Source organism: Streptomyces sp. MH60, assembly GCF_002939385.1.
Classification (GTDB): domain Bacteria; phylum Actinomycetota; class Actinomycetes; order Streptomycetales; family Streptomycetaceae; genus Streptomyces.
Window position 1 is genome coordinate 1 of the sequence record NZ_MULI01000015.1, and the last position, 57,671, is coordinate 57,671.

The 57,671-nt window shown below is 70.7% G+C and carries 42 protein-coding genes and 3 pseudogenes (1 of these 45 running past the window's edge); 22 read left to right on the plus strand and 23 right to left on the minus strand.

Features of this window, described 5'->3' with window-relative positions; genetic code table 11:
- The 4 genes and pseudogenes from BZZ08_RS12710 to BZZ08_RS12725 form a co-directional block, all read left to right on the plus strand.
- Window positions 1-207, plus strand: a pseudogene (locus BZZ08_RS12710) (glucose-6-phosphate isomerase); the annotation flags it as partial.
- A 1-nt stretch (window position 208) separates the two neighbouring features.
- Window positions 209-1,090, plus strand: a complete 882-nt coding sequence (gene gnd, locus BZZ08_RS12715) for a phosphogluconate dehydrogenase (NAD(+)-dependent, decarboxylating) (RefSeq protein ID WP_052843034.1) — start codon at window positions 209-211, stop codon at window positions 1,088-1,090.
- 70 nt (window positions 1,091-1,160) lie between these two features.
- Window positions 1,161-2,651 (plus strand): membrane-associated oxidoreductase, encoded by a 1,491-nt coding sequence (locus BZZ08_RS12720; RefSeq protein WP_104632302.1) that lies wholly within the window; start codon window positions 1,161-1,163, stop codon window positions 2,649-2,651.
- A gap of 91 nt (window positions 2,652-2,742) precedes the next feature.
- Window positions 2,743-3,972 carry a serine hydrolase domain-containing protein gene (locus BZZ08_RS12725; RefSeq protein ID WP_104632377.1) on the plus strand — a complete coding sequence of 410 codons (1,230 nt, stop codon included), beginning with the start codon at window positions 2,743-2,745 and terminating at the stop codon, window positions 3,970-3,972.
- Between the two features lie 30 nt (window positions 3,973-4,002).
- On the opposite strand, the gene ribA is transcribed toward BZZ08_RS12725, so the two are convergent.
- The gene (ribA, locus tag BZZ08_RS12730; protein ID WP_104632303.1) at window positions 4,003-4,665 is read right to left on the minus strand and encodes a GTP cyclohydrolase II; all 663 of its coding nucleotides are present in this window, start codon (window positions 4,663-4,665) and stop codon (window positions 4,003-4,005) included.
- A gap of 53 nt (window positions 4,666-4,718) precedes the next feature.
- Here ribA and BZZ08_RS12735 point away from each other — a divergent pair, with 53 nt between their 5' ends.
- Complete coding sequence (locus BZZ08_RS12735; RefSeq protein ID WP_342210993.1) at window positions 4,719-5,465, plus strand: creatininase family protein; 747 nt, start codon at window positions 4,719-4,721, stop codon at window positions 5,463-5,465.
- A 47-nt stretch (window positions 5,466-5,512) separates the two neighbouring features.
- Here BZZ08_RS12735 and BZZ08_RS39500 read toward each other — a convergent pair.
- From BZZ08_RS39500 to BZZ08_RS38985, 5 genes and pseudogenes are all read right to left on the minus strand, one after another.
- Window positions 5,513-6,568, minus strand: a pseudogene (locus tag BZZ08_RS39500) (lysylphosphatidylglycerol synthase transmembrane domain-containing protein); the annotation flags it as partial.
- A complete protein-coding gene (locus tag BZZ08_RS38980; RefSeq protein ID WP_198601442.1) occupies window positions 6,541-7,569 on the minus strand; it encodes a hypothetical protein in 1,029 nt (342 codons plus the stop codon). The gene BZZ08_RS38980 and the pseudogene BZZ08_RS39500, both read right to left, overlap by 28 nt.
- 536 nt (window positions 7,570-8,105) lie before the next feature.
- Window positions 8,106-9,344 (minus strand): glycosyltransferase family 4 protein, encoded by a 1,239-nt coding sequence (locus tag BZZ08_RS12745; protein WP_198601449.1) that lies wholly within the window; start codon window positions 9,342-9,344, stop codon window positions 8,106-8,108.
- Window positions 9,345-9,355: 11 nt separating this feature from the next.
- Window positions 9,356-9,754 (minus strand): 6-pyruvoyl trahydropterin synthase family protein, encoded by a 399-nt coding sequence (locus BZZ08_RS12750; RefSeq protein WP_104632305.1) that lies wholly within the window; start codon window positions 9,752-9,754, stop codon window positions 9,356-9,358.
- 115 nt (window positions 9,755-9,869) lie between these two features.
- A complete protein-coding gene (locus BZZ08_RS38985; RefSeq protein ID WP_198601443.1) occupies window positions 9,870-10,916 on the minus strand; it encodes a zinc-dependent alcohol dehydrogenase in 1,047 nt (348 codons plus the stop codon).
- 109 nt (window positions 10,917-11,025) lie between these two features.
- Here BZZ08_RS38985 and BZZ08_RS12765 point away from each other — a divergent pair, with 109 nt between their 5' ends.
- Window positions 11,026-11,811, plus strand: coding sequence for a CDP-alcohol phosphatidyltransferase family protein (locus tag BZZ08_RS12765; protein ID WP_104632307.1), 786 nt, complete (start codon window positions 11,026-11,028; stop codon window positions 11,809-11,811).
- A 44-nt stretch (window positions 11,812-11,855) separates the two neighbouring features.
- Here BZZ08_RS12765 and BZZ08_RS12770 read toward each other — a convergent pair whose 3' ends face one another.
- The 8 genes from BZZ08_RS12770 to BZZ08_RS12800 form a co-directional block, all read right to left on the minus strand.
- A complete protein-coding gene (locus BZZ08_RS12770; RefSeq protein ID WP_104632308.1) occupies window positions 11,856-13,106 on the minus strand; it encodes an MDR family MFS transporter in 1,251 nt (416 codons plus the stop codon).
- Window position 13,107: 1 nt separating this feature from the next.
- Window positions 13,108-14,925 carry an ABC transporter permease subunit gene (locus BZZ08_RS12775; RefSeq protein ID WP_104632309.1) on the minus strand — a complete coding sequence of 606 codons (1,818 nt, stop codon included), beginning with the start codon at window positions 14,923-14,925 and terminating at the stop codon, window positions 13,108-13,110.
- A 3-nt stretch (window positions 14,926-14,928) separates the two neighbouring features.
- Window positions 14,929-16,440, minus strand: coding sequence for an ABC transporter substrate-binding protein (locus BZZ08_RS12780; protein WP_104632310.1), 1,512 nt, complete (start codon window positions 16,438-16,440; stop codon window positions 14,929-14,931).
- Between the two features lie 109 nt (window positions 16,441-16,549).
- Entirely contained in the window at window positions 16,550-17,086 is a 537-nt protein-coding gene (locus BZZ08_RS12785; protein WP_104632311.1) for a GNAT family N-acetyltransferase, read from the minus strand.
- A 132-nt stretch (window positions 17,087-17,218) separates the two neighbouring features.
- A complete protein-coding gene (locus tag BZZ08_RS38810) occupies window positions 17,219-17,464 on the minus strand; it encodes a hypothetical protein (protein WP_157953336.1) in 246 nt (81 codons plus the stop codon).
- A gap of 23 nt (window positions 17,465-17,487) precedes the next feature.
- Complete coding sequence (locus BZZ08_RS38815) at window positions 17,488-19,278, minus strand: hypothetical protein (protein WP_157953337.1); 1,791 nt, start codon at window positions 19,276-19,278, stop codon at window positions 17,488-17,490.
- Between the two features lie 478 nt (window positions 19,279-19,756).
- Complete coding sequence (locus tag BZZ08_RS12795; protein WP_133169192.1) at window positions 19,757-20,383, minus strand: hypothetical protein; 627 nt, start codon at window positions 20,381-20,383, stop codon at window positions 19,757-19,759.
- A gap of 124 nt (window positions 20,384-20,507) precedes the next feature.
- Complete coding sequence (locus tag BZZ08_RS12800; RefSeq protein ID WP_104632312.1) at window positions 20,508-21,734, minus strand: DNA sulfur modification protein DndB; 1,227 nt, start codon at window positions 21,732-21,734, stop codon at window positions 20,508-20,510.
- A gap of 214 nt (window positions 21,735-21,948) precedes the next feature.
- Between BZZ08_RS12800 and BZZ08_RS12805 the strand changes: the two genes are divergently transcribed.
- The 5 genes from BZZ08_RS12805 to BZZ08_RS12825 all read left to right on the plus strand — a co-directional run bounded on the left by BZZ08_RS12805 (window position 21,949) and on the right by BZZ08_RS12825 (window position 33,136).
- Window positions 21,949-24,126: an N-6 DNA methylase gene (locus tag BZZ08_RS12805; protein ID WP_198601444.1), complete on the plus strand. Its 2,178-nt coding sequence runs from the start codon at window positions 21,949-21,951 to the stop codon at window positions 24,124-24,126.
- 164 nt (window positions 24,127-24,290) lie between these two features.
- Window positions 24,291-26,282 (plus strand): type I restriction-modification system subunit M, encoded by a 1,992-nt coding sequence (locus BZZ08_RS12810; RefSeq protein ID WP_104632313.1) that lies wholly within the window; start codon window positions 24,291-24,293, stop codon window positions 26,280-26,282.
- Complete coding sequence (locus BZZ08_RS12815) at window positions 26,279-27,517, plus strand: restriction endonuclease subunit S (protein WP_104632314.1); 1,239 nt, start codon at window positions 26,279-26,281, stop codon at window positions 27,515-27,517. Before BZZ08_RS12810 ends, BZZ08_RS12815 begins: the two co-directional genes overlap by 4 nt.
- Window positions 27,514-30,696 carry a type I restriction endonuclease subunit R gene (locus BZZ08_RS12820; RefSeq protein WP_104632315.1) on the plus strand — a complete coding sequence of 1,061 codons (3,183 nt, stop codon included), beginning with the start codon at window positions 27,514-27,516 and terminating at the stop codon, window positions 30,694-30,696. The genes BZZ08_RS12815 and BZZ08_RS12820 overlap by 4 nt, the downstream gene beginning before the upstream one ends.
- A gap of 241 nt (window positions 30,697-30,937) precedes the next feature.
- Window positions 30,938-33,136: an AIPR family protein gene (locus BZZ08_RS12825; RefSeq protein WP_241965453.1), complete on the plus strand. Its 2,199-nt coding sequence runs from the start codon at window positions 30,938-30,940 to the stop codon at window positions 33,134-33,136.
- A 179-nt stretch (window positions 33,137-33,315) separates the two neighbouring features.
- On the opposite strand, the gene BZZ08_RS12830 is transcribed toward BZZ08_RS12825, so the two are convergent.
- Both BZZ08_RS12830 and BZZ08_RS12835 read right to left on the minus strand, forming a co-directional pair.
- Complete coding sequence (locus tag BZZ08_RS12830; protein WP_104632317.1) at window positions 33,316-33,507, minus strand: DUF397 domain-containing protein; 192 nt, start codon at window positions 33,505-33,507, stop codon at window positions 33,316-33,318.
- Window positions 33,504-34,358, minus strand: a complete 855-nt coding sequence (locus tag BZZ08_RS12835) for a helix-turn-helix domain-containing protein (RefSeq protein WP_446750255.1) — start codon at window positions 34,356-34,358, stop codon at window positions 33,504-33,506. The genes BZZ08_RS12830 and BZZ08_RS12835 overlap by 4 nt, the downstream gene beginning before the upstream one ends.
- Window positions 34,359-34,485: 127 nt before the next feature.
- Here BZZ08_RS12835 and BZZ08_RS12840 point away from each other — a divergent pair, with 127 nt between their 5' ends.
- Window positions 34,486-34,929 (plus strand): ATP-binding protein, encoded by a 444-nt coding sequence (locus BZZ08_RS12840; protein ID WP_241965454.1) that lies wholly within the window; start codon window positions 34,486-34,488, stop codon window positions 34,927-34,929.
- A 26-nt stretch (window positions 34,930-34,955) separates the two neighbouring features.
- Here BZZ08_RS12840 and BZZ08_RS12845 read toward each other — a convergent pair whose 3' ends face one another.
- Window positions 34,956-36,743 (minus strand): adenylyl cyclase, encoded by a 1,788-nt coding sequence (locus BZZ08_RS12845; RefSeq protein ID WP_241965455.1) that lies wholly within the window; start codon window positions 36,741-36,743, stop codon window positions 34,956-34,958.
- A gap of 313 nt (window positions 36,744-37,056) precedes the next feature.
- Here BZZ08_RS12845 and BZZ08_RS12850 point away from each other — a divergent pair, with 313 nt between their 5' ends.
- The 5 genes from BZZ08_RS12850 to BZZ08_RS12870 all read left to right on the plus strand — a co-directional run bounded on the left by BZZ08_RS12850 (window position 37,057) and on the right by BZZ08_RS12870 (window position 43,916).
- The gene (locus BZZ08_RS12850) at window positions 37,057-38,670 is read left to right on the plus strand and encodes a serine/threonine-protein kinase (RefSeq protein ID WP_104632320.1); all 1,614 of its coding nucleotides are present in this window, start codon (window positions 37,057-37,059) and stop codon (window positions 38,668-38,670) included.
- A 48-nt stretch (window positions 38,671-38,718) separates the two neighbouring features.
- On the plus strand, window positions 38,719-40,908 hold the full coding sequence (locus BZZ08_RS12855; RefSeq protein ID WP_104632321.1) for an ATP-dependent helicase: 2,190 nt from the start codon (window positions 38,719-38,721) through the stop codon (window positions 40,906-40,908).
- 245 nt (window positions 40,909-41,153) lie between these two features.
- On the plus strand, window positions 41,154-41,885 hold the full coding sequence (locus BZZ08_RS12860; RefSeq protein WP_104632322.1) for an EcsC family protein: 732 nt from the start codon (window positions 41,154-41,156) through the stop codon (window positions 41,883-41,885).
- A gap of 114 nt (window positions 41,886-41,999) precedes the next feature.
- Window positions 42,000-43,376: an SMI1/KNR4 family protein gene (locus BZZ08_RS12865; RefSeq protein ID WP_104632323.1), complete on the plus strand. Its 1,377-nt coding sequence runs from the start codon at window positions 42,000-42,002 to the stop codon at window positions 43,374-43,376.
- Window positions 43,377-43,499: 123 nt separating this feature from the next.
- Complete coding sequence (locus tag BZZ08_RS12870) at window positions 43,500-43,916, plus strand: hypothetical protein (protein WP_104632324.1); 417 nt, start codon at window positions 43,500-43,502, stop codon at window positions 43,914-43,916.
- A 31-nt stretch (window positions 43,917-43,947) separates the two neighbouring features.
- On the opposite strand, the gene BZZ08_RS12875 is transcribed toward BZZ08_RS12870, so the two are convergent.
- Entirely contained in the window at window positions 43,948-47,253 is a 3,306-nt protein-coding gene (locus tag BZZ08_RS12875; protein WP_104632325.1) for a type ISP restriction/modification enzyme, read from the minus strand.
- 365 nt (window positions 47,254-47,618) lie between these two features.
- Window positions 47,619-48,050, minus strand: coding sequence for a MarR family winged helix-turn-helix transcriptional regulator (locus BZZ08_RS12880; RefSeq protein WP_104632326.1), 432 nt, complete (start codon window positions 48,048-48,050; stop codon window positions 47,619-47,621).
- A gap of 151 nt (window positions 48,051-48,201) precedes the next feature.
- On the opposite strand from BZZ08_RS12880, the gene BZZ08_RS12885 reads away from it, so the two are divergent.
- The 3 genes and pseudogenes from BZZ08_RS12885 to BZZ08_RS12895 form a co-directional block, all read left to right on the plus strand.
- Window positions 48,202-49,032, plus strand: a complete 831-nt coding sequence (locus BZZ08_RS12885; RefSeq protein ID WP_104632327.1) for an SDR family NAD(P)-dependent oxidoreductase — start codon at window positions 48,202-48,204, stop codon at window positions 49,030-49,032.
- A gap of 52 nt (window positions 49,033-49,084) precedes the next feature.
- Window positions 49,085-49,735 (plus strand): hypothetical protein, encoded by a 651-nt coding sequence (locus tag BZZ08_RS12890; protein ID WP_198601445.1) that lies wholly within the window; start codon window positions 49,085-49,087, stop codon window positions 49,733-49,735.
- Between the two features lie 120 nt (window positions 49,736-49,855).
- Window positions 49,856-50,743 (plus strand): annotated as a pseudogene (locus BZZ08_RS12895) (pyridine nucleotide-disulfide oxidoreductase); the annotation flags it as partial.
- Between the two features lie 21 nt (window positions 50,744-50,764).
- Here the strand turns inward: BZZ08_RS12895 and BZZ08_RS12900 are convergent.
- Window positions 50,765-50,965 (minus strand): hypothetical protein, encoded by a 201-nt coding sequence (locus tag BZZ08_RS12900; protein ID WP_241965456.1) that lies wholly within the window; start codon window positions 50,963-50,965, stop codon window positions 50,765-50,767.
- A 901-nt stretch (window positions 50,966-51,866) separates the two neighbouring features.
- Between BZZ08_RS12900 and BZZ08_RS12915 the strand changes: the two genes are divergently transcribed.
- Window positions 51,867-53,681 (plus strand): SMI1/KNR4 family protein, encoded by a 1,815-nt coding sequence (locus tag BZZ08_RS12915; RefSeq protein ID WP_104632330.1) that lies wholly within the window; start codon window positions 51,867-51,869, stop codon window positions 53,679-53,681.
- A gap of 70 nt (window positions 53,682-53,751) precedes the next feature.
- Here the strand turns inward: BZZ08_RS12915 and BZZ08_RS12920 are convergent, their stop codons facing one another.
- Window positions 53,752-54,660 (minus strand): NAD(P)-dependent oxidoreductase, encoded by a 909-nt coding sequence (locus BZZ08_RS12920; RefSeq protein WP_104632331.1) that lies wholly within the window; start codon window positions 54,658-54,660, stop codon window positions 53,752-53,754.
- Window positions 54,661-54,743: 83 nt separating this feature from the next.
- Between BZZ08_RS12920 and BZZ08_RS12925 the strand changes: the two genes are divergently transcribed.
- Window positions 54,744-55,115 carry a winged helix-turn-helix transcriptional regulator gene (locus BZZ08_RS12925; protein ID WP_104632332.1) on the plus strand — a complete coding sequence of 124 codons (372 nt, stop codon included), beginning with the start codon at window positions 54,744-54,746 and terminating at the stop codon, window positions 55,113-55,115.
- A gap of 22 nt (window positions 55,116-55,137) precedes the next feature.
- On the opposite strand, the gene BZZ08_RS12930 is transcribed toward BZZ08_RS12925, so the two are convergent.
- Together BZZ08_RS12930 and BZZ08_RS12935 are read right to left on the minus strand one after the other, a co-directional pair.
- A complete protein-coding gene (locus BZZ08_RS12930; RefSeq protein WP_104632333.1) occupies window positions 55,138-56,325 on the minus strand; it encodes a tetratricopeptide repeat protein in 1,188 nt (395 codons plus the stop codon).
- Between the two features lie 141 nt (window positions 56,326-56,466).
- Window positions 56,467-57,671, minus strand: the 3' end of a protein-coding gene (locus tag BZZ08_RS12935; RefSeq protein ID WP_104632334.1) for a CHAT domain-containing protein. It continues 2,230 nt past the right edge of the window; only the last 1,205 of its 3,435 coding nucleotides appear in the window; its start codon lies off the right edge, out of view; the stop codon is at window positions 56,467-56,469.

Genomic DNA, 57,671 nt, shown 5'->3' on the forward strand with positions numbered 1-57,671 from the left:
CAGCTCATCGCGCTGTACGAGCACAAGGTGTTCGTGCAGGGCGCGATCTGGAACATCGACTCCTTCGACCAGTGGGGCGTCGAACTCGGCAAGGTGCTCGCCAAGCGCGTCGAACCCGCCCTCACCGAGGGGGCGGACGTGCCCGGCCTCGATCCGTCCACGGCCGCGCTGGTGGCCGCCTACCGTGAACTGAAGGAAGTGCACTGACATGCAGATCGGTCTCGTTGGTCTCGGCAAGATGGGCGGCAACATGCGCGAGCGGCTGCGCAACGCCGGCCACACCGTCGTCGGATACGACACCAACCCCGAGCGGGCCGACGTCGACAGCCTGGTGGAGCTGGTCGACCAGCTGGAGCGGCCGCGCGCGGTCTGGGTGATGGTGCCGGCCGGCGGCGCCACCCAGCACGTCATCGACCAGCTGGCGACGCTGCTCAAGCCCGGCGACACCGTCATCGACGGCGGCAACTCCCGCTGGACGGACGACGAGCGGCACGCCGAGGACCTCGGCAAGCGCGGCATCAACTTCGTCGACGCCGGTGTGTCCGGCGGTGTGTGGGGCCTGAAGAACGGCTACGCCCTGATGGTCGGCGGCGACAAGGAGACCGTCGACGACCTCAAGCCGGTCTTCGACGCGCTCAAGCCGGACGGCCCCTACGGCTACGTCCACGCGGGCAGGGTCGGTGCCGGGCACTTCGCCAAGATGGTCCACAACGGCATCGAGTACGCCATGATGCAGGCCTACGCCGAGGGCTGGGAACTGCTGGAGAAGGTCGACTCCGTGGACAACGTCCGCGAGGTCTTCCGTTCCTGGCAGGAGGGCACCGTCATCCGGTCCTGGCTCCTCGACCTGGCCGTCAACGCGCTCGACGAGGACCACCACCTGGAGAAGCTGCGCGGGTACGCGGAGGACTCCGGCGAGGGCCGCTGGACCGTGGAGGCGGCCATCGACAACTCCGTGCCGCTGCCCGCGATCACGGCCTCCCTCTTCGCGCGGTTCGCGTCCCGGCAGGAGGACTCGCCGCAGATGAAGATGGTCGCCGCGCTGCGCAACCAGTTCGGCGGGCACGCCGTGGAGTCGGCCAAGAAGTAACCGCCGGGAAGCAGGCGGTCCGCAAAGCGCGTTGACGTGATCGGCCGGTTCGGGTCAGAGTCCCTCCCTGATGGAGATCAACGACCTGACACCGGCCGAGTCGCGTCTGTGGCGGGCGTTCGCCTCGGGCACCGACGTGGACTTCCGCACCCCGGACTCCGCCGCCCCGGACTCCGCCGCCGCGGACCTCGACGACCCCGCCGGGGGCGGTGCCTGGGGGCCGGAACGGACCGTGCGCGCGCACGTGCTGCGCTCCCTGCTCCTGGACGGCCCCCGGGAGGAGGGCCGGGTCGCCGCGCTCAGCCTGGCCGGCGCCCGGGTCACCGGACGGCTGGATCTGCAGTACGCGACGGTCGACCATCCCGTGCGGCTGCGGCACTGCCACTTCGACGAGGCACCGAGGTTCTACGGGGCCCGGCTGCGCGAGCTGAACCTGAGCGAGTCCGTGCTGCCCGGGCTGATCTCCCACGCCGTCCGGGTGGAGGGCGTACTGCGGCTGACCCGGGCCCGGTTCGGCGGAATGGTGCGGCTCGCGGGTGCGGAGGTCACCGGCAGCCTGTACCTGGAGAGCACCCGCATCGAGGCGCCGGACACCGAGGGGCCGGTGCTCCAGCTGAACCAGGCGGTGCTCGGCGCCGACCTGTGGGCGCCGGGGCTGCGCGCGGGCGGCGAGGTCCGGCTCACCGGCGCCCGGGTGGCCGGCACGGTCAATCTCAACGACGCGGTGCTGGACCGGCCGGGCGGCACCGCCGTCCACGCCGAGACACTCGCGGCCGAGGCCGACGTGCTGATGCGGCGCGCGGACGTCCGGGGCCGCCTGGAGCTGCGCGGCGCCCGGATACCCGGCCGGCTGGACCTGTCGCACGCCCGGCTGGACAACGCCGGGGACACCGCGCTGCGTGCCAGCAGTTGCGTGATCGGCGAACTCTGGCTGCGGGAGGGCCCGGTGGTGCGGGGTGCGCTCAATCTGCGCCGCGCCCAGGTGGACGTGCTGTTCCTGCAGCCGGAGGTGGTGCCGGCCTGGGTCCAGCTCAACGACCTCACCTACACCTCGCTCATCCCGCACGAGCCCGCCGAGCGGCGGCTGCCGATGCTGGAGAAGGGCGACAGCTACCTCCCCTTCACTTATGAGCAGTTGACCGCCGCCTACCGGCGGATCGGCGACGACGACGCGGCCCGCCTCGTCCAGCTCGCCAAGCAGCGGCGGCGCCGGCGCACCCTGCCCTGGTACGGCCGCCTGTGGGGGCATCTCCAGGACATCGCGGTCGGGTACGGCTTCCGTCCGCTGCGCGCGGGCGGCTGGCTGCTGTCGCTGCTGGCGGTCGGCTCGGTCGCGTACGGGCTGCACCATCCGCCGCCGCTCAAGCCGGAGGAGGCCCCCGGCTTCGACCCGGTCTTCTACACCCTCGACCTGCTGCTGCCGGTGATCTCCTTCGGCCAGGAGAACGCGTTCTCGCCCGAGGGCGGGTACCAGACGCTCTCCTACGTCCTGATCATCACCGGCTGGATCCTGGCCACGACGGTGATCACCGGCCTGACCCGCACGGTCAGCCGCCAGTGAGGATCTTCGGATCGGGGCCGGGCGTTCCGGGGAGGCGTGAACGGGGTATGCCGGACGCGTCCCGGACGAACGATCAAGGAGAACGATGGCGATGCCACCCCTGCGGCAGGAGGTCGACGCGGGTGCGGCCGGGCTGGACCCCGCGGCGCTGGACCGGCTCGACCTGCACTTCGCCCGGCAGGTCGACGAGGGCCGGCTGCCCGGGTTCCTGGTGGCCGTCGCGCGCGGCGGCCGCGTCGCCCATCTGACGGTGCACGGGCTGCGGGACGTCGCGGCCGGGCTTCCGGTGACGGCCGACACGCTGTGGCGGATCTACTCCATGACCAAGCCGGTCACGTCCGTGGCCGTGCTGACCCTGGTGGAGGAGGGCCGGCTGGCGCTGGAGGACCCCGTGGACCGGTACCTGCCGGCCTTCGCCGAGCCGCGGGTGTACGTCGCAGGGACCGGGGCCGACGTCGTCACCCGGCCGGCCGCCGGTCCGGTGCGCGTCCGGCACCTGATGACCCACACCGCGGGGCTGACGTTCGGCTTCTACCGCACCCACCCCGTCGACGCGCTGTACCGGGCGGCCGGTGTGGAGTCCTCGGTGCGGCCGGGCGCGGACCTGGCCGAGACGGTCGACCTGTACGCGAGCCTGCCCCTCCAGTTCGAACCGGGCACCCAGTGGAACTACTCGGTGGCCAGCAACGTACTGGGGCGGCTCGTCGAGGTGGTGTCCGGGCAGCCCCTCGACGTGTTCTGCGCCGAGCGGATCTTCGGACCGCTGGGCATGACGGACACCGGGTTCCACGTCACCGACGCACAGGCGGGCCGCCTGGCCGAGCTGTACGGCGAGACGGAGGACGGCGGCATCACACCGGTCCCCGGGCTGCCGCTGCGGGGCCGGCCGCGGTTCCTGTCGGGCAGCGGCGGCCTGGTCTCGTCCGCGTACGACGTGCACCGCTTCGCGGAGCTGCTGCGCCGCCGCGGCGAACTCGACGGGGTCCGGCTGCTCGCCCCGGCGACGGTGGACCTCATGACCCGCAACCACCTCCCGGGCGGCGCCGACCTGCGTTCCTTCGGCAGCCGCCCGGCGCACGACGAGCCCGGCAACGACGGCGTCGGCTTCGGCCTCGGCGTCTCCGTGGTGACCGACCCGAGCCGCACCCGGTCGCCCTCCGGGCTCGGCACGTACGGCTGGAGCGGAGTGGCGACGACCACCTTCTGGGTCGACCCGGGCCGTGGACTGACGGTGCAGTTCATGACCCAGGTGCGGCCGAGGTCCTCGCACACGGTCTACCCGGACCTGAAGCGGCTGGTGCACGACGCCGTCGCGGACTGATCCGGGCCGGCCGGGCCCGGCGCCGCGCGCTCAGGACGACACGTGCGCCATGGCGTCCAGGTGGGGCAGGTGGTGGTCGAGCCGTTCCCGCTTGGTGCGCAGATAGGTGATGTTCGACTCGCACGGCGGTATCAGCAGCGGCACCTGCTCGGCGACCTCGATGCCGTGCCGCACCAACGCCTCCCGCTTGCGCGGGTTGTTGGACATCAGCCGTACCGACCGCACGCCGAGGTCGTCGAGGATGCGGGCGGCGACGCCGTAGTCCCGGGCGTCCACGGGCAGGCCGAGGGCGAGGTTCGCCTCCACCGTGTCCAGGCCCTCCGCCTGCAACGCCATCGCGCGCAGCTTGGCGAGCAGACCGATGCCGCGCCCCTCGTGGCCGCGCAGGTAGACCACGACCCCGCTGCCCGCGTCGGCCACCTGCCGCAGCGCGGAGGCGAGTTGGGCGCCGCACTCGCAGTGCTGGGAGCCGAAGGCGTCGCCGGTCAGGCACTCCGAGTGGAGCCGGGTGAGGACGCCTTCGGCGCCCGGGTCGCCGTGGACGAGGGCCACTTGCTCGTCGCCGCGTTCGTGGTCGAGATAGCCGTACGCCCGGAATTTCCCGTAGACGGTCGGCAGTGGTGTCACCACGATCCGCTCCACGTCCGTGCGCTGGGATGCCTTCTTGCCGAGTACACCGACTTTTTCTGTCATGATTTTCGCGTTCCTCAACAGATTGCTCAATCGAGATGAAGGGCCGTGCGGAAATGGATGTTTCACTGGTGCCGGCGGACACGAGCGAAGACGTGCGCGCCCGCGGCGCCCAGGTCGCGGTGCTGCCGGTCGGGAGTTACGAGCAGCACGGCCCGTACCTTCCGCTGGCGACCGACACCCTCGTCGCGTGCGCCGTCGCCCGCGAGCTGGCCGGCGCGTATCCGGTGCACCTGCTGCCGCCGGTCACGATCGGCTGCTCGCACGAGCACGCCAACTGGCCCGGCACCGTCAGCGTCTCCGCCGTGACCCTGCACGCGGTGGTGCGGGACATAGCGGACTCGCTGCGCCGCTCGGGTGTCGAGGCCCTGGTCGTGGTCAACGGGCACGGCGGCAACTACGTGCTGGGCAACGTCGTCCAGGAGTCCTCCGCGCGCGGTGAGCGGATGGCGCTGTTCCCGGCCGCCGAGGACTGGGAGACGGCGCGGCAGCGGGCGGGGGTGGCCACCTCGCTGCTCACCGACATGCACGCGGGGGAAATCGAGACCTCCATTCTTCTGCACGCGCACCCCGAATTGGTACGGCCCGGTTACGAGGCCGCCGATTTCGTCGCGGACGACCGGCGTCATCTGCTCTCCCTCGGTATGTCCGCCTATACCGCTTCCGGTGTCATCGGGCGTCCTTCACTGGGATCGGCGGAAAAGGGGAAGGAACTGCTGGCGGGCCTCGCGGATTCCTTCGCGGAATGTTTCGCGCTGCTGACGGCGGTGAAGGTCACCGTGTCCGACGAGGAGCGCGGGTAACGCGCGGTGCGCCGGCGGGCGACGAGGACGACGGCACCGGGCAGGCTCGCCACGAGGCTGAGCACGCCGTACACCACCGCCGTGCCCAGCCCGGTGCCCGCGCCCAGCCCCGCCGCGCCGAACGCCCAGGCGGTGACGCCCTCCCGGGGGCCCCAGCCGCCGACGTTCAGCGGCAGTCCCATGGCGAGCAGCGCCAGAACGGCCAGCGGGGTGAGCGCGGCGAGGGAGGCCGCGCTGCCGGCGACCCGGGCGGCGAGCACGAACATGGTGAGGTGCCCGGCGAGCACGATGCCGGAGGAGAGGGCGACCCCCGGCAGGTTCCGCCGGGACAGCAGCCCGGCCCGCGCCTCACCGAGCGCCGCCCGCAGGGCCGGCGCCCGCAGGGCCGGCGCCCGGCGTGCGGGCGTTCGGCGTGCGGGCGTCCGGCGTGCGGGCGTCCGGCGTGCGGGCGTCCGGCGTGCGGGCGTCCGGTTCATGCGCAGGGCGAGGGCGACGGCGAGCACTCCGGCCAGGGCGAGGGCCGCGGGCGGTGCGACCCGCCGGGCCTCGGCGAGCACCGGGGACGGCATGGTGAGCAGTACGGCGACCGCGACCCCGATCAGCGCGAGCTGCCCCGCGACCCGTTCGAGGACGACGGCGCGCACGCCGCGCCCCAGGTCTCCGGCGCTCCGCCCGTGCCGCACCGCGCGGTGCACGTCACCGAGGACGCCGCCGGGCAGGGCCGCGTTGAGGAACAGGGCGCGGTAGTAGTCGGCGACGGCCGCCACGAACGGCAGCCGGATGCGCAGGCCCCGGGCCACCAGGGCCCAGCGCCAGGCGCTGAAGACCGTGGTGACCAGCCCGATCCCGAGGGCCGCCAGCACCGCGGCCCCGTCGATCCGGCGGAGCCCGTCCAGGAAGGCGCCGGTCCCCAGCCGCCACAGGAGCACGGCGAGGACGGCGGTGCCGGCGAGGGTGCCGAGGTGGGTGCGAAGGGCGCGGCGGCGTGGAGTCCGGGCGCCGACGGGAGTGTCCGGGCGCGGCGGCAGCAGCTCCCGCGCCGGTACGGCCGGTGCCGTCGGCGGCGTCGGTGCGCTCACGGGGCCCCGCCCGTCGGCCGGCACAGCGCCAGCAGGTCGGTGTGGTGGACGACCACGCGCAACTCCCCGGCCGCACAGGCCGCGAGGCGCTCGTCCAGGTACCGGTCGGCCCGCTCCCGCAGTTCCGGGCGCTGTTCGACGGCCGCACCGACCCAGCCCCGCAGCCACTGGGCGGTGAGCCCGGCCTCGTCGGGACCGAGCCGCCAAGGACTGGGGTGCGCCCGTACGGCGGCGCCGTGCCCGGCGAAGACCTCGGCCGCCACGTCGACCGCGTCCGGGCCGAGCATGCCGGTACGCCGCTGGTGGTCGTTGAAGGCACCGGCGATCTCGGCGTCCAGCGGGTGTGCCGGGGTGAGGTCGACGCGTCCGGCGACGGAGAGGGTCAGCAGCGCCGGGCAACCGGCGGCGGCACAGGCGGCGGCGAGGGCGCCGACCTCCTCGGCGGTGAGGACGTCGAGCAGCGCGGACGCCGTCACCAGCGCGGCGCCGGTCAGGGCGTCCGGGGTGAGGCGGGCGAGGTCCCCGCGCCGCGTCTCGACGGTGACACGGCTGCCGTCGGCGGCGGTGCGCGGGGCGGCGACGGCCGCGAAGTGCAGCAGGTAGGGGTCCCGGTCGTGCAGCACCCAGTGCTGGGCGCCGTCCAGCAGCGGGGCGAGCCAGCGCCCCATCGACCCGGTGCCGCAGCCCACGTCGTGCACCACCAGCCCGTCCGCCCGCCCCGGCAGATCGGCGAGCCTGGCCCGCAACGGGCCGAGCAGGTCGTGCGCGCGGGCGGCGGCGTCGGCGGGCTCGCGCAGGCGCAGCCACTCGGGGGCGTAGCGCGGGGGGTCGTCGGGGTGCTCGGGGGCCGGGGCTCCGCGCAGGCGGACGGTGGCCCCCTCGGTGGCGGGCCGCCCGTGACCGTCATGCCACGACGCCGTACGACCGTCCGCAAGCGGTCGGACGGCAGACCGCTCGGCCGGGGCCGCCGTCCGCAGGGCGGGATCGTCCGACCGCCGCGCGGCGCGGTGACCGGCGCCGCCCACGGGCCGTTCGGTGCGCCGAACCGCCCGATCCTCACCCGACCCATCCCCGACGTCGGGCGCGGACCGCTCGACAGGACCCACGGCCACCCGACGCGCCCGGCCCGCACCGGAGACGGCGGCGCCTGCCGAGTCGAGAGCGCCCGACCCTCGTGCGGCGCGGTGACCGGCGCCGCCCTCGGACCACTCCGCACGCCGAACCTCACCCGACCCATCCCCGACGTCGGGCGCGGACCGCTCGACAGGACCCACGGCCACCCGACGCGCCCGGCCCGCACCGGAGACGGCGGCGCCTGCCGAGTCGAGAGCGCCCGACCCTCGTGCGGCGCGGTGACCGGCGCCGCCCTCGGACCACTCCGCACGCCGAACCTCACCCGACTCGCCCCCGGCGTCGGGAGCGGGCCGCTCGACAGGGGCTGCGGCAGCCCGGTGGGCCACGCTCGCACCAGGGACGGCGGCGTCCACGGTGTCGGGCGGGTCCTCGGGGCCCGGCCGGGCCGGGAGGGCGTCCGCGGCCGGTGCGGGGGGCTTCCTCGCGTTCATGCCGCCCTCCCCGGCTCGCCCGGCAGCCGGCGCAGTACGCCGGCCAGGCTCTGGGCCGTGCTCGCCCAGCCGTTCAGGGCGGCACGGCGACCGCGGGCGGCGGCCTTCAGCCGGCGTCGCACGTCCGCCTCGCCGAACCAGCCGCGCAGCTCCGCGGCGAGCGCGACGGGATCCTCCGGCGGGACGAGGATGCCGGGCACTCCGCCGTCGGGTGCGCGTCCGACCGCCTCCGGGAGGCCGCCGACGTCCGTGGCCAGCACGGGGACGCCGCGCGCGAGGGCCTCGGTCACCGCCATGCCGTACGTCTCGGCGTAGGAGGTGAGGACCATCAGGTCGGCGGAGGCGTAGGTGGCGTCCAGGTCGGCTCCGGCCCGCGGCCCGGCGAGCACCAGCCGCTCCTCCAGGCCGTGCCCTGCGATCAGCGACCGCAGGCGGTCGACGTACGCCGGGTCCTGTCCGAGCCCGCCGACGCACACACAGCTCCACGGCAGGTCGGCCACGGCCGCCAGTGCCTCCACCAGTCGGTGCTGGCCCTTGCGGGGCGTCACCGCGGCGACGCACACCAGCCGGGAGACGCCGTCGGTGCCGGGCGCGAGGGGCGCGATGTCGGCGCCGGGGGCGGCGACGTGGACCCGGCCCGGGTCGAGGCCGTGGTGGGAGACGAGCCGGCGCACCGCCCAGTCGCTGGTGGCGACGACGGCCGGGACGGCACGCAGCACCGTGCGCTCGCGGGCGTCCAGTTCGGCGGCCACCGCGGGGTCGAGGCCGGTCTCGTCGCCGAGCGGGAGGTGGACGAGGACGGCCATGCGCAGCCGCTCGGCTTCCGGGACGACGATCTCCGGCACCCCGCAGGCGACCAGGCCGTCGAGGAGGACGACCGCGCCGTCCGGCAACCGCCGCAGGACGCGGGCGAGTTCCGCGCGGGCCGCGTCGTCCGGCCGGGGCCAGTCGCCGGGCACGGGCAGCCCTCGTACCCGCCAGCCGAAGCCGGGCAGGTCGAGCCGCACCCGCCGGTCGTAGGCGTTGCCGCCGCTCGGCGCGGCCGGGTCGTCGACCCCGCCCGGCATGACGAAGTGCACGGAGCGCAGGGACATGGGGACGATCCCCCCGTTCCTCGGAGCCGGGACCGGGACCGGAACGGCCCCGGACAGCTGGGCGGGGACGTAGGCGAGCCGGGCCCGCCCGGCGGGCACGCCGGTCGTCGCCTCCACGGACCTACCGGTCGTCGTCTCCACGGACGTGCCGGTCACAACGCACGCTCGTAACTCGCCCACGCCACGTGCGACTCGTGCAGCGTGACGGTGAGCCCGGCCAGGCCCTTGGCCCCCTCGCCGAGCGCGCCCTTGTGCACGCGCTCGGCGAGCCGGTCGGCGATGACCTTGGCGAGGAACTCGGTGGAGGTGTTGAGGCCGGCGAAGTCGGGTTCGTTGTCGAGGTTGCGGTAGTTCAGTGCGCCGACGACGGCACCCAACTCCTGGGTGGCCAGGCCGATGTCGACGACGATGTTGTCCTCGTCCAGCTGCTCGCGCCGGAAGGTGGCGTCCACCAGGAACGTCGCCCCGTGCAGGCGTTGCGCGGGCCCGAAGACGTCGCCGCGGAAGCTGTGGGCGATCATGATGTGATCGCGGACGGTGATGCTGAACAACGGACGACCCTCCAGGTGTGGCACGTCTGGTCCCCCGCCGGTCGCTGCGCGGGGTGCCGTCTATTACGGCTGGATGCCTTCCCCTGTTCAGTGGGCCGTACGTGTTTCCGCAAGGTCAGGCGCCGGTGTCGCCGCCCGGGTGTGTGCCGCTTTCGGTGCCGGCGCCGGTACCGGGACCGGTCTCCTCCCGGTCGTAACGGATCCGGTGGCACAGTGCGGGGACCTCGCCGGAGGCCAACCGCGGCATCAGGTCCGGCAGTTCGGTGAACGCGGACTCGCCGGTGACGAGCGCGTCCAGCGCCGGGTCGGCGAGCAGTTCGAGGGCGAGGGTGAGCCGGTCGGCGTAGCCGCGGGTGGCGGCGCGGGCCGGGGAGACGGTTCCGACCTGGCTGCCGCGCAGGGTCAGCCGCCGGGAGTGGAAGGCCTCGCCGAGCGGCAGGGCGACGCGCCGGTCGCCGTACCAGCTCAGTTCGACGACGGTGCCCTCGGGGCGCAGCAGCTCCAGTGACCGGGCGAGCCCGGCTTCCGTCGCACTGGCGTGCACGACGAGATCGCGGTCGCCGACGGCGTCGCCCGGGGAGGCGAAACCGACGCCGAGTGCCTCGGCGACCTTCGCCCGGGCCGGGTCGGTGTCGACCAACTCGACGCGGACGCCGGGGAAACGGGCCAGCAGGGCCGCCACCGAGCAGCCGACCATGCCACCGCCGACCACGGTGACCCGGTCGCCGATCAGCGGCGCCGCGTCCCACAGGGCGTTGACGGCGGTCTCGACGGTACCGGCGAGCACGGCCCGCCCGGCGGGGACCTCCGCGGGCACGGGGGTGACGGCGGCGGCCGGGACGACGTACCGCGTCTGGTGCGGATGGAGACAGAACACGGTGCGCCCGACGAGACGCTCGGGCCCCTCCTCCACCACGCCGACGCTGAGGTAGCCGTACTTCACCGGCCCGGGGAAGTCGCCCTCCTGGAACGGCGCGCGCATGGCGGTGTACTGGTTCCCGGGCACCCGGCCGTCGAAGACGAGGGTCTCGGTGCCGCGGCTGACCCCGCTGAAGAGCGTGCGCACCAGCACCTCCTCGGCGCCCGGTGGCGGCAGCTCCACCTCGCGGATCGCGCCCCGGCCCGGCGCTTCGAGCCAGAACGCACGTGCCCTGCGTGTCATCTCACGTCCTCCTGAACGATCGGGAAGCCACCCACGTACCGAGGGATGCACGAGCCGCGCACAAGGTAGCGGCGTTGATCGACTCTGTCACACGGCCGGAGGATGTTCGGTGGCCCTGAACAACACGTACGACGCGTGCGAGGCGTATGACGTCTGTGCCGCGAGGTCCGTACAGCAGGAGACGGCGGTGGGGGCCGGCGCGCAGGTCCTGCTGCTGGCGCTGCTCGGTACCGCGATCGGCATGGGCACGGCGGGCTGGCTGACCGGCCTGGTGTTCGCGTTCGCGAGCTGGGCGGTGCTCTCCCGGGCCCTGCACCGCTCCCGGCTGCCGGCGTTCGGCCCGGCCAACCGGGTCACCCTCGGCCGGGCCACCCTGGTCGGCGGGGTCACCGCCCTGGTCGCCGACTCCTTCCGCAGCGCGCCGCCGGTCTCGCTGCTCGTCGGTCTGACGGCCGTGGCCCTGGTCCTGGACGGCGTGGACGGCAAGGTCGCCCGCCGCACCGGCACGTCCACCGCGCTGGGCGCGCGCTTCGACATGGAGGTCGACGCGTTCCTGATCCTGGTGCTCAGCGTGTACGTCGCGATGGACCTGGGTCCGTGGGTGCTGCTGATCGGCGGCATGCGGTACGTGTTCGTGGCGGCGGCCCGGGTGTGGCCGTGGCTGACCGCCGCGCTGCCGCCGAGCACGGCCCGCAAGACGGTGGCCGCGCTGCAGGGCGTCCTGCTGCTCCTGGCGGGCGCGGACCTGCTGCCGCGCGGGGCGAAGCTGGGTGTGGTGGCGGTGGCGCTGGCCCTGCTGGCGTGGTCGTTCGGGCGGGACGTGCGGTGGCTGTGGCGCCGGTCGCGGGTTCCCGCGGTGCCTGTCACGGCGCTGCGCGAGCTCGTGGTCCAGTGAGGTCGGGCGGGGTTGGCGGTTCCCCGTGCCGCCACCCGTACGCGTCAGCCGCGACGGGGCAGCAGCCACACCGCGCCCAGGGGTACGGCGGCCAGCGCCAGCCACGGCACCGCGACCGGCAGCCCGGTGTCCAGGAGCAGGCCGGTCAACGAACTGCCGGCCAGCACGACGAGCCCGGAGACCGAGGACAACGCCCCGGTGTACAGCCCGAGCCGTCCGTCCTCGGCGAGGTCCGGCACCCAGGCGCGGGCGACGGGCGCGACGAGCATCTGCCCGAGGGTGAGCAGGACGACGAACCCGGCGGCGGGCACCAGCCCACCCGTCCCCGTCCATCCCGCGGGCCGCGCGAGGCCGACCACGGCGAACCCGACGGCGATGAGCACCAGCCCCGCCACCATCGACCGGCGCGGCGCCAGCCGCTCCCCCGCCCACCGGGTCACCGGCAACTGCGCGGTCACCACCAGCAGCGACGACAGCGCGAACAGCCAGGCCAGCGGCGCCTGCGAACCGGCGGCCCGCTCCACCTCGGCGGGCAGGGCCAGGTAGAGCTGGTTGTAGGCGAGCAGGTAGGCGCCGTAGGCGCAACACAGGGCGAGGAAACGCCGGTTGCGCAGCACGAGCCGCGCCCCGCCCTTCATCCGGACCTGGGCCCGCCCCGGTACACGCTGCGGCAGCAGCCACGCGTGCCCGGCGAGGACCAGCACGAAGACCCCGGCCCCGGCGAGGCAGGCGGTACGGAAGCCGACGGCGAGCAGCAGCGCCCCCAGCAGCGGCCCGACGAAGGCACCGGCCTGTCCGGCGACGGTGAACAGCGCGAGCACCCGTGTCCGGTCCCCGCCCCCTTCTTCCTCCCACACGACGGCCTGCCGGGCGACCTCGGACTCGACGGCCGGCGAGAAGAGCGCGGCGGCGAACCCGATCAGCAGCACGGCGCCGACGACGGCCCAGGTCCGCTCGGCGAACCCGAGCCAGACGAACCCGGCGATCCGCAGCACGCACCCGGCGAGCACGACGGGCCGGATGCCGTACCGGTCGGCGAGCGCCCCGCCGACCACGAACAGCCCCTGCTGGCTGAAGGTCCGCAGCCCGAGCACGAACCCGACCAGCCACCCCGCCATGCCGACGGACTGCCCCAGGTGCTCGGAGAGGAAGGGCAGCACGGCGAAGAAGCCGATGTTGAAGGCGAGTTGGGTGAGGATGAGCAGCCGGAGCAGTGGGGAGAGCGTGCCGAGCGGGGCGGTACGGCGGCCGGATGCCCGCCGGGATCGCCCGGTGGAGGCGGGTGCGGATGTCATGTCACCGGGCTCCGGCCGGTTCCGTCTCCGCCGCCGGGACGGGCCGCCGCTCGGCCCCGTTGCCCTCGTCGGCCCCGCCGACGGTCGGTGCGGGGCGTCGCCGGGCCGGTCGGCGTATTCCGCCCGCGGCGCTGACGGCCAGCGCGCCGAGCAGGGCGAGTATGGCGGCGGGGGCGAGGACGGCCCAGGGGGCGCGCTCGGCGTAGGGCTGGTTCTCGGCGAGGAGCAGACCCCATTCGGGGGACGGCGGCTGGGCGCCGAGGCCGAGGAAGCCGAGCGAGGCGAGCGCGAGGGCGACCCCGGGCAGCCGCAGCAGGGCGTGCCGGAGGACCGGCGGCACCACGGCGGGCAACAACTCGTGCCGCAACAGATGGAGCCGCCCCGCGCCCAGCCCCTTGGTGGCGGTGATGTGCAGGGTGGCGCGCTCCTGGCGCAGCAGGGAGGAGGTGTGCGCGGCGAGCGGCGCCCAGGCGACGGCGCCCACGGCGAGCGCGGGGGTGGCCGCTCCGCTCCCGGCGACGGCGGTGACGAGCAGCGCGACGAGCACCGGCGGCACGGCGTTGACCGTGTCGACGAGCGGCGCGGAGACCCGGGGCACGAGTCCGAGCAGTACGCCCGCGAGCAGGGCGGCGGCGCTGATGGCGGCGGCGAGGAGCAACGTGTCCAGCGCCCCGTGGCCGACGCGGGCGAGCAGGTCGCGCCCGAGGGCGTCGGTGCCGAAGGGATGGGCGAGGGAGGGTGCCCGCAGCCGCTGCCCCGTGTCGAGGGCGAGCGGATCACGGGCCAGCCCGCACCCGACGACGGCGAGCAGGAGGGCGCCGTAGAGGAGCGGCAGCAGCCCGCCGGCGGGCTGAGTGGGCCGGTGCAGCGAGGACAGGGCGCCGTCCCGCAGCGCGGGCCCGGTGAGCAGCCGGGCGGCGACGCGGGTGGCGCCGGTCGCGAGCCCGGCCAGCAGCACGAGGGCGAGGGTGCCGGCCTGGAGGACGGGAAGGTCCTGCGCGAGGGCGGCCTGAAGGGTGGTGCGCCCGAGCCCCGGGATGTCGAAGACCTGCTCGACGGCGACGGCCCCGCCCGTCAGCCCGACGACGAACAGTCCGAGGTTGGGCAGCAGCGCGGGCACGCACCGCCGTACGGCCTGGCGGGCGATGGACCGCCCCGTCAGCCCACGGGCCGCAGCGGCCAGCGCCCACGGCTCCCCGAAGGCACCGGGCAGCAGGTCGTCGAGCAGCCGCCCGAGCACGGCTCCCGCGGGCAGCCCGAGGGCGAGCGCGGGCAGCACGGTCCACTGGGGCCCGTACCACCCCAGCGCGGGCAGCCACCCCAGCTGCACCCCGACGACGGTGGCGAGCACGGAGGCGACGAGGAACTCGGGCAGCGAGGCGAGTACGGCGGACAGGCTCCCGCCCCCGCGCCGCCCACCGAGCCGTCGCCGGGCTCCGAGCCGCAGGGTGCGCGCGCAGATCACCCCGGCGGTGAGAACGGCGACGAGCAGCGCGACCCCCATGAGCAGCAGCGAGGCACCGAGCGCCCGGAGCACGTCGGGCAGTACGTCGGTCCCGGAGATCCACGACCGTCCGGCATCCCCGCGCACGAGACCGCCCAGCCAGCCGGTGAGCACGTGCACGGGCCCGCCGTCGATCCCGAGCTGCCGCCGGATGTCGGCGAGCACTTCGGGCGTGGGCTCGCGCTCGGCGGACCGTGCCTTGAGGACGGTGTACGCGGGGTCGGTGCGGGTGAGCCAGGGCAACAGCCCGACCCCGCACACGAGCCCGACCGCGAGCACGACCCGCCACGCCAGGGCGGCCACCCGCTGCAGCACGGTTCAGCGCCGGGTGCCGGTGCCGACGAGGGTGCGCTCGTACGGGTCGAGGATCACGCCCTGCACGGAGTCGGCGACGCCGGTGATGATGCGCTGGTGCACGAGCGGCACGACGGCGTCGCTGCCGAGGACGCGGGCCTCGGCGGCCATGGCGGCGTCCTGGCGCTTCGCGGTGTCGGCGATCTTCTCGGCGTCGGCGACGGCACGGTCGACGCCCTTGTCGCAGAGCTGGGCGATGTTGAAGCCACCGTCGCAGGTGTAGTCGCTGGCGAGGACGGCGACGGGGTCACCGGTGTCGAGGAGCGTGTTCCGGGCGAGCACGAAGGCGTCGAACTTCCCGTCGAGGGCGTCGCCTTCGAGCCGCGAGTACTCCCGCACGGTGAGCTTGACCGTGAACCCGGCCTTCTCCAGCTGCTGCTTGACCACCTGGGCGACCTCGGGCAGTTCGGGCCGGTTGTCGTAGGTGGCGAGGTTGATGGTGTCACCGTCCCCGGGCTTCTTGGCCGGCGCCTGCCCGACGGGCGCGGCCCGCTTCCCTTCCGCCCAGGTCACTGCGGGCCCGTAGACCCCGGCACCGGGATCGCCGTACCCCTCGTACACGTCCTTGGCGAACACGGAGGTGTCGAGGCCCTCTCGGGCGGCGGCTCGCAGCCCGGCGTCCTTGAAGGCCCCGGAGGAGGCGTTGAGGAGCAGGCTGGTGGTGCGGGTGGTGGCGGTGTCGCGTCGGGTCTCCTTGTCGAGCGACGCCGCCTGGGCGACCGGAACGGCCTCGGCGATGTCGAGTTCCCCGGTCCGCAGGGCGTTGGCACGAGCGGTGCCGTCGGCGATGAAGCGCGCGTCGACGCCGGCGGCCTGCGCGCGACCGCCCCAGTAGTCGTCGAACCGGTCGAGGGAGGCGGAGGTGGCGCCGTTGACCTTGGTCAGCTCGAAGGGCCCGGTGGCGTGGCCGACGGGGTCGACGCGGTCGCTCTTGCCGTAGGCGTCCTTGGACAGGATCGCGAGGCTGGGGCTGGAGAGCCGGAGCGGCAGAACCGGGTCGGGCACGGCGGTGGTGATCCGGACCATCCGGTCACCGCTCGCCTCGGCGCGGAGGTCGACACCGGCGAGGGCGGCTGGGGCGGGCTCGGCGTCGGTGGCGTGCGCGAGGGACTCGGCCACGGCGGCGGGGGTCACTTCGCCCCCGTCCTGGAAGGTGGCGTCGCGGAGGCTGAACTCCCAGGTCTTCTCCCCGTCCCGGCGCCAGGACTCGGCGAGCGCGGGCGCGGCGGAACCGTTGGCGTCCAGCGCGGTGAGGCCCTCGGTGACCCCGAGGCGGCTGAGCAGGGTGGCGTCGGCGCCGTACGGGGACAGGTTCTCGGCGGGCGGGAAGGCGAGGGCGACGCGGAGACGGGCACTGTCACCGTCCTTGCCGCCACCGGATCCGGAGTCGTCACCGCCTCCGGAGGCGAAGCAGCTCGATATGAGCGGGATCAGCAGGAGCGGGGCGAGCAGCCGGGGGCGGCGGTGGGAGCGCATGGTCCTCGGATCGATCAGGTTCGGGGGGAGGCAGGGGGACTACAGGGCCAGTCGGACAGGCAGGCGAGGGCGAATGGGAGACTACATGAAAACGATTTCCATGCCTACCTCACCCCAGGGGAACATCGAAGTGCACGATCCCCTGCCCACCGCCCGCGTCCTCCCGCTCGTCGTGCACGACCTTGGCCAACGACCGCCAGAAGGGTTCCGCCCCGGTGACGGCGGGGTCGGTGTGCAGGTAGACGGCCCGGTATCCCCCGTCGGCGACGGCGAACGCCAGCAGTTCGTCGACGAGCCTCCGCGCCAGCCCCCGCCTGCGGTGCTCGGGCCGTACGTACACGCGACGCAGCTGCGCGGTCACACCGGAGGGGTAACGCTCGGCGACGTGCACGGGGTTCGGCGGGTGCGCGGGACCCCGGGAGTCGAGCGCACCGGTGCCCACGACCTCACCGTCCGCGTCGACAGCGACGAGGAGGGTATGCCGGGCAGGGGTCAGATAGGCCCCGGCCAGATCGATGACATCGGCATGCCAGCGCGGGACGTACCCGGTACCGAAGTCCCGGTAGACGGTGTCGAGCATGACGGCTCGGGCGGGGGGCAGGTCGGCGGGGGTTGCCGGACGGATGGTGTAGTCAGTGGTGCGCACTTGCACATCATATGCAGTAAGGAACTGCATACAGTCCACGCCCCGACGAGAAGCGCCCTCCGCGTGTACCCGCCCGGTGACGAGTGCGCCGTTGACCCGGACGCCGGAGGGCCGGGCCGACGAGTCGGACGGTCAGCGGTGCCGCCAGAGTTGATAGAGCCGGAGAACCTCCATCCGCCACTCCGTTTCCAGGGCCTCTTCCGCTACCCGCTCCCGGCCGAGGCTGTACCGGACGTGGCGGTAGAGGGAGTGCGGCGTGAGGTCGGCGCCCGTCACCAGTGCTGCCAGCAGAGGCTCGTCCGCCGGCGTCTTCAAGTCCGCCAGGACGAGAATTTCGCCCTGATCGTTCGAGTGCAGGAAGGGCAGTTCCCCGCTCATGCGCCGACGCAGATCCCCCCAGGTCACCGTTGTTCCGGAGCGTGCGGCGTCCTGGAGGAGGGTGCGCACGCGGGCAGCGAGCGACTCCAGTTCGTCCTCGTCCGGTCGGGACGTCGTTCGTTCCCCGACAGGGCCGGTTCGGCGGCCCTGTTGCCCGGTTCGTGCGTCCTGCCGCTGGAAGGGGCGCCGCCGTTGCCGTTCTCCGCCCGCAGTCGATGACGGAGGTTCCCGCGCCAGCGGCGCAGCCCCGCGACGATCCCTTCCGGCAACGGGACATCGAGTGCGCGACGGATCCCGTCGGCCTCCTTGAGAGCGGCCGCGATCTCCGGCGTGGTGACCGTGGCCCTGCGGCTGCCGAGATCGTGCAGGATGCGCTGGAGCGCCTTGCGGGACTCGTCCGCCGGCGTCAGGGGTTTCTGGTCGCGTACCCACTGCTTGAATTCAAGGACCACACCGGTGACGGCCTCACGGTCCTCGGGTGACAGGCGCAGGGCGTAGACGCGGCCCATCGCGCCGCGGATGCCTCTGGCCAGCGCGAGGTCCCCGACATCACGGGCCGCGCGGAACTCGTCGGCCAGCCGGTCGAACACCTCACGCGGTGACGAGTCGGGCTCGCCCGTTCCCTCGAGCCGCCGGCGCAACACGGTGCGCCAGCGCCCCAGATGCTGCGACAGGTCGGCCGGAAGAAAGCGGCGGCCGATCAGCGACGCCAGGTCCTCCGCCTCCAGTACAACCCTGTGGAGCGCGCGAGTGGACAGTCTCGCGTCCCGTTCGTCGAGGTATTGAAGGACCATGTTGAGCCGGTCCAGCGGCTCCTCCCCCGGGCGCGCGGGCGGCAGTTCGCAGACACCGGACGCGTGCACCGACCGAGGGCCCTCCCTCGCCGTCGGCGCCTCCGGCGATCCCTCCGGGTCCGCCACGGCGGGAGACACGGTAACCGGTGGCGGTTGTTCAGCGAGCCGAGGACTCGGCGTCTCCGATTCCGGCGAACGCGTCTCAGACGCCGGTGCGGAAGGCGTCAGCAGCTCCCATTCCGTCGCCTTCGCGGGCGTGAGTCGGACAACGTCCTCGGCCCGGAGCATCCACCGCGAACCGGGAACGGCGGCCTGTGGTCCACTCAGCACGGCCGCCCGCCCGGTGAGGGCGTAGACAAGGTGGGACTCCGGGGCCGGGACCGAGGCAGGCAACGACAACCGGGCCGGGAACACCGCCGAGCCGATGGGCTGCGCGTCCACGTCGTAGAGCCCCCGCCCGTGTTCCTCGACCGCCAGGGTGGCTCCGGTGAAGGCGACGCTTCCCGGCATCAGCGGGAGTTCGGGACCGGCGGGCGTGTCGCGCTCGACCGCCGCCGTCCGAGCCGTTCCCGTTTCCCGTCCATCAAGGACGGGACGGTCTTCCTGCTGCGGTGGGGCTTGCTTCGGCCGTATCCCGTGCGGCGTCTCCTCCAGCCACGGGGTGAGGAGCCCGGCGGAGACGAGCCGACACTGGTCGAGCGTCGTCCACTTGACCTGATGGTCCGGCGGGTGGGTGCCGACGTGGACGACGCGTGTGCCGTCCTCGGTCAGGCACATGAATCGCAGGGCGTACCCGGCGACGTCGACCTCGAACGCGGCGAGTTGGCTTTCCGGCCCGTACATGCGGATGGTGGAAGGCTTCCCCGCTCCGGCCCGCAGCCGCTCCCCGTCGACCTGCCATTCCTTGAACGTGCGGCGCCCCATCTGTACGTGGATCAGGCGACGCTTCTTCTGCGGCCCGAAGCGGACCTCGATCGAGTCGCCCCGGGCGCCCGTCTGCCGGACGTACTGGACAGGCATTGGGCCGCCCTTGTCCGCGCAGCCACTTGGCAAGGGCCTCGCCGATGTAGAGGTGGTCGGCGCTGTCCTCACCGAGCTCGGCGCGGGAGCACCGCACGGGCGGACGGTGGGCGAAGTGCGACTTCTTGTCGTCGCAGGCGCGCAGGGTCAGGAGCTTTCCGCAGCCACCGAGGAGGGTGCCACAGGTGAAGGCGTTGGGCCCGTGTTCCTTGCGGAGCCCGTCCGCGGCGCGTCTCTCGAACGGAAGGAAGAGGGGCAGATGCCCGTCGGGGCCGCCCAGCACGGCGGTCTGAACCTTGCGGGTGTCCTCTTCACGTCCGACTGGGATCATCGGCGGCCGTCTCCTTGCTGTTCGTACAGAGCGCTCGTCCGACTCAGCGCGGACGGCACGTCGTCTTCGACTTCACTGAGCCGGTTCCGGTTGTGCACGAGTTCGTCACATCCGAGCCGGCACCCACACCCGAGGGACTGGCACCGGTCAGCCGACCCGCTTCCACTCCTGGCACCGGTTGGTCTTGAAGTACTCGCCCTTCTTGAGGGTCACCCGGCCGGCGCCCTGGAGGTTGTTGTTGGCGATGATCGAGCCGAGCTCGCCGCTGGCGTTCTTGGCGCGCTCCCAATAGCAGCCCCACTCGTCCTCGGGGCCAGCCGTCTTGTACGTGCCGGCCTTGATGTCCTCGCCGACGAGGTATTCGCCGTCGCCCGAGAAGCTGGTCGCAGGCCCCGGTTCCTCGGCCTTCTCCGGCTTGGCGGTCACCGTCTCCGTCACGGTCTCCGTCACCGTGGGCGCGGGTTCGGCCTCGGCGGCCGGTGCCGTCTCCGTGACGGTGACCGTCGGACGGGGAGCGTCCGTCGCGTCCGTGGCCGCCTCGGCCTCGTTGCCCGCGTCGCCGCTCGCGCCGATGCCGGCCCCGAGGAACAGGGACACGAGGGCGACGGCCCCGTACTTCAGCCACGCCTTGTTGCGGGACTTCGGCTGCGGGGCCGGGGTGTTCGGCGGCATCGGAGGGAAGGGCGGCCGGCCTGTGCCGTACGGTCCGGGCGTCGGCTGGGTGGTGTGGCCGATGCCGGAACCGATGCCGGGGTCGGGCTGCTGGTCGGTCATGGTCTGCTCCGTTTCGTGCGCGCGCCGGACGGGTCGATCCGCACCGGCGTACCGAGTGGGTGTGGTGTGTTGTCGTGTCGTTCCCACTCGCCGACTACGGGCGACTTGGGCGGTTCACGCGAGTTCAGAGGTCGCGGATCTGGCGCCCCGCCTCGGTGGCCGGGTAGAGGATGGCGTCGGCGACGCGTCCGCCGGAGTCCTTGACGCCGCCGCTGAAGTTGAGGCGGCCGGAGGAGCCGGTCTTGGCGGCGACGCCGTCCCAGTACTTCGCCTCGCGCTCCCAGCGGATGCCGTCGAGGAGCCGGAGCAGGTCGTCCATGCGGAACACGGCCCCCGAGTCGCTCCACGGCATGGTGGGGTGCACGGCGATACCGAGACCGGCCAGGACCGCGGGCGCGGTGATGGCGCCGCGCTCCGCGAACTCGCGGGCGTGCCGGACGATCAGGTCGCCGAGGATGGGCACGACGGCGGCCTCGACCTGCTCGGGCCGGGCCCCCGCCGGCAACTCGTCCTCGTGCACGGACTCGGCGGAACGCGCCAGCCCGCCCCGCCCGTAGAGAGTGGTGACGACGAGTGCGCGCAACGCGGAGAGGGTGACGACCTCGCGGTCACCGGCGGACAGCTGCCGCTTGCTGACGTTCACGAGCCGGGCGAACGGGACCCGCTGGCCGTCGACGTCGATGCGTACGGAGTCGGCGACCAGGTGGGCGAGACGGGTGCCGAAGTCCCGCTGGTCCATGGACATGGCGAGGTTCTTCGCCACGGCCACGCCCTGCACGTTCCGGTCGTAGAAGATCTGCCGCGCGTCCGCCGGGGCCAGGTCGACGTACAGCTCGAAGGGGATGCGCACCTGGGCGAGCTGCGAGTACGTCAGCCCGTACGCCTCCGGGTCGTCGTAGAGGTCGTGCCAGGCGGTGGTCTGGGTCTCGCCGTCGATGGCGACGACCATCGTGCCCGGCGCGACGGTGAGGGTGCGCAGGCCGGTGCCGGGGACGAGCTCCTCGCTGAGCGCGGCCAGCGGTCCGGCGTGCCACAGGGTGATCGGCGGTGTGGACCAGGCGGCGCCGAGCTCACCCTTGAGACCGGCGGCGATGTACTCGGCGTACGGGCCGACGTTCTTGCCCTTCTGCGAGGACTTCAGCGTGCGCTGCACGGTGGCGCGCAGCTCGGCATGCCGGCGCACCAGGCCCGAGGCCGCCTTCAGCTTGCGCGGGTCCTCCTCGGCACGGGGCGAGGGCACCAGTTGGACGAGGGTCGGCACGGCCATCGTCCCCACGACGGCGTCGTCGCGGAACGGCATGACGGTGAGCTGGGTGCCCTCGACGACGGATGTCGGCATGGTCAGGTGCATGGGTCTCCCCCGGAGTGACGTCTCGGTGACGTCGCAGTGGTGTCTGACATGGTCGATCAGGCGTTCCGGCGCACGGCGGTGCCGCAGCCGGACGCTTCCGACCGGAAGCAGGAACAGGTAAGCAGGAAAGTGAAAGCAGTGTCAATCGGATTGACAAGCTTGACGGGGGCTGTAGTTTGTTGACTGTCAGCTACCGAGAGGCCCAGGAACCGCCATGCCCCAGCAGCCCACTGCGCAGGTGACGGCCGCCGAGATCTCGCGCATCGCCGGAGTCACGCGCGCCACCGTCAGCAACTGGCGCCGCCGGCACGACGACTTCCCCGCGCCCTCCGGTGGCACGGAGAGCAGCCCGCTGTACGACCTGGAGGCAGTACGCACCTGGCTGGCCGCGCGCGGCCACGCCTCCGCTGCGAGCCCGGCAGAAGAGCTCCGTACGATGCTCCGCCTGCACGGACGTGGGGGTAGCGGCGCGGCGAGCGACTCGGCCGAGCTGCTGCTCCTCGTCCTGGCAGCGGCCCGCCGCTCCCCCGACGAATTGGCCGCCACCGCCGGCCTGTCCGACGCGGACCTCACTTACGAGGCCGAGCGCGACAGGGCGGCCGTCGCCGAGGCCGTCCCGGGGACCGCCAACGGCACCGTACGCTTCGAGACCGAGGACGCGCCGGTCCTGCGCGCGCTGTACGCGTGTGTACGTGAAGAAGGCGGCCAAGCCGCGCTGGGTGTCCTCGCGGAGTGGGAGCTGGAGGACAGTGCGGCGAGCGGCGCCTACCGGACGCCCGAACCGCTCACGGACCTCATCGCCCGGCTGGTCCCGGGCACCCCGTCCAGCGTCCTCGACCCGGCCTGCGGCAGCGGCTCCCTCCTCACGGCGGCCTCCCGGCACGGCACGCAGGAGCTGTACGGCCAGGACGTGCTGCCCGTCCAGGCCCGCCGCAGCGCGGTCAGCCTGATGCTGACGGCGCCGGATTCCTCGGTCACCGTCCGCGCCGGGGACAGCCTCCGCGCGGACGCCTTCCCGGACCTGCTCGCCGACGCCGTGCTGTCCAACCCGCCCTACGGCATCCGGGACTGGGGCCACGACGAACTGGCCTACGACCCGCGCTGGGCGTACGGCGTCCCGGCTCGCGCCGAGTCGGAGCTGGCCTGGGTACAGCACGCGCTAGCCCACCTGGTGCCCGGCGGCTACGCGGTCCTGCTGCTGCCGCCGGCCACCGCCGGGCGAGCATCGGGGCGGCGCGTACGCGCGGAGCTCGTACGCAGCGGAGCCCTGCGCGCGGTGATCGCGCTGCCGGTCGGCGCGTCGGTGCCGCTGCACGTGGGCCTTCAGGTGTGGGTGCTGCAGCGCCCCGAGCCGGGCGGCACGGAGCGCAAGTCGGTGCTGTTCGTGGACACCGCGGCAGAGACACCGGCACTGGCGACCGGGCGCGGCGGGGCGACCGCGCCGACGCGGACGCGGGGTGCCGGCCGGTCGGCCTCCGTGGACTGGGGGGGCGTCACTGCGCGGGCGCTGGATGCGTGGGAGGCGTTCAGGGCGAGCCCGGACGCCTTCGAAGGCGAGCCGGGTGTCGCGCATGCGGTCGGCGTGGTGGACCTGCTGGACGACGTGGTGGACCTGACCCCGGCGCGGCTCGTACGGGCGTCACGGGCTGAGGTCGATCCGGCGAAGCTGGCGGCCGAGGTGGATGCCACGCGCCATGACCTCGTGAAGGCCGCGAAGGCCCTCACGCGTACCGCCGGTCGCGAAGGGTGGAGCGCCGCGGGCGCCGAGCCTCGCGAGTGGCGGACGGCGACGGCCTCCGACCTCTCGCGGGGCGGTGCGCTCACCCTGCTCCGTCCGGTGCCGGACGGCGCGCGCCCGCGGACCCACGCCGCGAGCGACGGGAGCCGGAGACCGGTGGTACGGGCCGTGCTCACCGGCTCGGACATCGCGACCGGGGCGGGCCCCACGGGAGAGCCGACGGAGCTGTACGACGACACGTCACCGGTGATCGCCGTCGGGGACGTCCTCGTACGGGCCGTGGCGAGCACGGACGGCCCCATGACCCGGGTCGCCGGCGAACAGGACGCCGGCGCACTGCCCGGCCCGCACGTCCACCTCTTCCGCCCGGACCCGGCACGCCTGGACGCCTGGTTCCTCGCCGGTTTCCTGGGCGCGGAGGAGAACATCGCGGGCGCGTCGACGGGCAGCACGGTCCTCATGGTCAACCCGGGCCGACTGCGCGTACCGCTGCTGCCGCTGGAGGAGCAGCGACGGTACGGGGAGGCGTTCCGGCACGTGCACGGACTCCGGGCGGAGGCTCAGCGGGCGACGCGGCTCGCGGAGGAGACGGCGGGGCTGCTGGTGGGCGGGCTTACGGGCGGGCAGTTGCTGCCGTCGCCGGGTGACGGCTGAGGCAGGCGGGCGGGAGGTGCGCGTTCGGGGTGGCGATTCGCCCCATTCGGCACGCGGGCCTTCACACATAGACCACACTTGTCAGGCCGCTCCGGTCAGCCGCCCAGCGCGGTTCGGCTCGGGCGGTGGGGTTGGGACATTTCGGAAGGAATCCGGGGATCCAGTTGAACAGCAGTAAGCACACGGAGTTGGCGAACCACGCGTGGTCCGTCGCCGACCTCCTGCGGGGGGACTACAAGCAGTCCGACTACGGCAAGGTCATCCTGCCGTTCACGGTGCTGCGGCGACTGGAGTGCGTGCTGGCGCCGACCCGCGAGAAGGTCACGGAGACCGTGACGAAGTTCGAGGGCCAGGACATCATCGCGGACAAGTTCCTCCGCAAGGCCTCCGGTCACGCCTTCTACAACACGTCCACGCTCACCCTGAAGAAGATCGCGGCGGACCCGCAGAACGCGGCGAAGAACCTCGCGGTGTACGTCAGCGCGTTCTCCGACAACGCCCGCGGCGTCCTCGAACGCTTCGAGTTCGCCCAGCAGATCAAGCGGCTGGACAGCGCGGGGCTGCTGTACCTGGTCATCGGCAAGTTCACCGACCTGGACCTGCGTCCCGAGGTCGTGTCCAACCACAACATGGGCTACATCTTCGAGGAGTTGATCCGCCGCTTCTCCGAGCAGTCCAACGAGACGGCCGGTGAGCACTTCACCCCGCGTGAGGTCATCCAGCTCATGGTGCGGCTGCTCGTCGCCCCGGACGGCGACGCGCTCCAGCTCCCAGGTGCAGTACGCACTGTCCTCGACCCGGCCTGCGGCACGGGCGGCATGCTCTCCGCGATGGACGACCTGATCACGGAGCTGAACCCGGACGCCACGGTGGAGGTGTTCGGGCAGGAGCTCAACCCCGAGTCCTGGGCGATCTGCCGGTCCGACCTCATGATCAAGGGCCAGGACCCGGAGAACATCGCCTTCGGCAACTCCTTCTCCGACGACGGCCACGCCCGCAAGACCTTCGACTACATGCTGGCCAACCCGCCGTTCGGGGTGGAGTGGAAGAAGGTCAAGGACGAGGTCGAGGAAGAGCACAAGCAGCTCGGCGACGCCGGCCGTTTCGGCGCGGGCCTGCCGCGCATCAACGACGGCTCGCTGCTGTTCCTGCAGCACATGATCTCGAAGATGAAGCCGGTGGACGTGGACGGCGGGGGCGGCTCACGCCTGGCGATCGTCTTCAACGGCTCTCCCCTCTTCACCGGCGCGGCCGGCTCGGGTGAGTCGGAGATCCGCCGCTGGATCCTGGAGAACGACTGGCTGGAGGGCATCGTGGCCCTGCCGGACCAGCTCTTCTACAACACCGGCATCTCGACGTACTTCTGGATCCTGACGAACAGGAAGAGTCCCGACCACAAGGGCAAGGTCGTCCTGCTGGACGCCCGCGACCAGTGGCAAAAGATGCGCAAGTCGCTGGGCGACAAGCGCAAGCAGCTGGGCAAGGAGCACATCGCGACGGTGGTCAAGCTGTACGGCGAGGCCCTGGCGGTGGCGGGCGACGCCGAGCACCCCCTACATGGCAAGGTGAAGGTCTTCCGCAACGAGGACTTCGGCTATCAGCGGATCACGGTCGAGCGCCCGCTGAAGCTGCGGTTCGAGATCACGGAGGAGACATTGGCGGCGCTGGAGGCGTCCAAGGCGATCCAGAAGCTTCCGCAGGGTGCGGCTCTGACGGACGCCTTCAAGTCTCTGATTGGCGCGAGCTGGGGCACGAAGCAGGACGCCTGGGTGGCGTTGAAGGACGCGGCCGTGCAGGCCGGCGGGACGTGGCCGACGGGGGCGCCGTTCAACAAGGCGCTGCGGGAGGTCGTCGGGGTGCGGAACCCGGAGGGCGAGGTGCAGCTCGTCAAGGGGCAGCCTGAGCCGGACGCGGAGCTGCGGGACTACGAGAACGTTGCGCTGGGCGAGAACGTCGAGGAGTACCTGGAGCGAGAGGTCCACCCGCACGTCCCGGACGCGTGGATCGACCATAGCAAGACGAAGGTCGGCTACGAGATCCCATTCACGCGCCACTTCTACGTCTTCGAGCCGCCGCGCCCGTTGGCGGAGATCGACGCTGAGTTGAAGGAACTGGAAAGGAAGATTCAGGGACTGCTCGACGAGGTGGCGAAATGACTCTTCCGGTACTGCCTCTCCGTCGCCTCTTCCAAGTGGTCAACGGCGGTACGCCCACCTCGGATGCCACGAACTGGGGCGGAGACGTCCCCTGGGGCGGAGACGTCCCCTGGGCCACACCGGCTGACTTCAGCGGGCGTCTGACCGAAGTCGTGACCACCCGACGAACCCTGACACAGAGCGGCGCCCGCTCCGGCTCCGTCGTGGTGCCTCGCGGGTCCCTCCTGGTGTCGACCCGAGCACCCATCGGGTACGTCTGCATCACCGGCACCGAAATGGCCTTCAACCAAGGATGCCGGGCTCTCGTCCCGGAAGCGGCTGTCGACGTCCGGTTCTTCGGCTACCAGCTGGAGGCGCGTCGGCTCGATCTGCAGGCCGACGGCCTTGGTACGACTTTCTTGGAACTCTCCTCGGAGAGATTGTCGTCATTCAAGGTTGTCGCACCTTCTCTGGACGAGCAGCGTCGCATCGCCGACTTCCTCAAAGCCGAAACGGGACGCATTGACCGGCTCATTCACCTGTACGACCGCCTTTCCGGCCTGGCTGCTGAGAGAGCACAAAGAGTGCTGGACGAAGCGGTGGAATCCTGCCCACACCAGGTACCACTCCGTTACATCGTCCGTTTCCGCGAGGGCCCAGGCATCATGGCCGCCGACTTCCGGGACGACGGTGTCCCCCTCATCCGCATCGCCGGCCTCAAGAAGGGTGAAGTGACACTCAACGGTTGTAACTTCCTCGACCGCGAAAGAGTCGCTCACCAATGGTCACAGTTCCGACTCCGCCTGGGCGACCGCCTCATCAGCGGAAGCGCGACAATGGGAGGGGTCTCCGTCGTCCGGAACCCGGCCGTCGTTGACTCCATTCCATACACCGGACTCATCATTCTTCGACCAGCACAGAAAAACGTAGAAATGGAGTATGTGGAGGCATTTCTGCGCTCCTCTCACTTCATGCGCCAGATCCACTTGCTGAAGACCGGCGCCACCATGCAGCACTTCGGGCCGACTCATCTTTCTCAGGTGCATGCACCCCTGCCCTCACCCGCAGACCAGCGGACCATCGCCATGATCGCCAAGGAAGCGGTGCGCCACGCGTCTCTCTGTGAAGAGCAGACCAAGCGGCAGATCGCCTTGCTGGAGGAACGCCGCCAAGCCCTCATCACCGCCGCCGTAACCGGCCAGCTCGACGTCTCCACCGCCAGCGGGCGCAACGTGACCGAGGGAGTTTCCGCATGAGCCCCGTGCACGACGAGTCCTCCTTCGGTTCCGCCATTGTCGCCGCCCTCTGCGAGCGTGGTTGGCGGGAGGCGAACCCCGAGGACTACCAGGCCGACATCGGCCTCGACACCAACGAGCTGTTCACCTTCATCGGCGCGACGCAGGGCGACGAGTGGAACGAGCTGCTCACCGTCTACGGCGGGAACGCCACCGAGGCGCAGCGCGGATTCGCGCAGCGCCTCGACCGGGCCATCGCCGATGACGGGCTGCTCCACGTCCTCCGCAACGGAGTGAAGGACCGTGGAGTCCGGCTCCGCGTCGCCTACTTCAGGCCGAACCTCATTTCCGCGGACTCCGTCCTCGACGGCTACCGGGCCAACCGTCTCACCGTCGTCCGCGAGCTTCCCTACGCCACCAAGCAGGCCGACTGGGGCCACCGCCTCGACCTCACCCTGTTCCTCAACGGCATCCCAATCGCCACCGCTGAGCTGAAGAACCCGCTCACCGGTCAGGGCGTCGAGCAGGCCAAGGAGCAGTACCGGACCGACCGCAACCCGACCGAGCTGATCTTCACGCGTCGCGCGATCGCGAACTTCGCCGTCGACCCGGACTTGGTCTTCGTCACCACGCAGCTCCGCGGCAAGAGCACTCGCTTCCTGCCGTTCAACACCGGCTCGAACGGCCCCGGCCTGCCCGGCGGGGCTGGCAACCTGGCTCCCACCGCGCACGGCAAGTACGCCACCTCCTACCTCTGGGAAGAGGTCTGGCAGCGGGACAACTGGCTCGACCTGCTCCAGCGCTTCGTGCACCAGCAGAAGCAGAAGACGCCCGGCGGCGGCACCACCAAGACGACGATCTTCCCCCGCTTCCACCAATGGGACGTAGTCCGCAAGCTCACCGCGCACGCCTCCGTCCACGGCGCCGGCCAGAACTACCTGATCATGGCGTCCGCCGGGTCCGGCAAGTCGAACACCATCGGCTGGCTGGCCCACCGCCTCAGCGACCTGCACGCTCGCCGTGATCCCGCCGTCCTGCGGCCGGACGCCCTCGCCGACGGCCGTATCAAGCCTGGCGAGCCGGTCTTCGACAAGGTCATCGTCATCACCGACCGCCGTGCCCTGGACGCACAGCTCTCGGCAACGGTCGGCAGCTTCTCGCAGACGGACGGCCTGGTCGTGAAGGTCGACGAGAAGCACGGAGCGAAGAGCGAACAGCTTGCCCGCGCCCTCTCCCGGGACACCGGCAAGATCGTCACCGTCACCCTGCACTCGTTCCCGGCGCTGCTGGACTACATCAAGCGCAACCCCACCGAGATCAAGGGCACCCGCTTCGCGATCATCGTGGACGAGGCGCACTCCTCGCAGTCCGGTGACGCCGCCACCGCAGTGAAGTCCGCCCTGCGCGACCTCGGCCTGGACGCCGACTCGGACGACGAAGGCGCGACCACCGTCACCGTGGACGACCAGCTCAAGGCGAAGGCGGTGGCACGCTCACGCGCCGCCAACCTCTCCTACTTCGCCTTCACGGCCACGCCCAAGTCCAAGACCCTCGAACTCTTCGGCACGGAAGGTGTGGAGAACGGCAAAACCGTCTACCGTCCGTTCCACACCTACTCCATGCGCCAGGCCATCGAGGAAGGCTTCATCCTCGACCCGCTGCGCAACTACGTCACCTACAACACCTACTGGAAGCTGGCGAACCTCAACCGCGACGAGAAGGAGGTTGACCCCTCCAAGGCGAACAGCCAGCTCGCCCGGTTCGCCCTCATGCACGAGCACACCGTGTCGCAGCACGCCATGGTGATCGTCGAGCACTTCCTCGCCCACACCCGCGGCCGGCTCGGCGGACGTGCCAAGGCCATGGTTGTCACGGCCTCCCGTCACTCCGCCGTCCAGATGGCCCGTGCCATCCGCAGCTACATCGCAGACCGCGAGTACGACACCAAGTACCCGGACCTCGGCGTGCTCGTCGCGATCTCCGGCACCCTCACCGTCGACGGTGAGGAGACCACGGAGGTCAAGGAGAACGGCGGCATTTCGGAGGCCGCGCTGCCGAAGGCGTTCGCGTACACCCGCGCCGACGACAAGGCCGCGAAGGCCGGCGGCAAGGGGCTGCAGGAGTACCGGATCCTCGTCGTCGCCGAGAAGTACCAGACCGGCTTCGACCAGCCACTCCTCACCACGATGTACGTCAACAAGACGCTGACCGGCATCGCCGCCGTGCAGACCCTCTCCCGCCTCAACCGCACCGCCGATCGCAAGTCCCAAGCAGACCTCGCCGTCCTGGATTTCGTCAACGACGCCGAGGACATCCAGGACGCCTTCCGCCCGTACTTCGAGGAGGCGCACACCCTGCCCTCCGACCCGAACCTCCTCTACACGGCCCAGAGCCGCGTCATGTCCGCGCCGATCATCTCGGAGCAGGACATGGACGAGTTCGTCGCCGCGTATCTGGAAGCGGAGAAGAAGGCGGGTGGCGTCCAGTCCAAGTGGGAGAAGCTGCACGCCGAGCTGTACCGGCTCCTCTCCCCCGCCGTGGTCCGCTTCACCGCCCTGCTGGAGAGTGAGGAGGAGGACGACGTCGAGACGGCCGAGGAATTCCGCGCCAACCTCAACGACTACGTCCGCAAGTACGGCTTCCTCGCGCAGATCGTCCCGTACCGCGACGCCGAGTTGGAACGCCTGCATCTCTACGGGCGTCACCTGCTCAACCGTCTCCCCCGCCTTGCCGACGGTGGCGTCGACATAGGCGAGGTCGACCTCAGTCACCTGCGCGTCGAGAAGACCGGCGAGCACGACGTGTCCCTCAACCCCGAGGGCCCCGCCGAACTCAAGGGCTTCGGCGACGGCGTGGGCGGGGCCAAGGACGACGAGAAGTCCCTGCTGTCCGAACTGATCGACAAGTTCAACGCCAAGTTCGGTACGGAGTTCACGCAAGAAGACGTCCTCCCCGCCTTCAACGCGACCAAGGAGGACCCGAAGGTCCGCGCCGCCGCCGTCGTCAACGACGAGGCGAACTTCGGGATCGTCTTCGACAAGAAGTTCGAGGAGAACATGATGGATCATGTCTCCACGATCGACACCCTCGGCAAGCGGTACTTCGGCACCGACCGGGACTTCAAGTCCAACCTCGACCGCAGCGCCCGCCGCGCGGCCTGGCGGATGATCCGCCGGGAGGAAGGGCTGGAAGACCTCTGACAGTCGGGGCACCGGACCCACTCGAGATGCCGGTGTCCCCCGGACGCGCCTGTTGGGCAGGAACGGGCTTGCAGGCTGCGCCGGATTCCAAGATCGCCGGAGTCACCGTCCCTTCGACAGCACTTCAGCGCCCTAACCAGCGGAATCGGACGCAGCCCCCGAGGCGCCACTCGCGCCCCAGAGCTGCCCCAACCCGACCGACAGCACATGAAGCATCCGCCGACTCCGTCAGCCGATAGTCGTGAAAGATCAACGCTACACTGCGTCAGGAGACGCAGCGCGTGGCATTGGGGGCAAAGTTAAGTTGGACGATACAGATCGCAAAGCGGCGACAGCGCCTATCCATATCCACCAGATCCGCACTGCGCTTCTGCAGCAGTACAAGGGACTTGTCTACGACGAGGACCTCAATGGGTACGACCGAAACGGCTATGAACAGCGGTTCCTTTCCCGCGCATTAACCGCAGCCGCAGTACGCGAAGTGACCGGCTGCGATCACAAGACCGCCGGCGCTTCTGTCATCGACGGCGAAGATGATCAAGGCATCGACGGCGTGGCTGTCACCGAGGGCACGCAGGAGGTCTGGCTCGTTCAGGCCAAGTGGAGCGACGAGGGCAAGGGCAAGCTCGATACCAACGCGGCGCACAAGCTCGTCGCTGGTCTCCGCCTCATCGAGCAGCGAAGCTTCGACCGCTTCAACGACCGCTTGGAGCCAATCGCCGCTCGTGTCAACGCAGCGATGCACGATGCCCGCCTGAAGGTGACTCTGGTCATCGCTGTCATGGGCGTGGGAACACTCAGCAGGGAAGCGACCAACATCCTGGAAGACGCTCAAAACGAGTTCAACGGCCTTGGACCGGTCCTTGAGTATCGAGTAGTCCACGCGGCGGACATCCTCCGACAGATCCGTGAGGATCTCGCGCCCGAGCCGGTTCAGGTAACCGTGCGGATGACAAACTGGCTTAGGCGGAACACTCCGCTCACCGCGTACCAAGGCACGGTTCCCGCCAGCAACCTTGCCGAGTGGTTCCTGACACACGGAAGCCGTCTCTATGAGCAGAACTTGCGCCAGTCACTCGGTACTACCCGAGTCAATTCAGGCATGCTGAACACTCTGGCCAATGAGCCGGAGAACTTCTGGCTTTTCAACAACGGCGTGACAGTGCTGTGCGATCGACTGGAAGAGGAGTGGCCAGGACGTCGTCGCCCAGACGAGCCTGTGCATCTGCATATCTCAGGAGTCAGCGTCGTAAACGGCGCCCAAACCGTCGCAGCCGCACATCGCGCCATGGAGGCCTCTACCGAAACAGTGGAGGACGCCGAGGTAACAGTCAAGGTGATCGTCGTTGACAAGCGCATGCCGGATCTCCCGCAGCGCATCACCGAGACGACAAATACACAGAATCACGTGGAACAGCGCGACTTCATTGCCTTGGACGAGGTGCAGGCGATGATCCGCGAAGATTTTATGCTGTCCCTGCAAAAGTCCTACGTGTTCAAGCGTGGGGAGCCCGACCCGGCACCGGACGAGGGTTGCTCTGTTGTGCACGCCGCCATCGCCTTGGCCTGTGCGCACCGCAACACCGAACTTGCCGTGCGGGCAAAGCGGGACACAGACCTCCTGTGGGAGCGTGGCAGCAGAGGCGCCTATCCTCGCCTCTTCGGAGAGCGTCCGAGCGCCTTCCAAATCTGGCGTTCGGTGCTTGTGCACCGCGCTGTGGGCACCGCTCTCAACGAAGAACGCAAGCGGTTTCAAAAGCGCGCCGCCGACGTGAGCCAGCGGGGTGACCTACTCATCACCCACCTGGTCTTTCAGCTTCTCGACCAGGATCGCATCGATGATCCGGAGTATGACTGGGACGCGGTACTGCAGGAAGTGCCTGCACTCACCAATCGGGTCCTGTCCTGGTTGATCCACCACATCGACACGGAGTACGGGCCCACGTCCTTCCTCAGCGGAACACTCACTGACGCCGGGCGTTGCAAGCGGCTCGCGGAGTTGGTACTGCGTGACGCCCAACGCGAAGGGGTCATCCCCGACCTGCCCACGATCTACAAGGCCACCAAGGGGAGCAAACGCAAGCCACGCCGCCCCAACGCTGTACCCACTCTTGTAGACAGCGGAAGGATCAAGAACGGCACCCCGGTCCGACTGCGCCTGTGGAACAAGCCCGAGATCGAAGCGCTCAACCCTTGGCTCGCGGAGGACCCTCGACGCGGTGAAGCCACCTGGGTGAACGATCGGACGCGGTGCCTCGTGTGGGCGGTCGACGGGAAAGCCTACTCGCCGACTCGGTTGGTCCTGAACCTCTACGAACTCGCTGGCTGGCAGGAGGCCCCCGTGGCAGTTCAAGGGCCAGCACGATGGACGGTGGACGGTACCGCCACCCTCTCTGATCTCGCACGGGCCCTGCACGATGAGCAGGCCGAACAAGAGTAGGCGCGAGGTAGCGTGCGCCCGGCCCGCCAGTCGTACACGGAACCTTCTGTGACATGCCGAGGTACGAGCCACGCGTGAACCTGGCAGGTGATCCGACGAAGTAGGAGCGGACGACTCTCGACAGCGGCTGGAGCACCGGCACCGAGTGGGTGCGGGCGCCCCAGGACGCATTGCCTGCCTCAGCCGCGCGCGGCCTGCTCTACGAAGGCGGACCAGGCATTGGCGTCAACGCTGAGCACTGAGCCCGTTGCCCGTTTCGAGTCCCTGACCAGGACACCATCCGACACGAGGCAGACCTCGACACATTCGCCTCCCTCCCCACTGCTGTGGCTGCTCTTGAACCAGTGGGGCTCCCTTGCCTGGTGGTTCATCTCTCTCCCAGAAGTCCCTCGACGAAAGCCATCGACTCACGCGGAGTCAGGGCTTGCGCCCTGAGAATGCCGTACTGCTCCTCGACATCCCGCACCTCATCCCGCTCGTTGTAGAGGCGGCTGGTCCGCTGGACTTCAACGTAAGCCATGCGCTGTCCGTCCCTGATCTCGATGAGGGTGAACGGACCGCCCAGGCCGCAGTGTTCGCTGCCGGAAGTAGGCATGACCTGGATCTCCACGTTCCGTCGTTGGCCGTGGAGGAGAATCTCCTCGAGTTGGCCTCTCTGCGTGGACGCACCGCCGAGCGGCCGACGCAGAACCGACTCCTCGATCACGAAACTGAGTGTCGGGAGCGGACTCCGGGCGAAGATCTCCTGTCGGGCCAATCGAGCGGACACCCGCTGCTCGACGGTCGCCTCGTCGAGGAGAGGCCTGCGCATGGCGAAGACCGCACGTGCGTGGTCTTCGGTCTGGAGCAGACCGGGCACCGCGAGTGCTCCGTAGACGTGAAGAGAGACAGCCTCTTCCTCCAACCGCGCCATGTCCCGGAAGAAGGCGGGGTACCGCGCCCGGCCCACCTCTTCCTTCATGGCCAGCAGCAACCCTCCTGCGCCCAACACCTCGTCTGCCTGATCGATGAACCGAGGCTGTGGAACCCGACGGCCCTGCTCGTACGAGGCGATTGCGTCCGCCGAATACCCGACTCGCTTCCCGAACTCGGCCCGCTCAAGCCCCGCCCGCACCCGCAGCAGCTTCAGCTGGCGTCCGAACGCGGTCACCACGCCCGACCCCGGTTCGTCGTCCGGCCGCTGCTGCCGCTGCGCCGCCGTCTCCTCGTCCCTCAGGGTCACCCGTCCCCGCCTCCCGCCCTCTCCCCGCGTACCACCACGTACAGCGCCCGCGTCCGCCCCGTACGACGGTCCGACGTCAGCGCGTCACCACCGGTCACGCTAGGCCACGGACCGCCACCGTGAGTGCATGACCGCAACACAACCACCCCTCACGGTGCACAGGTTCGCCATGAGCTTCAACTCCACCCCGCGCGGCGCCCGCCTCGCCCGGCGCCTGTGCGCGCACCGGCTGGACACCTGGGGGATCCCCTACGACACCGACGCGCACGACGTCGTCGCACTGATCGTCTCGGAGCTGTGCGGCAACGCCGTACGGCACGGGCACGTCGCCGGCCGGGACTTCCGCGTCCTGCTCACCGCCGCCCCGGCCACCGGCACCGTACGGATCGAGGTCACCGACACCCGGGGCGAACGCCTTCCCCGCGTGCCCGCCGCCCACACCGAGGAGGCCGACCCGCGCGAGGGCGGGCGCGGCCTCCTGCTCGTCGAGGCTCTTGCCGACCGCTGGGGCTGGAGTCCCCGCGTCGACGGCGGTCCCGGCAAGACGGTGTGGGCGGAGTGCGCCGTGTGAAGGTGGCTGCCTGCGGACGGCGCAGGTCAGACCACGCCGGCGCCGTTCGAGTACGACTTCATGCTGTAGGTTCCGAAGCCGTTCACCACAGGGTCGCCCGTGTTGTTGATGCAGTGCAGGATGCCGCCGCCGCCCGCGCCGTTGAGGCAGACGGTCATCAGTGAGGTGAAGGTGACGCCCGGGGTGTCGGGGATCTCGTAGGCGCGGTCGGTGTAGATGTCGGCGTTGAGGTTGAAGAAGGCGTAGCTGCCCAGGCCCCACGCGTGGTGGTCGGTGGCGTGGTCGCCCACCTTGTAGGCGGCGAAGCCGTTGGTGTCGCCGTGTCTCCAGGCCGACTGCGTCGGGACGTCGTAGGGGTGCTCGTTCTGGAAGAAGTAGGTGCGGCCGTGGTTGCCGTTCCAGAGCACCTCGTAGTCCTGGTGGTGCTCGACGAACAGGCCGTAGGTGGTGACCCGGTCACCGTTGACGAGGAAGCCGACGCCCGCGGGGTTGACCGACCAGCCGACCGTGCCGTCGAGGCCGTGGTCGGCGCGCCAGGCCCAGATGTGGTCGGCGATCACGTCGTTGCTGTCGATCTGGATGCTGACGTCCGTGCCGCCGGGGACGGCGCCGCCGATGCGCGGGAAGATGTCGAAGAGCGCGGTGGGGCGGTGCGCGTGGCTTCTGCGGCTGTGGCCGTCGCCGACGCGCAGCAGCACGGGGGAATGGGCGGAGGCGGCCTCGAGGAGCACGCCGGCCACGGTCACGTCGTCGATGTCGGCGACCTCGATGAGCGAGTTGCCCTGGACGGTCTGGAGGGTGGCCAGGCCGAGGCCGAGGACGACGGTGCCCGGCCGGCGGACCCGCAGCGGCGCGGACAGCGGGTAGATGCCCGGGGTGAACAGGAGGTGTTTGCCGTGCGCGAGCGCCGCGTTGATGTTCGCGGCGGAGTCGCCCGGCCGGGCGACGTGGAACGCGGTGAGCGGGATGCTGTGACCGGCGGTCCGCCCGCCGGCCCAGGAGGTGCCGGTGGAGTTGCGGCGCAGTGCGGGGACGAAGACGTGGTAGGCCCCGCGGCGGTCCACCGTGAGGAACGGCTTCTCCCGGATCACCGGGGTGCGGTCGACGGTCGTGTAGGGCGGGGTCGGGAAGGACGTGGCGGGTGCGCCCTGGACGCCGACGAAGACCATGTTCCAGTTGGCGCCCTTCCAACTGCCGATGGTGGCGTTGCGGGTCAGCCACTGCTGCTGCGAACCGGAGTCGATCTGTCCGTCCACCACGCTGTCGACCAGGAAGCCGCCGCTGGACCAGCCGTTGCCGGGCGGGCTCGGCATGAGGATCATGTCACCCTTGACGTGGACACGGCGCATGGGCGCGGCCTGGGCGACGGCCCAGCGGTCCAGCCCGTCCGGCGGGACGATGGTCAGGTTCTCGGCGGCCCGCCAGAAGTCCTGGGTGCCGTTGCCTTCGAACCACTGGGCGTCGACGGTCACATGGCCGTTGATCACGACGTCCTCGGGGCTGGCACCGAGGCCCAGTACGTGCGTGTAGAAGCCGACGTTGATCTCGACGTTGTACGTGCCCGGCTTGAACGCCAGGGCGTACCGCTCGGTGCCGAACTGGTTGGACTCCTGGACGGCGAACACGGCGTCGATCTGCTTCTGGATCGCCGCGTCGCCCATCGACGGGTCGAAGACCAGGACGTTCGGCCCCAGGTCTGTCGTGCCATGGCCGAACCTTCCATGGCCGTCCGCGCCGACGGCGGAGGCGGGGGACGACGCGAAGGCGGATCCTGCGGTTGCGCCGGCCAACGGCACCGCTGCGGCAGCAGCCACCGCTCCACGAATCACGGCGCGGCGAGAGGGAATCACGGACACGGCTCTCCCAGAAGATGGTGGGCAATCGGGACCGCGGCTGGTTCCCAACCGCGGGAGAGCGCTCTCAGCGACGGAGTGAATCACCGCCGGTATACAGCGTCAATAGGCCTGCACCAGTAACAGGCCCCTCCGCTGGCCGGGTTGGCACGCGGGCAGGCCGATGCCGCGAGCCTGGCTGGACGCACGGAACCCGCAGCCACGAGACTGGTTCCCAGCACGACGAAGAACGAGAATCACTTCGGTCACGTGACGGGGCGGGGCGGGGAACCAGGTGCCGGACGTACGACGGATCGCGGGACGCTACGAGCTGCTGGAGCAGTTCAGCCACGGCGGCATGGGGGACGTGTGGCGCGGGTACGACGCCGTACTGGACCGGCCGGTCGCCGTGAAGCTGATCCGCCCCCAGGCCGTGACGTCACCGCACCTGGCGGAGGAGTTCGAGAAACGGTTCCGGCGCGAGGCGCGGGTCACCGCCCGGATCCAGCACCCGGGCGTGCCGCAGGTGTACGACGCGGTGCTGGACGAGTCGTACGAGCAGCTGTTCCTGGTGATGGAGCTGGTCGACGGCGTACCGCTGACCGCGTATGTCCACCCTGACCGCCCGCTTCCCGTCAGCTGGGCGGTGGCCGTGGCCGCGCAGGTGGCGACCGTGCTGTCGTACGCGCACGACGTACCCGTCGTCCACCGCGACCTGAAGCCGGGCAACATCCTCGTCGCCCGGGACGGCACGGTGAAGGTGCTGGACTTCGGTATCGCGGCGATCCTGCAGACGGACGTCACCAAACTGACCGCGACGGGCAGTCCGATCGGGACGCACCAGTACATGGCACCGGAGCAGGTGCGCGGCGCCCGGGTCACGCCGCGCACCGACCTGTACGCGCTGGGCTGCGTGCTGCACGAACTGCTCTGCGGGCGGACGCTGTTCAGCGGGGACAGCGAATGGCAGCTGATGACGCAGCATGTCAATGCGACCCCGGCCCCGCTGCGGCAACTGCGCGCCGACGTACCGGCGGGCCTGGAGGAGCTCGTCCTGCACCTGCTCCTCAAGGCGCCGGAGGCGCGTCCGGCGGACGTGCAGGAGGTGTACGAGCGGCTGCGGCCCTTCCTGCCGGGGCCCGGGGAGGAGCCCGCTCCGCGGGAGGCGGGACCGGCTGGCGCGCCCGACCCGACCGGCATCTTCCGCCGGCCCTACTCGCCCCGACCGCGCGCCGGTACCGCGGGCGGCGCGCAGCCCACTGCCCCCATCGTCGGCCCGGACGCGCCGCCCGTCGTGCCCGCGGCCGAACGGGAGGCGTTGCGGGAGCAGATCCGCGAGGTCCACGCGCACTATCTGGCCCTGATGGAGGAGGAACGGTACGCGCAGGCCGCCGACGTGGTGGGCGAGCTCATCGAGCCGGCCGCGCGGTCCCTCGGCTCGGAGAGCAAGGCCGTGCTGCGGTTGCGCTCGTGGCAGGCGGTCAGCCGGCAGCTGGCCGGTGACCACCGTGCCGCACTGCCGGAGTTCGAGGCGCTGGCCGACGCCTACGGGCGCGTGAGCGGCCCGAGCAGCGAAGAGGCGTTGGAGTGCCGGGCCCAGGCGGCGCGCTGCCGCGGCGAACTCGGCCAGGTGACTGAGGCGCTGTCCGGGCTGCAAGGCGTCCTGGAGACCGTTCGCGCCATCGACGGCGACGTCAGCGAGAACGCGGTGGAACTGCGCCGCGACATCGGCATGCTGCTCCTCGCGCAACAGCGGGCGGCCGAGGCCTTCGACGTCCTGGAGCCGCTGCACCAGGACCTGTGCGTGGTGTTCGGCCCCCACGACGAACTGACGGCCGAGGTGGCCGAGACCCTGGCGGTCATCCGACTGGATCTCGACGGTGGCGACAGCGGCGGTTCCTCGGCCTGACCTGGCCTTTGCCCGCACTGCGGGCGGCCGGGACACTAGGATCTCCGCATGCCCCAGCTTGCCTTCGATGTCGGCTTCTTCGCCGAACTGCCCAAGCTCCAGCCCCCGGTCAGGAAGGGGGTCCTGGATGCCTGGGAGAAGTTCAACCAGCTCACCCTCGACCAGCTCTTCAAAGATCAGGGTCTGAAGCTGGAAAGCCTGGTGCAGGCGAAGGACAAGCAGATCCGGACGATCCGCATCGACCAGTTCTGGCGCGGGGTCGTGCTCGCACCGCCTTCCGGGGACACCTTCGTCCTGCTGCGGGTCATGCAGCACGACAAGGCCATCGCCTGGGCGAAGAAGCAGAAGTCCAGCATCAACGCGGTGACGCGGGCCGTCGAGATCCGCGACGCGGCGACCCTGGACGAGATCACGCCGACCTACGAACGGGTCGCGGACGGCTCGTCGAAGGAACGGCTGTTCGCGAAGTTCTCCGACGGAGACCTGAAAGCGCTAGGCATCGACGACGAGACGCTCCGGCAGGCCCGGTCGCTCGTGGACCAGGAGCAACTGGACGTCTTCGCGCCGCTGCTGCCCCAGGACCAGCGGGAGGTTCTGCAGTACCTCGCCGCGGGCTGCACGGTGGAGGAGGTCTGGCAGGACATCGTGGCGCCCGCGCTGCACGCGTCCGCGCAGCCGGTGGACACGCGGGACTACGAGACGGCGATCCAGCACAGCCGGGCGCGTATCGCGCTGGTGACGGCTCCCGAGGAGCTGCGGGACATCCTGGAGAAGCCCTTCGCGGCCTGGCGGGTTTTCCTCCACCCCTCCCAGCGGAAGGTGGCCTACCGGGCGTCCTACTCTGGCCCCGCGCAGGTCACGGGCGGGCCAGGCACCGGCAAGACAGTCGTCGCGCTGCACCGGGTCAAGCACCTGCTCGGGTATCTGCGGGACGGCGACCGCATCCTGCTGACGACGTACACCAACGCGCTCGTCAACGCTCTCCGTTCGGGCCTGGAGTCCCTGGTGGACGATCCGGAGCTGCGCGAGCGGGTCGACATCTCGACCGTGGACGGCTTCGCGGGCCGGGTCGTCGCGGAGGCTCCGGGCGCGGTGCCGCTGCGGCCGCTGATGAGCAACGAGGAGGTCAGCCGCTGGGGCAAGGCCGCCAAGGCGACGGGCTTCACGGGCAGCGCGCAGTTCCTCGCGCAGGAGTACCGGCATGTCGTCCTGGCGCAGGGCATCGGCAGCCTGGCCGAGTACGAGGCGGCGGACCGGCGGGGCCGGGGCAGCAGGCTGACGGCGGCCGAACGGCCGTTGGTGTGGGAGACGGTGGAGAGGTTCACGGCGGCTCTCGCGGCGGACGGGTGCCGGACCTGGCTGCAGACGTGCGTGGAGGCGGCGGGGCTGTTGGAGGCGAAGGGGCCGCCGTACCGGCATGTGGTGGTGGACGAGGCGCAGGACCTGCATCCGGCGCAGTGGCGGCTGCTGCGCGCGGCCGTTCCGGCCCGCCCTGACGACTTGTTCATCGCGGGCGACCCGCATCAGCGCATCTACGACTCGAAGGTCTCGCTCAAGTCCCTCGGCATCAGAGTGACGGGGCGGTCGGTGAAGCTGCGGAAGAACTACCGCAGTACGCAGGAGATCCTGCGCTGGTCCACGGCCCTGCTGATCGGCCGGCCGATCGCCCAACTCCAGGACGAGGGGCGGAACGAGACCTTGCTCGGCTACCGCTCTGCTCTCCACGGCGACGGACCCGCCGTACAGGGCGCGGTGAGTGATGAGGCTGAACTGGAGGCCCTGGTCGACCAGGTGCGGGCGTGGATGGACGCGGGTGTGGGTGCCGGGGAGATCGGGGTGACAGCCCGCTTCAACAAGACGTGCGCGAAGGTTGTGGCGCATCTGAAGGACGCGGGCATCCCCGCGGTGTCCCTGCGCAATGCCTCCGGCGACTCATCGGCGAGCGACGGGCCGGCCGTACGCGTCGGAACCATGCACTCGTTCAAAGGGCTGGAGTTCCGCTGCGTCGCGGTCGTCGGCGTCACCGACGAGGCGTTGCCGTTCGCGAAGGCGGTCACGCCGCCGGATGTGGACCCCAAGCAGCATGAAACGGACATGCTGTCCGAGCGCTGCCTGTTGTTCGTGGCCTGCACGCGGGCCCGGGACGGCCTGTACGTCTCGTGGGCCAAGCAGCCCAGCCCCTTCCTGGTGGAGGCCGGCTTCGGTGTCGATCAGCCATCGCCCCCCTGCACCATCTGAGCACAGGCAAGCCAACTCGTGTGGTTTGACGGCGCTTTCAGCCTGTGGAAGGGTGTAGCCGATTCAGCTCGTGAAGGGCCGCACGGCTAGGGGAGTCGTGCGGCCAAGGGGAGGGCGGGCAGTAGCAGAAGGCGTGGCCCCAGCCGACCGTGGCACGTCCCGCGGTCGTGGCGGACCGGCACCTGCTACGACCCGCAGCATCGCGGACGTCCTCAGCGGAGGCGCTCGCGGAAGGGGTGGTTGTCATGGCCGACGAGAAGACACCGGACGAGGGAGCGGCCGAGAAGGCCGGCAAGTGGGTCGCCGATCTCGCCGAGAAGGTGATGCTGAACGGCGTGGGGCCGGTCACCGGGTCGGCGACGTGGGCCGAGGACCGCCTCGCACGTCGACAGGGCGACGCCTACAGAGCGCCGGACGACGGGGAGCGCCGCTCCCCCGACGACATGAAGGACGACATCGACGCCGTCGTCGCCCGCCTCGTCAAAGAGTCCGTGGCTGCCGCCGGAACTCAGGGATTCGTCACCGGGCTCGGCGGCCTGATCACCGCGGGCATCACCATCCCCGCGAACGTCGCCGCCTCGTTCACCGTCAACATGCGGATGGCCGGCGCCATCGCGTACCTTCGGGGATGGGACATCCGGGACCCGCACGTACGGACCGTCGTCACGATGCTCGCGATCGGGATGAGCGCGCAGAACGTCATGGCGGCCTTCGGGGTGAAGATCGGTCAAAAGATCGGTGAGCAGATGCTCAAGAAGCTCCCCATCGCGGTGATCCGGAAGATCAACAACAAGGTCGGGTTCTTCCTCATCGCCAAATACGGAACCCGGCGCGCGGCGATCACGCTCGCCAAGGGGATTCCCATCCTGGGAGGCATCGTCGGAGGCGCCGTGGACGCGAGCGCGACCGCGCTCATCGGACGGGCCACGGACAAGGCCCTGCGCGGCGGCAGCCTTCAGGCCGAGGAACCGAAGTAACACAGCGGACCGACGCCGGCCGGCACCCCGCCAAGCCCCCTGCACCCGCATCCGGTGACAGGAGGCTTCACCCATGATCCGAAATCGGCGAGCACACCCTCAGGAGGCCCTTCCGTGCCCTCGCTCCATGACGTCTCCACCTGGCAGCCCCTGCTGCGCCTCCTGCACGCCGCGCACGCCGCGCACGCCGACACGCTCTCCGAGCCCGGCGGGCACGTGGCGGGGCAGATCAGTCCCCGTGCGTGGAGCGTTCCCCTGCCGCACCGGCCGCCGCAGCCCGGGCGTGCCTCACTGGTCTCGGACAATCAGGAGCAGTTCGACGCCGTGGGCCTGATCGTCGAAGCGCTCGAGGAGAACGGGAGCGGCGGTGTCTCCTTTGTCGTCGAAGCTTCCTCCACGGCCGGTGGCGTCCGGTTGCATCTGATCGAACCGAGCTCCTCCACAGAGCCGGGCATCGCCACCGCGCACCCGGGCACGCTCCTCCTCGCGGACGGGGCGCTGCCCGAGCCGGTGCGCCGCCTGCCCGCTCCGGTACCTGGCGCGGTACCGGCCGCGTCCGCGGACGTGGACCTGTTGCGGAGCACTCTCCGTGAGCGGCTCCCGGACGCGGTGGGTGCCTCCGAGGAGGAGATCGCAGCGGCCGAGGCACGCCTGGGCGTGCCGCTGCCACCCGAGCTGAGTGCCCTGTACCAGCTGATCCGGGGCCGGTACGAGGACTGGGACGACCTTTGGGATCCGTACGACACCATCGGCTGCGAATTGTTCCCCCTCGGCGAGGTGTACATCGCCGACGCGGCGTCCCGGCAGGTGCTGTGGCGGTTCGGCGCCATGGAGGCGGTCGAGACGGGTCCCGAGCACGCCGTGCAGCAGCTCGTCGGCTCGCCGGGCTGGATCGTCTTCGGTGACAACGGAGGCGGTGACCGTATCGCCGTCGACCTCACGCCGGGTCCGGACGGACACGTCGGACAGGTGATCATCATCGGTCACGAGGGGAACATCGGTGCCGGGCTGGTCGCCGACTCCCTCACCGACATGGTCGTCCACCGCCACTTCGACGGCCGTCCGGCCCCCAGGGTCGAACGGCCCCCGCTGGTCGCCCACGTCAACCGTGTCTCCTTGCCCAGCATCGAGGTCGCCGCCCACGCAGGCCTGGAGGTCCTGAGCATCGGGGTGTGGGAGAAGGAGCCCCTCAGCCTCGCTCCCGTCTTCGGCCTTCCGCGCCTGCGGACCCTTTGTGCGTATGCCGGTACTCTCGCCGATCCGTGTGAGATCTCCCGGCTCACCCACCTCGAGTATCTGGACCTCCCGCCCGCGGAGTGGCGTGTCCTTCTCGATGCGGGAGCCGTGCCCACAGGGCTCCTCGCCGCGGGCATCGCGGCCCACCAGCAGCGGGACAACCCGTTGCGGACCATCGCCCTCGCCAACGAGGTCCTCGCCCTGTACGGCCGGCCGCCGATCACCGGGATAACGGTGCTGGAGGCCACGGTGTGAACCGGAAACCGAATCCCGTCGACGGGCTCCCGGGGAGACGGACACCGAGTCCGGCCGCGGCCTCCTCCTCGTCACCCTTGCCCAGTCGCTTGCACGCTGTCAGGGTGTGCTAGGGATGGCTCCATGTCGCTTCCGCACATCCTGCTCACGGACTCGCAGTCCCACCTGCTGGCGGAGTTGCTCCTCGCTCCTCTCCCGGTCCGGGAAGGAAGCAGCCGTGGCCCAGAGGTCAACGAGGAGGACAGCGCGGCCCGGGGCTTGGACCACGACACGACACTGGTGGACCTGTCCCGGCTCATCGCCTTCGGGCTCGTCGTCCACGAGGCGGGTTCGGTTCAGGTCACGGATCTCGGCATGGCCGTTCACTACGAGAAGCAACTCGGTGTCGCGCAGTCTCACCTCGGGGACGTGGTGCGCTTCGCAACTGCGGTGGAGGGGTCACATCCCCGCCTCGCCCAGACACTCCGTCTGCTCGCGCAGGGGGAAATCAGCCTGAGAACGGCGGTCACCGACGCGGTCTCGACCGAGCAAGGCGGTTGACCTCCCCCGATCGCGGGGGTTCGATCACTGCTCACACCTCGGGGAAGAGCCCGTCGACCGCCGGATGCCGGGCCTTGCGTGCCGCCGGGGGCACAGGCAGCACTCCCGCCGCCCGCAGTTCGCCCTCCGTCACTACCGGGCCGGCCAGGACCGCAGTGAGCAGGGCATCCTGAGAGGGCTCCAGATCGGTCAGGCGACGCAGGACCGAAAGCAACTCGATCAGTTCTTCCGTCCACTCAGCAGGCCAGGCGTCGACGTGGATGTCATCAAGGGGACTCGTCTTCTTGCTGTTGGGTGAGGCCTTCCGATAACCGAACCATTTCTTGACGATCAGCATGCCACCCACGTCGTATGTCCACACCGCTTCCGTTACGGGCGTGAACGCTCCCGCTCCGATGTACAAGGTCTCCGCTTCTGCGTCGTGCCGTATCTGCTCAGGAAGTGTGTCCCCGATATGGGAGACATACTGGATTCTGCGCTTGTCGGCAGTGGGGAACTCCACGTCGTCGGCCCTGCGGCCCTGTGCGGGATCGGCGCACCGGGCGCCGAAGGTGGAGGCCCACAGGATCTGACGGCCGAGGGCGACGGCCTCGTCCCAGAGGGCACCGTCGCGCGTGAGTGGGATCCGTATGCCCGGGGTCAGCAGTTCCTCGGTGAACCGCTGAGCGAAGGCGGGGTGGCCCACAACGGCTATGGCGTAGGCCGCCAGGTCCTCGCCCTCGATCCGGGCACGTCCGAGGGTCCGAGCGAGGTGGAGCAGGAGGCCACCCGCGGTGTTGGTGGAGCCGTCCGGGTGCAGTATCGGCATGATGCGGCCACCACGGCCGTTGAAGTGATCCGTGTCGGGGAGCAGGTGGGTTGCAACCAGCGCCGGGCCGGAACGGATCGGATGCGATGACTGCTGGTTGAGGAAGATCTGCCCGCCGTGCTGGGCCGCGGCCCAAAGATCGGGGCGCGGGTAGTCGAGAGCACGGTTGTCAGCGACGATGTGCTGTCGGTCGAAGCTGCGCAGGGACATGCGCACGACGTGCGGCGTGGTGTCGCGTTCCTCGGCGAGCGGAGTCCTGGAAGTGCTCTGACCGGGTAACGAGTCGCGCTTGCCGGTGAGCGTCCTGTCACGTGTCTCCTTGAACAGTTCCGCCTGCCGTCCCGGGTCGGACTCGCGTACCAACGTCGCCCACCGCCGACGCAGGATCTCCGCCGAGGGTGCGCTCGCCCACGAACGGTTGGCCTTCAAACCCGGACTGCCCCAGGGGAAAAGGTCATTCAGCTCGGGGAAGTCCTCCCAACCGGACTCCGTAACCGGCGTCAGCGGCCTCGTCGGCTGCGAGTGCGTGTCGCGCCATTCACCGTCGTCCAGCCGGATCGCCCGGAGCTGGCGGAACTTCTCCGCGCGCTTCCCCGTCACGGCCCGGTAGTGCACGTGTGCCCGGTGCTCAGGACCTCGCTCGACTCCCGCCCGGCGTACGAAGATGAAGATGGCCAGCGGTTGGGCAACCCCCGGGAAGGGGCGGGTCGCAACGTCGGAACGCTGACCCTCCGGGGAAAGGTTGACGATCCAGCCCTCGTCACAGGTCCGCCGCAGATAGTCCCGCATACCGCGACCCCCGGGCCCGGTGGCCCAACCGGAGGGGGTGATGAAACAGACCACGCCGTGCCGGTCCTCGGCGTGGGCGTCGAACACCTTCCATGTCGCCCACCGCCAGAAGTACACGTACATGTTCTTGAGGATGTGCTCGTATCGGCCGTTGCCCGCATGACGGAAGTCGTCGAGCAACGCCGTGTCCCTGCGGTCCGCCCGCTTCTCCACCCAGCCCCCGCGCCCCTCGGCCTTGTCGTCGTAGGGCGGATTGCCGGCCACAACGGTGATCGGAGTGTTCGCCTTGACCTTGTTGGCCCGTCTGCGCGATTGGGCGAGCGCCCCGTAGGTGGAGGCCAGGTACTCCTCCTCCGCGTACGGGTTGTCCAGGGTGTCGGTCACGAAAAGGTTGAGGCCGCCCTCGGGCACGGGCACGCCGTACTTCTTGAGCAGGTCCGAAGCTCGTAGTTCGGCGACGGCGAACGACCCCATCTGCAGCTCGAAGCCGTACAACCGGGAGGCGAGTCGCTGTACGGCGTCACGGGTCATCGCCGGTCCGTGACGCTCGGCGGCCTGCTCGGCGACGCGCTCGATAACGGTGTGCAGGAACGTGCCGGTGCCCATGGCAGGGTCGACGATCCGTACGTCTTCGTCGGCAAAGCCGTGTTCCCGGTCCAGCCTGGTGCGGAGGACGTCCTCGGTGAGACGGATCATCTCTCCGACCACCTCGCGAGGTGTGTAGTACGAGCCGCTCTTCTGACGCAGGGCCGGGTCGTAGACCGTGAGGAAGTGCTCGTAGAGATGGAGGTACGCATCCCGGTTCCCGCTGCGGACGGCCGGCCAGTCGACTTGTGCGACAGTTCGCGTCAGCAGGTCGAGGGTGACGGTGAAGCGCGCGTTGACGTTGTCCGTCAGGAGTTGCAGGGCCTTACCCATGAGGGCGTGGCCGTCGTCCAGGCGGCGGCCGATCTCGTGGAAGGAGTCGGGCTCGAGCGGGATGCCCTCCGTATGAGCCAGCAGAAGCGAGAAAGTGACGGTCTGGGCGAATCCGTCGGCGAACGTCGCGTCGTCGGCTGACGGGAAGAGGTAGCGGCGCCAGTCGTTCTTGAGGCCGGTGAAAGGCCGTGCGCGTACGTCGTCGTCGGGCGCCGAGGATCGGGATTCGGCCCTGAGTTGTTCCTGAACGGCAGCCCGCAGCAGTCTGCACAAACGGGCGATCTCCTGCACAAGCCGGGCGACGTGTCTGATCGGCTCGGGCTTCCAGTCGAGGAACTGCTGGAGCAGGAGGTCGAAGGTCAACGGGTCGGGTACGGCAAGCTTCCCGCCTGCGCCATGCAGCGATCCGGCGAAGTACACGGGCTCGCCGACCTGTCGGCCACCACGGAAGAGCCTCCACTCCGTGCCGTTCGAGTACAGCAGGTTGGGCAGGTCTCGGAGCTTGTGCCACTGCTCCCGGTTGCCCCGGCCAAAGGTCTCCGGGTCGACGGGTAACCCCGGGCGCTTGAGTTCGACGTAGCCGCTGATCTTCCCGTCGACACTCACCGCGTAGTCGGGCCGCACACCGAGATCGGGCAGCGGGTACTCGTCATGCCAGCTCACTCGGTGCTGTTCGTGGCGCTCGCTCGCCGCCCGCAGCAGGACTTCCAGCGGCCCGCGAATCGCGGCCTCCGGGCCGCCTCCCCCGGAGAGCTTGTCCTTGCACGCTTCACCGAACCGCGAAACGGCAGCACGAAGCCACCCGTACTGATCCCCACCCATGGTCCCCCCAAGGACACGATTACTGATACCGGCACACAGCCCCTGGGCCCCGCGTTCATGCTGACAAGGGCATGGCGGCGCGTCAGCCCCCCGTCCGTCCTTTCCGGTGGTCGTGCATCACCTATGGGGCGTACGCCGCCATTGCACGCCTCCGCGCACGATCCGGCCCGCAGCACCCCGGCAGGACGGATTCATTTACAGCAACACCACCACTCCATGCGCTGTCCTCTCATACCGCAAGGCTTGAAAGCACTGTCAATGTCACATTCGCGATTGACCGTTGCCTGGAGGAGTCGGCTACTCGATGACACCGACTCAGAGACGAGACGCGCCGCCATGACCCAACAGGGTGGGGCCGCCCGACTTCACGCCACACCCTCGGTCGACGCGAGGGCCTTCCCCAGAAGGTCCACCAACTGGCGCAGTTCGTCGCCCCCAAGCTGCGCGAAGGGAGTCAGCGCCAGCGTCGCCTCGATGACCGCCGACCGGACCCGGCGCCCGTCCTCTGTCAGGGCCACGACGCGTGAGCGGCGGTCGGCGGGGTCTGCGGAGCGTTCGACCAGGCCGCGGTCGGTGAGCTGGTTCATGACGAAGCTGAGGTTGGGCGCGTTGCAGTACAGGCGGCCGGCCAGGGTCTTCATCGAGGGCGGTGCCTGGTCCGGGTCGATGGCCCAGAGGGCCTGAGCGGTCGCGGGGGTCAGGCCGTGCTCCGCCAGGACGGCCTCGATCCGGTCGCCGGTCCGCATGAAGAGCTCGTGGTTCGCCGCCACCACCGCCTCGAGGGTGCTTCGCGTCATGGGCTCATCGTACGCCTATTTACTTCGAGGCTCGAAGTGTATGTTGGTTCGAGAGATTGGTTCGAGGCTCGAAGTACCTGCCTGCGGGCCGTTCCCGCGCCATGCCTTCTTCCAGGCGCACTTCCTCCAGCCGCACAGAAAGCACTCACCCATGCACACCTACACGAACACCACCGCCCTGGTCACCGGCGCGTCCAAAGGGCTGGGCGAGGCCTACGCACGCGAACTCGCCTCCCGGGGCGCGCACCTGGTCCTCGTCGCCCGCTCGGCCGACGCGCTGCACGCCCTCGCCGACGAGATCCGGGCCGCGCATGCCGTACGCGTCGACGTGATCGCCGCGGACCTGGCGGACCGGCGGTCGCCGCAGCGGGTCCTCGATGCCCTCGACGGGCTCGGTCTGGACGTGGATCTCCTGGTCAACAACGCCGGGATGGGGGCCGTGGGGCCCTTCCTCGGCCGGCCCCTCGCGCCCAACCTTCAGTCCGTCGACGTGAACGTGACCGCCCTGGTCGGACTGGTCCACCTCCTGGGTGCCCGCATGGTCGAACGCGGCCGCGGCGGCATCGTCAACATCGCCTCCACCGCCGCCTTCCAGCCCATGCCGTACCAGGCGAGCTACGCCGCCACCAAGGCGTTCGTGCTCTCGTTCACCGAGGCGGTCGCCGAGGAGGTCCGCGGCACCGGCGTACGCGTGATGGCGGCCCACCCGGGCGCCACCGCCACGGGGTTCTTCGACCGGACGACCGCTTCCATGAACCCCAGGTTCACGGATGCCCCCGGCGACGTGGCCGCCAGGACGCTCGACGACTTCGCCCGGGGCCGGGCCGTCTCCTTCCCCGGGCGTGCGTCCCAGCGGATCGGGGTCTGGGCATCGAGGGTGCTGCCGCGCACCACGGTCACGCGTGTCACGGGCGCCCTCAACCGCCGACTGGGGTTCCGCGACGTCAGTGATCGCGATCCTGCCGCCGCGCCGGGGCAGTGATGATCCTGGGTGGCATACTGCGCGAAGAAGAGGTGTGAACAGGGGGCGGGCCATGAAGTGGTTCCAGCGGGATCGGGGGGAGCGGCCCGCTGGTGTGGTGCCGCTCTCCGGTGTCGTCAAGAGTGAGAGCGAGCCCGGACAGGCACCTCCACCGCTCGGCCCAGGCGGCCCGGTGCTGCAGCGGATCGGCGGCGACGGTGACCAGGTCACACGAATGACGACGCTTGCGGAGCCGGTCGTCTTGGACATCGCCCATCGGGGACGAGGCCACTTCGCCGTGGACGCCCTGGACGCCGGTCTGCATTCCCAGAGCCAACTCGTCTACACGGACGGGCCTTTCGCCTGCCGGGCTCTGGTCAACGCCGACGACAGGACTGTACGGGCGCTCAGGGTCCAGGCGGACGGGCCGTGGGTGATCGAAGCGACCTCGGTGTCGAGCGCGTCGGTCTTGGCCGGAGCTGCGCGGTGCGTGCTGCGCTACGAGGGCGGCCCGGGGATCGCTTCGCTCTGCCACGAGGGCGACCCTCGGGCCGAGGACGGCGGCTATTTCCTCGTCGACACCTACGAACCGGATGGGAACGGTTTCCTCGACGAGCTGGCCAACCACGTCGGGCCTATGCGGGGTGAGGCGCCACTGACCGGACCGTGCCTCATCTACGCCCGCTCGGACGGGCCGTGGTCCATCAGCGTGCAGTCCCTGTAGGCCCCGTAGGCCACCCGGGCAAGCATCGATGATCCGGGCTCAACGACCGTTACCCCTGTGCGTGTTCATCACCTAGGGTCCCGTCAGCGACACCAGGCGTCAGCCCCCGAACCGGGAGTGCTGGTCATCGATGCCTCGGGCCGAGGGTCCCGCGCGCCGCAATGGCTCACCGAGCTGGGCGCGCCAAGCGTCACGGAGCGCGAGGTCAACGCCGGCGTCGCCTACGCCACTCGTCTCTACCGCGCCCCCGAGAGGGCCCGGAACATCGACTTCCCCCTCGTGAACGTGCAGGCCAACCCGGCCAAGGCGCCCGGTCGGGGAGGCATCGTCCTGCCCATCGAGGGGAACCGCTGGATCGTCACGCTGGCCGGCACCCGCGGCGGTGAACCCACCGACGATCCCGACGCCTTCGTCGACTTCGCGCTCAAGCTCGACGATCCCGTCATCGGCGAACTCGTCAAGGGGCTCGAGCCACTCGGGGACATCGTCACCACCCGGGCCACGGCCAACCGCCGTCGCTACTACGAGCAGGTCAAACACTGGCCGGACGGCTTCCTCGTCCTCGGCGACGCCATCGCCGGCTACAACCCCGTCTATGGCCACGGTCTGACCGTCGCCGCCCAGTGCGCCCTCGCCGTCCGCGACACGCTCGGCGCGACGGGGCTGGGACGGCCGGGCCTCGCACGGCGCCTTCAGCGCGCCGCCGCACGACCGGTGGCCGCCGCCTGGGACTTGGCCGTCGGCCAGGACGCCCTGTATCCGGGAGCCACCGACACCCGGCCCAACGGCGTCGAACGCCTCCTCGCGCGCTTCGTCGACAAAGCCGTGGAGACCGGCGCGCGCAATCCGCGCGCCATGGCTGCCCTGCTGGATGTCATGAGCCTGGAGCGACCCGCGACCCGGCTGTTCTCGCCGGACATGCTCATCCCCATGCTCATCGGCCCCAGGAGACCGCACCTGCAGGGGCCGCCCCTCACCGACGCGGAGCGAAAGACCGCTATGCCGTAGTGCCGTAGTGCTGTAATTCCGCTACGACCAGCTCAGGAACATCGTGTACGTGTCGAGGAGGTCGTTGACCACGCTGGTCGTCGCCCCACTGCTGGTGGTCGGCACCACCCTGAAGTCGGGCTTCTGGTACGAGTAGTCGTCGTCGCTCCGCCGGGCGTTGGGCTCGTGGGCGGCGACGAGGAACCGCTTCCCGTCCGGCGACACCAGCATCCCCTCCGCCACGGTCCCGTCCTGCGGGCCGACCACGTGATCGGGGCGCCCGAGGCTCGACCGGTACGGGCGTTCATGATCTGGAAGGTACCGGTCGAAGTGCGGCACAGCACACGGTCGTCACCGGTCCAGCCGACGGCGCCCACACACCCACTGAGGAGGATGGCCCGGCGCGCCGAGCGTGACGTGAGCGCTCCTGAGGAGTTCCAGGTGTCGAAGACGTTTCCGAAGACCTTCGGTGCCGCCTGCCTTGGCGGTGAGCCGCCGGCCGCCCGGTGCGAGGTGGACCATGTCCGCCTGGACGGGGCGTGGGGACTTGCCCAGTACTGTCAGGGGTTGTTCGTGTCCGACAGCGGAGCCCTCGTCGGACAGGTGGTGGGAGCCCTTGGTGGGCCGGGAGCCGATCCTGTGCCCGCCGCCCCCCGCCGTGTACGTGAACCACACGCTGCGCCCGTCCGGCGACACCACCGCGTTCGGCGCGGCTCACGGTCAGACCAGATCGCACAACGACCCCTCGGGATTCTTGCGGCACGGCGTCCAGGCGACGGAGCCGAAAACCCACTTCTGCTGGAGGTCCGCCGGGACGGACTCGTGAGGATGCGCAGCGGCTTGCCCTCGGCGTCCTTCAGCTTCTTGAACGCGTCGGTGAGTTCCAGGCCGCCGTCCCTGGTGTTCCGCTCGTACCGTTCGGGGCGTGTTCCATCACGGACGCGTACACGGGTGGGCGGCCGCCCAGCTCTCTCAGGCAGGAGAGGCGGAACCGGGGTCACCGGTCGTCAGTTTCCGCGCCTCGTCGGCGGTCAGCTCCGGGTGAGACCATCGCCCAGGTGGGGGGCTCACCCTCCTCCGGCCGCACCGACACCGGATCACGGAGGCGGACGGTGATGTCAGTGGTCGCTCCTAGGGTGATCGCATGACCTCGACCTCTTCCGCAGCCGTCCCGCCTCCGTCGCCGACCGTAGAAGACTCGTGGGCGCGCATCGGCGCCTGGCTCTCGGAGCACGCCCCGGTGAGCCGGGCACTGCTGCGGCCGCCCGCTTCGCCCGGCGGGATTGCGGACGCCGAGCGGCGCCTCGGTGTGGCGTTCCCTCCCGAGTTGGTGGCGTCGCTCCGTTGCCACGACGGTGTCGAGCTGGGCGAGGGGGCGCCGGTGTTCGCGCTCAACGGCCCGTTCGCCGGTGTGGCGGACATCGTGACGAACGCTCTGTTCCTGCGGTCCGTCGGCGAGGAGGTCGAGGATCTGTACGACGCCGAGGACGACCGCGAACTCAACGCGTACTGGCGTCACGAGTGGCTGCTGATCACCCAAGGTGTCGCCTGGGACGCCCAGGACGGTCTGTTTCTGACGTGCCGCGCGGGTGACGACTACGGACGCGTCGGACGCTATTTCAACGAGGACGCCGCCTCGTTCTCCGAGTGGCCGTCACTGCGTGCGGCGCTGGCTGAGTTCGCCGACGCTCTGGAACGGCGGCTGCCCGTCTCCGGCCGGGTTCCGCTGGCCTTCGACGAAACGCTGGTCTGGGAGGATGCCACGCCCACCGTCAAGGCGGACCCCACCTCGCTGCTCGGCCTTGCCGCGCGGACGCCCGAGCCGGAACCCGAACCCGTGCGTCCGCAGCCGGAGCCGGAGCTGCCGAAGAGCGGCATGTACGCCACGCTCACCATGACGGAGCCTCGGGAGGCCGAGCCCCGCCAGCCGGACCTGGTCTTCGCCGAGGGCGTAACCGCGGAGGAACTGCTGCTGCGTGCGGGGGTGGCGCGGCGGGAGACCATCCGTGCGCGGACTCACGCGCAGGCCGAGCGGTCGGCGGCGGGCCTCTGGGCGGCTTCCCGGCCGTTGGTGCGGGCGGGACGGTGCGGGGACTGGGGATACCTGATGCAGGCCGCCGGAACCGCGCAGTTGACCCGCCCGGAGGTACTGCGCAGGCTGGCCCGGGGCACCCGGGTCGTGGCTCTCACCAAGCAGGGCCCGGAGGCACGCCTCACGGTGTACGCCAACGGGATGCCGTACGCCCGGGGCGCCCAGGACCGCCTTGTCTCGTCGCCGCGGGAGGACTACGCACGATTGCCGGACGGTACACACGTGCAGTCGATCGGCGTCGATCCGTGGCCAGGATCGACCGCCGCGTACGTGGACTTGGTCGCCTCCCTGCGGGACAGTTTCCCCATCGACTTCGACCTTGGCGCCCTTGAGCACGCCCTCGACGAGTCACTGCCCAGCGCCCTCGTCCTACCGGTGCTGGAGGATATTCCCGAGTGGTCCTGCCGTCCCCCCACGTACGTACGCCACTTCGATCTGGGCGCCCTGGTCGAGCGGACGCCCGCACCCCGGTTGCGTACGGCGATGGCCGCGCAACTGCGCAGACTCGCAGCCGAGACCGGGCTCGTCACCTTCCCCGAAGTGTCGCGGACTCTGGACGCCGTCGACCTCGGCGGGACTCCCGAGCTCGTCGAGGACGACGCACTGGACCTGCGCATGCGCACGATCCTGGCGGAGGCCGCAGCCGCCCGGCCCGCGCTGGAACCGTCTTGGCGGCGAGACCGCAACGCGCCCGGATTCCCCGCTACCCGTGACGACTTCCATGCCTGGCAGCTTCGCGCCGATGCGGCGGACGCGCTGCGCCGCTTCCTCCAGTTGCCGTTGCCCGTTGCCGCGGCGACGATCGTGCACCACCGGCTCAGTGACGACTGGCGCAGGGAACTCGCCGAGGACCTGGCGGTGCAGTGATCGTTTCAACAGGAGTCGGCATACCGGACCTCCGTCCGCGTCTCGTCTCGTTTCGTTTCGTTTCGTTTCGTCAGCGTGGCTTTCGGATGCTGTCGATGATGCGGGTCCAGTTGTCGCTGCCGTGGCCGTTCTCGATCGCTTGCCGGTAGTGGCTCCGGACGGCCGTCGGGAGCGCGAGGTCGAGGCCGAGTGACGTGCTGGTGTCGACGATGTGGTCGGACGTCGCGCCCATCATGGTGACCGTGCTGAGGTGACCGGGGTGTTCGCCGGCGTCGAGCGCGGCGCCGGGGCGTTCCTCGCCCGCCCTCAGCATGTCGCCGATGGAGTCCGCGGTGGAGAGCAGCTCCGGCAGCGCCTCCTCGGCCTTCATGCCCGCGGTACCCAGCATCGCGGTGGCCTGCATGAGGGCGGACAGGGTGGTGAGGAACACCGCGAGCTGGGCCTGGTACATCAGTTGGGCCAGGCCCGGGTCCTCACCCAGGTACTTCGGCGTTCCGATGCGTGTCAGCGGCGGCAGGTGGTGCTTCATCACCTCGTCCCGGCCGCTGTAGTAGACGTATGCGGACTCTGTCCCGATCATCGGTGCGGGGACCATGACCCCTCCGGTGAGGAAAGCGGCGCCGTGGCCCGTGGCCCACGCTGCTGCCTCGCGGGTGCGATCTGGGGTGTCGGAGCTGAGGTTGACCAGGGTGCGTCCGGCGAGTGCTTCGGTGGCGTCGGCGAGGATGTCGTACATCGCCTGGTAGTCGGTCAGGCTGAGCAGCACCAGTTCGCTCGCTTCGACGGCCTCGCGGGGTGTCTTCGCGTGCGTCGCTCCCGCGTTGACGACGCCGTCGGCGCGGCTCGCGGTGCGGTTCCAGACGGTGACCGGGTGGCCGGCGGTCAGGAGGGTGTGTGCGATGGCCTGGCCCATGGGGCCCAGCCCGATCACGGAGACAGGGGTGTTGCGGCTGGTGGCGCGGTCCTTGTGTGCGTTCACTCCGTCATCCTCGGAGGGCGCCGGTAGTCTCGGAAGTACCCACTAATTACTGCGGTACTTACCATTTCGTAAGGGGCAGAGCGATGGCCAAGGCGCCGAGGTCCGGGCCGTACATCTGCGGCATCGACGCTGCGCTCGACGTCGTGAGCGGCAAGTGGAAGGGACTGATCCTCTGGGAGCTCGACGCCCATGGCGTACGCCGTTTCGCCGAGCTGCGTCGCGGACTGCCGGGCGTGAGCGAGAAGATGCTCACCCAGCATCTGCGGGAAATGGAGGCGGACGGTCTCGTGCACCGGGAGGTGTACGCCGAGGTGCCGCCGCGAGTGGAGTACTCCCTGACCGAGCACGGCCGCACGCTCAACCACGCCCTCGGACCGCTCGGCGTGTGGGGCACCGAGCGGATGCGTCGCGAAGGCTGCGAGGCGGTCCAGGCACCCGGCACCTCACCAGGGTGAACGCCGGGGGCACCGTACGGGCTCAAGGAGAGCGCAGCCAGGTCAGCCTCTCCTCGGCGGCCCGCAGGCGGGGGTGTCCGGGGCCGTGCAGACGCCGGTAGTCGCGTACGCAGCGGTCGAGCAGTTCGGCGGCCTCCGCGTGGTGGCCGACGTCGATCAGGACGTTGGCGAGGTTGTCCCGGGTGGCGACCGTGATCGGGTGGTCGTCGCCGTGGAGTGCGACGCGTCCGCCCAGGATCGCGCGCAGGATGGGCACGGCTTCCTCGTAGCGCTCCTGGGCGTGCAGGACGGCGGCGAGATTGTTGCGCGCGGTGAAGGTGGTCTCGTGGTCCGGCCCCAGCGTCGCCTCCGTCGACCGTACGACGGCGCGGATCTGCTCCTCGGCCTCGGCATGGCGGTCCAGTCGAACCAGGACGGCGCCCAGGTTGCTGCGGGCCGCGATCGTCTTCTCGTGGCCCGGCCCGTACCGGTCCACCAGCCGGGGCACGAGGGCGCGTAGAGCGCGCTCGGCCTCCTCGTGACGGCCGCACTTGAGCAGGGAGGCGGCGTGCGCGTTGGTGGCGGACAGGACATCGGGGTGGTCACGGCCGAGCTGCCGGGTGCGGCGTTCCAGGACGTCCCTCGCCAGCGGCTCCGCTTCGGGGGCCCGGCCGAGGTCCTCCAGGACCGCCGCGAGCCGGGTGGCGCTGCGCAGCGCGTCGGGGTGGTCGCGGCCGAGCGTCTCCGCCTGGGCGCGGAAGGTGTCACGCCACGCTGTCTCGGCGAGGCTCAGTTGACCGGTGGTGTGCAGCGCGTCGGCCAACTCGGCGGAGGCGCGCAGGGTCTCCTCGTGGCGGTCACCGAGCGTGGTCCAGTGGGTGCGGGCCACATGCTGGTACAGCTCGACGGCTTCCTCGCCCCGTCCGGGGAGCGACACCAGGACCTGGGCGAGTTCGCGTATGGCGGTGAGGGAGTCCGGGTGCTCGGCGCCCAGGGTGTCGATGGCGGACCGGGCCCGCATGGTGTGGATCTCCTCCGCGGAGAGCTCCACGCGGGCGATCTCCTGCTCCGGCCGGCCCTCCGTGACCTCCGTGATGGTGATGTGTCCCCCGGTCAGCCGTCGCGTGTGCCCGGGGCCGCCGGCCGGCGGCTGTGCGTTCGGGCCCGGCGGCGGCTGTCCGCCGGTGCCCTCGCCGTCTTCCGCGGCTCGTCGCCGCCACCATCGGGTCATCGTGCCCGCCTCCTCGTTGCTGCCGTTTCCCTCGTTGCTGCCGTTTCCCTCGTCGCTGCCGTTTCCCTCGTCGCTGCCGTTTCCCTCGTTACTGCCGTTCTCCTCGTTGCTGCCGTTCTCCTCCTTGTGCTGCCGGTGCCGTCAGGCGCCCGCGTGCACCTGTGCCGCCCACAGGCTGGGACTCGCCGCGAAGGTGGCGCGGCATCGGAGGACCGCCTGGTGCAGGGCGTGAGCCGTCCTCGTGTCGTCCAACTCCGGACCGCCGTCGGCTCCTTCGGTGCACAGCTCCCGGTAGAGGAAGCGGGTGACGCGGACGGCCACCGCGTCGTGCACCGGCCAGAGCGTTCCGACGGCGTTGGCGTACCCCGCGAGCTGGAAGGCGGAGGTGATGTGGAGGGACTCGTCGGCCAGTTCCCCGCCGCCCCGCGCCGTCTCGCAGGCGGACATCACCGCGAGCCGTGCCGCCGGCAGTTCCAGGTGGGAGATCGCACGGACCGTCAGCGGGCGGGTGGCGTGGTCGTGCAGCAGGAGCCGGCCGTTCGAGGGGTCGGCGGGCTCGCTGACGCCGTGGCAGGCGAAGTGCACGCACGGGTGACGAGGCAGGGCGTCCATCACCTGTTCGAAGGTGGCTTGCTCCTCGGACAGTACCTCGGTGGGCAGGAGTCCGCGCAGGACCTCCACCTCGCGCCGTGCGCCGCGGAGGGGCCGGGCACCGGGCGTGTCGGGAAGCGCCACGGCGAGCACCGGACCGTGCGGGCGGGGGGCGGCGGCCCGGGCCCTGGCGTACCCGAGAGCGGCCACGGTCGGCGTGTAGGAGGAAACCACCCGGTCCAGCACCGTCCGTGGTTCCGGTGCGCCCGCGGCCGGGTCGGACGCCGGGTCGTCGGGTTCGGGTCCGCCGTCCGGTACGGCGCCGGGCGTGCCGTAGTGGTGTCCCGCCGCGTGCAGGGGCAGCGAGGCCAGCGCGCCTCCCGGTGACCACCACAGCCGCTGCCACTCGCCGTCGGGCGTGGGTCCGTGCACCCCGAGTCGGCCGAGCACGGGTCCGGTGACGTGGTCCCACGTCCAGGCCAGTACCTCGCCGACGGTCTGCTGGGCGGCCCGGTCGCGGGCGGGGTCGGCCGCGTCGGCGAGCGCCCGCTCGAGGCGGTCCGCCTGTTCGCCGACGGCCTGCGGGGTGGCGTGCGGCAGTGGGACGAGGAGGACTTCGCCGTCCCGCAGCACGAGGGCGTCGCTGCGGAACTCGCTGCAGTAGGCGAGCACCACCGGGCCCCGCCCGGCGCAGTCCAGGACCACCTCCATGCTCGGTGGGCCGAGGAAGTCGGAGAAGCCGGGCCGTGTACGGA

What these genes read in the sequence shown, in the direction of transcription:
- BZZ08_RS12875 (WP_104632325.1), bottom strand. Translation starts at nt 47,253, where the DNA reads ATGGGTGGGGATCAGTACGGGTGGCTTCGTGCTGCCGTTTCGCGGTTC.
- BZZ08_RS12840 (WP_241965454.1), top strand. Translation starts at nt 34,486, where the DNA reads ATGACCGCAACACAACCACCCCTCACGGTGCACAGGTTCGCCATGAGC.
- BZZ08_RS12780 (WP_104632310.1), bottom strand. Translation starts at nt 16,440, where the DNA reads ATGCGCTCCCACCGCCGCCCCCGGCTGCTCGCCCCGCTCCTGCTGATC.
- BZZ08_RS12725 (WP_104632377.1), top strand. Translation starts at nt 2,743, where the DNA reads ATGCCACCCCTGCGGCAGGAGGTCGACGCGGGTGCGGCCGGGCTGGAC.
- BZZ08_RS12805 (WP_198601444.1), top strand. Translation starts at nt 21,949, where the DNA reads ATGCCCCAGCAGCCCACTGCGCAGGTGACGGCCGCCGAGATCTCGCGC.
- BZZ08_RS12855 (WP_104632321.1), top strand. Translation starts at nt 38,719, where the DNA reads ATGCCCCAGCTTGCCTTCGATGTCGGCTTCTTCGCCGAACTGCCCAAG.
- ribA (WP_104632303.1), bottom strand. Translation starts at nt 4,665, where the DNA reads ATGACAGAAAAAGTCGGTGTACTCGGCAAGAAGGCATCCCAGCGCACG.
- BZZ08_RS12880 (WP_104632326.1), bottom strand. Translation starts at nt 48,050, where the DNA reads ATGACGCGAAGCACCCTCGAGGCGGTGGTGGCGGCGAACCACGAGCTC.
- BZZ08_RS38815 (WP_157953337.1), bottom strand. Translation starts at nt 19,278, where the DNA reads ATGCCTGTCCAGTACGTCCGGCAGACGGGCGCCCGGGGCGACTCGATC.
- gnd (WP_052843034.1), top strand. Translation starts at nt 209, where the DNA reads ATGCAGATCGGTCTCGTTGGTCTCGGCAAGATGGGCGGCAACATGCGC.
- BZZ08_RS12720 (WP_104632302.1), top strand. Translation starts at nt 1,161, where the DNA reads ATGGAGATCAACGACCTGACACCGGCCGAGTCGCGTCTGTGGCGGGCG.
- BZZ08_RS12820 (WP_104632315.1), top strand. Translation starts at nt 27,514, where the DNA reads ATGAGCCCCGTGCACGACGAGTCCTCCTTCGGTTCCGCCATTGTCGCC.
- BZZ08_RS12795 (WP_133169192.1), bottom strand. Translation starts at nt 20,383, where the DNA reads ATGACCGACCAGCAGCCCGACCCCGGCATCGGTTCCGGCATCGGCCAC.
- BZZ08_RS12885 (WP_104632327.1), top strand. Translation starts at nt 48,202, where the DNA reads ATGCACACCTACACGAACACCACCGCCCTGGTCACCGGCGCGTCCAAA.
- BZZ08_RS12830 (WP_104632317.1), bottom strand. Translation starts at nt 33,507, where the DNA reads ATGAACCACCAGGCAAGGGAGCCCCACTGGTTCAAGAGCAGCCACAGC.
- BZZ08_RS12800 (WP_104632312.1), bottom strand. Translation starts at nt 21,734, where the DNA reads ATGCACCTGACCATGCCGACATCCGTCGTCGAGGGCACCCAGCTCACC.
- BZZ08_RS12915 (WP_104632330.1), top strand. Translation starts at nt 51,867, where the DNA reads ATGACCTCGACCTCTTCCGCAGCCGTCCCGCCTCCGTCGCCGACCGTA.
- BZZ08_RS12815 (WP_104632314.1), top strand. Translation starts at nt 26,279, where the DNA reads ATGACTCTTCCGGTACTGCCTCTCCGTCGCCTCTTCCAAGTGGTCAAC.
- BZZ08_RS12870 (WP_104632324.1), top strand. Translation starts at nt 43,500, where the DNA reads ATGTCGCTTCCGCACATCCTGCTCACGGACTCGCAGTCCCACCTGCTG.
- BZZ08_RS12925 (WP_104632332.1), top strand. Translation starts at nt 54,744, where the DNA reads ATGGCCAAGGCGCCGAGGTCCGGGCCGTACATCTGCGGCATCGACGCT.
- BZZ08_RS38810 (WP_157953336.1), bottom strand. Translation starts at nt 17,464, where the DNA reads ATGAGCGGGGAACTGCCCTTCCTGCACTCGAACGATCAGGGCGAAATT.
- BZZ08_RS12770 (WP_104632308.1), bottom strand. Translation starts at nt 13,106, where the DNA reads ATGACATCCGCACCCGCCTCCACCGGGCGATCCCGGCGGGCATCCGGC.
- BZZ08_RS12860 (WP_104632322.1), top strand. Translation starts at nt 41,154, where the DNA reads ATGGCCGACGAGAAGACACCGGACGAGGGAGCGGCCGAGAAGGCCGGC.
- BZZ08_RS12890 (WP_198601445.1), top strand. Translation starts at nt 49,085, where the DNA reads ATGAAGTGGTTCCAGCGGGATCGGGGGGAGCGGCCCGCTGGTGTGGTG.
- BZZ08_RS12930 (WP_104632333.1), bottom strand. Translation starts at nt 56,325, where the DNA reads ATGACCCGATGGTGGCGGCGACGAGCCGCGGAAGACGGCGAGGGCACC.
- BZZ08_RS38985 (WP_198601443.1), bottom strand. Translation starts at nt 10,916, where the DNA reads ATGACACGCAGGGCACGTGCGTTCTGGCTCGAAGCGCCGGGCCGGGGC.
- BZZ08_RS12735 (WP_342210993.1), top strand. Translation starts at nt 4,719, where the DNA reads ATGGATGTTTCACTGGTGCCGGCGGACACGAGCGAAGACGTGCGCGCC.